The sequence below is a fragment of the Streptomyces sp. NPDC085931 genome, from assembly GCF_044540565.1.
GTDB lineage: Bacteria > Actinomycetota > Actinomycetes > Streptomycetales > Streptomycetaceae > Streptomyces.
On record NZ_JBITSK010000006.1, the window covers coordinates 147,310 to 204,980 of the forward strand.

At 74.1% G+C, this 57,671-nt stretch carries 41 protein-coding genes (1 of these 41 running past the window's edge); 17 read left to right on the top strand and 24 right to left on the bottom strand.

Translation table 11 applies throughout. The features are described from left to right. Nucleotides 1-174: 174 nt before the first annotated feature. On the top strand, nucleotides 175-1,032 hold the full coding sequence (locus ACIGAN_RS14210) for an arylamine N-acetyltransferase family protein (RefSeq protein WP_365740363.1): 858 nt from the start codon (nucleotides 175-177) through the stop codon (nucleotides 1,030-1,032). Between the two features lie 59 nt (nucleotides 1,033-1,091). On the opposite strand, the gene ACIGAN_RS14215 is transcribed toward ACIGAN_RS14210, so the two are convergent. The 6 genes from ACIGAN_RS14215 to ACIGAN_RS14240 all read right to left on the bottom strand — a co-directional run bounded on the left by ACIGAN_RS14215 (nucleotide 1,092) and on the right by ACIGAN_RS14240 (nucleotide 7,399). Next, nucleotides 1,092-1,613 (bottom strand): shikimate kinase, encoded by a 522-nt coding sequence (locus ACIGAN_RS14215; protein ID WP_365099345.1) that lies wholly within the window; start codon nucleotides 1,611-1,613, stop codon nucleotides 1,092-1,094. Beyond that, nucleotides 1,610-2,794 (bottom strand): chorismate synthase, encoded by a 1,185-nt coding sequence (gene aroC / locus ACIGAN_RS14220; RefSeq protein WP_399857398.1) that lies wholly within the window; start codon nucleotides 2,792-2,794, stop codon nucleotides 1,610-1,612. Before aroC ends, ACIGAN_RS14215 begins: the two co-directional genes overlap by 4 nt. Further along, nucleotides 2,763-4,706 (bottom strand): anthranilate synthase family protein, encoded by a 1,944-nt coding sequence (locus tag ACIGAN_RS14225; RefSeq protein ID WP_399857400.1) that lies wholly within the window; start codon nucleotides 4,704-4,706, stop codon nucleotides 2,763-2,765. The genes aroC and ACIGAN_RS14225 overlap by 32 nt, the downstream gene beginning before the upstream one ends. Next, the gene (locus ACIGAN_RS14230; protein ID WP_365099309.1) at nucleotides 4,703-5,326 is read right to left on the bottom strand and encodes an isochorismatase family protein; all 624 of its coding nucleotides are present in this window, start codon (nucleotides 5,324-5,326) and stop codon (nucleotides 4,703-4,705) included. Before ACIGAN_RS14230 ends, ACIGAN_RS14225 begins: the two co-directional genes overlap by 4 nt. Before the next feature lie 44 nt (nucleotides 5,327-5,370). Continuing rightward, nucleotides 5,371-6,141 carry a 2,3-dihydro-2,3-dihydroxybenzoate dehydrogenase gene (locus tag ACIGAN_RS14235; RefSeq protein ID WP_399857402.1) on the bottom strand — a complete coding sequence of 257 codons (771 nt, stop codon included), beginning with the start codon at nucleotides 6,139-6,141 and terminating at the stop codon, nucleotides 5,371-5,373. Between the two features lie 85 nt (nucleotides 6,142-6,226). Then, entirely contained in the window at nucleotides 6,227-7,399 is a 1,173-nt protein-coding gene (locus ACIGAN_RS14240; protein WP_365099311.1) for a 3-deoxy-7-phosphoheptulonate synthase, read from the bottom strand. A gap of 925 nt (nucleotides 7,400-8,324) precedes the next feature. On the opposite strand from ACIGAN_RS14240, the gene tal reads away from it, so the two are divergent. Then, entirely contained in the window at nucleotides 8,325-9,458 is a 1,134-nt protein-coding gene (tal, locus tag ACIGAN_RS14245) for a transaldolase (RefSeq protein ID WP_365099312.1), read from the top strand. A 313-nt stretch (nucleotides 9,459-9,771) separates the two neighbouring features. Here the strand turns inward: tal and ACIGAN_RS14250 are convergent, their stop codons facing one another. Next, nucleotides 9,772-10,854 (bottom strand): beta-glucuronidase AbsR1, encoded by a 1,083-nt coding sequence (locus tag ACIGAN_RS14250; RefSeq protein ID WP_399857405.1) that lies wholly within the window; start codon nucleotides 10,852-10,854, stop codon nucleotides 9,772-9,774. A 96-nt stretch (nucleotides 10,855-10,950) separates the two neighbouring features. Between ACIGAN_RS14250 and ACIGAN_RS14255 the strand changes: the two genes are divergently transcribed. After that, nucleotides 10,951-12,681: a LuxR family transcriptional regulator AbsR2 gene (locus tag ACIGAN_RS14255; RefSeq protein WP_399857407.1), complete on the top strand. Its 1,731-nt coding sequence runs from the start codon at nucleotides 10,951-10,953 to the stop codon at nucleotides 12,679-12,681. A 184-nt stretch (nucleotides 12,682-12,865) separates the two neighbouring features. Here the strand turns inward: ACIGAN_RS14255 and ACIGAN_RS14260 are convergent, their stop codons facing one another. Beyond that, on the bottom strand, nucleotides 12,866-15,472 hold the full coding sequence (locus ACIGAN_RS14260; protein WP_399857409.1) for a CHAT domain-containing protein: 2,607 nt from the start codon (nucleotides 15,470-15,472) through the stop codon (nucleotides 12,866-12,868). Nucleotides 15,473-15,612: 140 nt separating this feature from the next. Here ACIGAN_RS14260 and ACIGAN_RS14265 point away from each other — a divergent pair, with 140 nt between their 5' ends. The 3 genes from ACIGAN_RS14265 to ACIGAN_RS14275 all read left to right on the top strand — a co-directional run bounded on the left by ACIGAN_RS14265 (nucleotide 15,613) and on the right by ACIGAN_RS14275 (nucleotide 18,253). Then, on the top strand, nucleotides 15,613-17,043 hold the full coding sequence (locus tag ACIGAN_RS14265; RefSeq protein WP_399857411.1) for a S8/S53 family peptidase: 1,431 nt from the start codon (nucleotides 15,613-15,615) through the stop codon (nucleotides 17,041-17,043). A gap of 62 nt (nucleotides 17,044-17,105) precedes the next feature. Beyond that, nucleotides 17,106-17,681 (top strand): RNA polymerase sigma factor, encoded by a 576-nt coding sequence (locus ACIGAN_RS14270; RefSeq protein ID WP_365740356.1) that lies wholly within the window; start codon nucleotides 17,106-17,108, stop codon nucleotides 17,679-17,681. 32 nt (nucleotides 17,682-17,713) lie between these two features. After that, nucleotides 17,714-18,253 (top strand): hypothetical protein, encoded by a 540-nt coding sequence (locus tag ACIGAN_RS14275; RefSeq protein ID WP_399857906.1) that lies wholly within the window; start codon nucleotides 17,714-17,716, stop codon nucleotides 18,251-18,253. Between the two features lie 22 nt (nucleotides 18,254-18,275). Here ACIGAN_RS14275 and ACIGAN_RS14280 read toward each other — a convergent pair whose 3' ends face one another. Further along, nucleotides 18,276-19,499: a cytochrome P450 gene (locus ACIGAN_RS14280; protein WP_399857414.1), complete on the bottom strand. Its 1,224-nt coding sequence runs from the start codon at nucleotides 19,497-19,499 to the stop codon at nucleotides 18,276-18,278. A 68-nt stretch (nucleotides 19,500-19,567) separates the two neighbouring features. Beyond that, nucleotides 19,568-20,356: an N-formylglutamate amidohydrolase gene (locus ACIGAN_RS14285; protein ID WP_399857416.1), complete on the bottom strand. Its 789-nt coding sequence runs from the start codon at nucleotides 20,354-20,356 to the stop codon at nucleotides 19,568-19,570. A 47-nt stretch (nucleotides 20,357-20,403) separates the two neighbouring features. Here ACIGAN_RS14285 and ACIGAN_RS14290 point away from each other — a divergent pair, with 47 nt between their 5' ends. After that, nucleotides 20,404-20,745: a DUF5713 family protein gene (locus ACIGAN_RS14290; protein ID WP_365099321.1), complete on the top strand. Its 342-nt coding sequence runs from the start codon at nucleotides 20,404-20,406 to the stop codon at nucleotides 20,743-20,745. Between the two features lie 72 nt (nucleotides 20,746-20,817). Here the strand turns inward: ACIGAN_RS14290 and ACIGAN_RS14295 are convergent, their stop codons facing one another. The 3 genes from ACIGAN_RS14295 to ACIGAN_RS14305 all read right to left on the bottom strand — a co-directional run bounded on the left by ACIGAN_RS14295 (nucleotide 20,818) and on the right by ACIGAN_RS14305 (nucleotide 25,719). Next, nucleotides 20,818-23,037, bottom strand: coding sequence for an NADP-dependent isocitrate dehydrogenase (locus tag ACIGAN_RS14295; RefSeq protein WP_399857418.1), 2,220 nt, complete (start codon nucleotides 23,035-23,037; stop codon nucleotides 20,818-20,820). Between the two features lie 227 nt (nucleotides 23,038-23,264). Next, nucleotides 23,265-24,362 (bottom strand): mechanosensitive ion channel family protein, encoded by a 1,098-nt coding sequence (locus ACIGAN_RS14300; RefSeq protein WP_399857420.1) that lies wholly within the window; start codon nucleotides 24,360-24,362, stop codon nucleotides 23,265-23,267. A gap of 373 nt (nucleotides 24,363-24,735) precedes the next feature. Then, nucleotides 24,736-25,719: a lysylphosphatidylglycerol synthase transmembrane domain-containing protein gene (locus ACIGAN_RS14305; RefSeq protein WP_365099324.1), complete on the bottom strand. Its 984-nt coding sequence runs from the start codon at nucleotides 25,717-25,719 to the stop codon at nucleotides 24,736-24,738. A 375-nt stretch (nucleotides 25,720-26,094) separates the two neighbouring features. On the opposite strand from ACIGAN_RS14305, the gene ACIGAN_RS14310 reads away from it, so the two are divergent. From ACIGAN_RS14310 to ACIGAN_RS14320, 3 genes are all read left to right on the top strand, one after another. Continuing rightward, nucleotides 26,095-26,589: a hypothetical protein gene (locus ACIGAN_RS14310; protein WP_399857422.1), complete on the top strand. Its 495-nt coding sequence runs from the start codon at nucleotides 26,095-26,097 to the stop codon at nucleotides 26,587-26,589. Between the two features lie 110 nt (nucleotides 26,590-26,699). Next, nucleotides 26,700-28,337, top strand: coding sequence for a sensor histidine kinase (locus ACIGAN_RS14315; protein ID WP_365099325.1), 1,638 nt, complete (start codon nucleotides 26,700-26,702; stop codon nucleotides 28,335-28,337). Next, nucleotides 28,334-29,083: a response regulator gene (locus ACIGAN_RS14320; protein ID WP_365740349.1), complete on the top strand. Its 750-nt coding sequence runs from the start codon at nucleotides 28,334-28,336 to the stop codon at nucleotides 29,081-29,083. Before ACIGAN_RS14315 ends, ACIGAN_RS14320 begins: the two co-directional genes overlap by 4 nt. Nucleotides 29,084-29,273: 190 nt before the next feature. Here ACIGAN_RS14320 and ACIGAN_RS14325 read toward each other — a convergent pair whose 3' ends face one another. From ACIGAN_RS14325 to ACIGAN_RS14375, 11 genes are all read right to left on the bottom strand, one after another. After that, a complete protein-coding gene (locus ACIGAN_RS14325) occupies nucleotides 29,274-30,065 on the bottom strand; it encodes an ABC transporter permease (RefSeq protein ID WP_365100006.1) in 792 nt (263 codons plus the stop codon). Then, on the bottom strand, nucleotides 30,062-31,039 hold the full coding sequence (locus ACIGAN_RS14330) for an ATP-binding cassette domain-containing protein (RefSeq protein WP_365100014.1): 978 nt from the start codon (nucleotides 31,037-31,039) through the stop codon (nucleotides 30,062-30,064). The genes ACIGAN_RS14325 and ACIGAN_RS14330 overlap by 4 nt, the downstream gene beginning before the upstream one ends. A gap of 72 nt (nucleotides 31,040-31,111) precedes the next feature. Then, complete coding sequence (locus tag ACIGAN_RS14335) at nucleotides 31,112-31,954, bottom strand: DUF4097 family beta strand repeat-containing protein (protein ID WP_399857425.1); 843 nt, start codon at nucleotides 31,952-31,954, stop codon at nucleotides 31,112-31,114. An 81-nt stretch (nucleotides 31,955-32,035) separates the two neighbouring features. Next, on the bottom strand, nucleotides 32,036-32,551 hold the full coding sequence (locus ACIGAN_RS14340) for a toxin-antitoxin system HicB family antitoxin (RefSeq protein ID WP_365100011.1): 516 nt from the start codon (nucleotides 32,549-32,551) through the stop codon (nucleotides 32,036-32,038). Between the two features lie 401 nt (nucleotides 32,552-32,952). Further along, nucleotides 32,953-34,113 (bottom strand): acyl-CoA dehydrogenase family protein, encoded by a 1,161-nt coding sequence (locus tag ACIGAN_RS14345; protein WP_399857427.1) that lies wholly within the window; start codon nucleotides 34,111-34,113, stop codon nucleotides 32,953-32,955. 23 nt (nucleotides 34,114-34,136) lie between these two features. After that, nucleotides 34,137-35,267: a zinc-binding alcohol dehydrogenase family protein gene (locus tag ACIGAN_RS14350; protein WP_399857429.1), complete on the bottom strand. Its 1,131-nt coding sequence runs from the start codon at nucleotides 35,265-35,267 to the stop codon at nucleotides 34,137-34,139. A gap of 81 nt (nucleotides 35,268-35,348) precedes the next feature. Next, a complete protein-coding gene (locus tag ACIGAN_RS14355; RefSeq protein WP_399857431.1) occupies nucleotides 35,349-36,287 on the bottom strand; it encodes a ketoacyl-ACP synthase III in 939 nt (312 codons plus the stop codon). Then, entirely contained in the window at nucleotides 36,284-36,532 is a 249-nt protein-coding gene (locus tag ACIGAN_RS14360; RefSeq protein ID WP_365098953.1) for a phosphopantetheine-binding protein, read from the bottom strand. The genes ACIGAN_RS14355 and ACIGAN_RS14360 overlap by 4 nt, the downstream gene beginning before the upstream one ends. Nucleotides 36,533-36,583: 51 nt before the next feature. Further along, nucleotides 36,584-36,847 (bottom strand): lipoyl domain-containing protein, encoded by a 264-nt coding sequence (locus ACIGAN_RS14365; RefSeq protein WP_365098954.1) that lies wholly within the window; start codon nucleotides 36,845-36,847, stop codon nucleotides 36,584-36,586. Next, entirely contained in the window at nucleotides 36,844-37,824 is a 981-nt protein-coding gene (locus ACIGAN_RS14370; RefSeq protein WP_365744219.1) for an alpha-ketoacid dehydrogenase subunit beta, read from the bottom strand. The genes ACIGAN_RS14365 and ACIGAN_RS14370 overlap by 4 nt, the downstream gene beginning before the upstream one ends. Next, the gene (locus ACIGAN_RS14375; protein ID WP_399857434.1) at nucleotides 37,824-38,729 is read right to left on the bottom strand and encodes a thiamine pyrophosphate-dependent dehydrogenase E1 component subunit alpha; all 906 of its coding nucleotides are present in this window, start codon (nucleotides 38,727-38,729) and stop codon (nucleotides 37,824-37,826) included. The genes ACIGAN_RS14370 and ACIGAN_RS14375 overlap by 1 nt, the downstream gene beginning before the upstream one ends. A 552-nt stretch (nucleotides 38,730-39,281) precedes the next feature. Between ACIGAN_RS14375 and ACIGAN_RS14380 the strand changes: the two genes are divergently transcribed. The 7 genes from ACIGAN_RS14380 to ACIGAN_RS14410 all read left to right on the top strand — a co-directional run. Further along, a complete protein-coding gene (locus ACIGAN_RS14380) occupies nucleotides 39,282-39,497 on the top strand; it encodes an MbtH family protein (protein WP_365098957.1) in 216 nt (71 codons plus the stop codon). 51 nt (nucleotides 39,498-39,548) lie between these two features. Continuing rightward, nucleotides 39,549-40,226 carry an LmbU family transcriptional regulator gene (locus tag ACIGAN_RS14385; RefSeq protein ID WP_399857436.1) on the top strand — a complete coding sequence of 226 codons (678 nt, stop codon included), beginning with the start codon at nucleotides 39,549-39,551 and terminating at the stop codon, nucleotides 40,224-40,226. A 79-nt stretch (nucleotides 40,227-40,305) separates the two neighbouring features. After that, a complete protein-coding gene (locus tag ACIGAN_RS14390; RefSeq protein ID WP_399857438.1) occupies nucleotides 40,306-41,892 on the top strand; it encodes an amino acid adenylation domain-containing protein in 1,587 nt (528 codons plus the stop codon). A gap of 33 nt (nucleotides 41,893-41,925) precedes the next feature. Beyond that, complete coding sequence (locus ACIGAN_RS14395; RefSeq protein ID WP_365098960.1) at nucleotides 41,926-42,168, top strand: acyl carrier protein; 243 nt, start codon at nucleotides 41,926-41,928, stop codon at nucleotides 42,166-42,168. Nucleotides 42,169-42,228: 60 nt separating this feature from the next. Beyond that, on the top strand, nucleotides 42,229-43,416 hold the full coding sequence (locus ACIGAN_RS14400; RefSeq protein WP_365098961.1) for an NAD(P)/FAD-dependent oxidoreductase: 1,188 nt from the start codon (nucleotides 42,229-42,231) through the stop codon (nucleotides 43,414-43,416). A 44-nt stretch (nucleotides 43,417-43,460) separates the two neighbouring features. Beyond that, the gene (locus ACIGAN_RS14405; RefSeq protein ID WP_399857440.1) at nucleotides 43,461-51,227 is read left to right on the top strand and encodes an amino acid adenylation domain-containing protein; all 7,767 of its coding nucleotides are present in this window, start codon (nucleotides 43,461-43,463) and stop codon (nucleotides 51,225-51,227) included. Beyond that, on the top strand, nucleotides 51,224-57,671 hold the 5' portion of the coding sequence (locus ACIGAN_RS14410; protein WP_399857442.1) for an amino acid adenylation domain-containing protein. It continues 1,292 nt past the right edge of the window; the window shows 6,448 of its 7,740 coding nt (coding positions 1-6,448); the start codon lies at nucleotides 51,224-51,226; the stop codon falls past the right edge of the window. The genes ACIGAN_RS14405 and ACIGAN_RS14410 overlap by 4 nt, the downstream gene beginning before the upstream one ends.

Sequence of the window (57,671 nt, forward strand, 5' to 3'; positions counted from 1 at the left end):
GCGGGCGTTGTTGGGGGGGTTGGTGGCGGGGGCGGGGGCGCGGGGCGGCCCCGGGGCGGGGGGGGGGGGGCCCCCCCCCCCGGGGGGGGGGGGGCGGGGCGCGCCCCGGGCGGGCCCCCCCCCCCCACCGCCGTGCGACCCGGCCCACCCCCCCGCACCGGCGGAAGGACGCTCATGGACACCTCAGGCCTGCCCCTCGTGGTCGACGACTCCCCGGAGTGGGGCAGCAAACACCTCGACCTCGAGGCCTACCTCGCCCGCATCGGCTACCACGGGCCGCGCGACGCCTCACTCGCGGCGCTGCGCGCCCTGCACCGCGCCCACCGGGACTCCGTCTGCTTCGAGAACGTCGACATCGCCCTCGGGCGCACGGTCTCCCTCGACATCGACGCCGTCCAGCGCAAGATCGTGCAGGCGGGCCGCGGCGGCTACTGCTACGAGACGAACCTGCTGTTCGCCGCCGCGCTCGACTGCTTCGGCTTCCCCGTCACCCGGCTCCTGGTCCGCATCCGCGAGGGCAGCGCCAAGCGCCGGTTCCGCTCCCACACGGCCCTGCTCGTGCGGGCCGCGGACACCGTGTGGCTGGCCGACCCCGGCTACGGCTACGCCGCGCTGATCGAACCCCTCGCCCTGCACCCGGAAGCGGAGAGCACCGTCGCCGGCTGGTCGTGGCGGCTGACGACCGAGGACGGCCACTGGCTCCTGCAGTACCGGCGGCCCGAAGGCTGGTTCGACATCTACGCGTTCCGCACCGAACCGCAGTACGCCGTCGACTTCGAGGCCGCCCACTACGTCAGCTCCACCCGCCCCGGCTCGCCCTTCGTGGGGCAGCTCGTGGTCCAGCGGGCGAACGACGAGGAGCGGTACCGGCTGAAGAACAACGAGTTCACGACCGAGTACCGCGACGGCGAGCAGCGGCTGCGCGTCCTGCGCCCGCACGAGACCGTGGACGTGGTGCGCGGCACCTTCGGGCTCCCGCTCACCCCCGAGGAGGAACGGCTGCTGCACGACTTCCTCGCCGCCCGGCAGTGACGCTCGCACACGAGAGAACTCCCCGCCGGACAGCGGGGAGTTCTCTCGTGTGCGGGCCTTCAGGCCCGCGCCGCTCGCGGGGCCAGCGCGGCCAGCACGGCCTCCACCACGGCCCCCGGAGCGCGCCCGGTGGTGTCCACCACCGCCCGGGCGACCTCCGTGTAGAGCGGGCGGCGGGCCGCGGCCAGCGTGCGCCAGCGCAGGTGCGGATCGCCGGCCAGCAGCGGCCGGCCCGGGTCCCGGCCGATCCGCCGGACCGCCTCGCCGGCGTCGACGTCGAGGAAGACCACCGGCCGCCCGGCCAGCAGCGCCCGGGTCCGCGGATCCAGGATCGCGCCGCCGCCGAGGGCGAGCACACCGTCGTGCCCGGCGAGGGCGCGGGCCACCGCCCGCGCCTCGATCGCGCGGAAGGCGGCCTCGCCCTCGCCGGCGAAGATCTCGGCGATGGTCCGGCCCTGCGCGGCGACGATGTCGTCGTCGGTGTCCCGGTAGGCCACCCCGAGCCGCTCGGCCAGCAGCCGCCCGACGGTGGACTTGCCCACGCCCATCGGGCCGACCAGCACGACCAGCGGGCCGCTCATCGGATGGCGAGGTGGTCGAGGTACGAGGTGACGTTGCGCCGGGTCTCGGCCACGCTGTCACCGCCGAACTTCTCCGCCACCGCGTCCGCCAGCACCAGGGCCACCATGGCCTCGGCGACGATCCCCGCGGCCGGCACCGCGCACACGTCGGAACGCTGGTGGTGGGCCTGCGCGGCCTCACCCGTGCCGACGTCCACCGTGCGCAGCGCCCGCGGGACGGTCGCGATCGGTTTCATCGCCGCGCGCACGCGCAGCAGTTCACCGGTCGTGAGCCCGCCTTCGGTGCCGCCGGCACGGCCCGACGCCCGCCGAACACCCGCCTCGGTCTTGACGATCTCGTCGTGTGCCTGGGACCCGGGAACACGGGCCAGGTCGAAACCGTCGCCGATCTCGACACCCTTGATGGCCTGGATGCCCATCAGCGCACCCGCCAAGCGGGCGTCGAGCTTGCGGTCCCAGTGCACGTGCGAACCCAGCCCCACGGGCACGCCGTAGGCCAGGATCTCCACCACACCGCCGAGGGTGTCACCGTCCTTGTGGGCCTGGTCGATCTCGGCGACCATCGCCTTCGAGGCGTCCGCGTCCAGACAGCGCACCGGATCCGCGTCCAGCCGCTCCACATCCCCCGGCGTCGGGTACACCCCCTTCGGCGCCTTGGCCGAGGCCAGCTCGACCACGTGAGAGACGATCTCGACGCCGGTGGTCTCCTTGAGGTACGACCGGGCCACGGCGCCGAGAGCCACCCGGGCCGCCGTCTCCCGCGCCGAGGCACGCTCCAGGATCGGCCGGGCCTCGTCGAAACCGTACTTCTGCATACCCGCCAGGTCGGCATGCCCCGGGCGCGGACGGGTCAGCGGCGCGTTACGGGCCAGCCCCGCCAGCACCTCCGGATCGACCGGATCGGCCGCCATGACCTGCTCCCACTTCGGCCACTCCGTGTTGCCCACCATGATCGCCACGGGCGAGCCCAGCGTCAGGCCGTGCCGCACGCCGCCGAGGAAGGTGACCTCGTCCCGCTCGAACTTCATCCGGGCACCGCGGCCATAACCCAGCCGCCGCCTCGCGAGATGGTCCGCCACCATGTCCGTGGTGATCGGCACGCCGGCGGGAAGCCCCTCCAGCGTCGCCACGAGTGCGGGACCGTGGGACTCACCCGCGGTCAGCCAGCGCAACCTGCTCAACGGTGCCGCGCTCCTTTCCCGTCGCGTCGGAGAGGACCTCCTTGATCAGTTCGCCGACGATGCGCACACCGTCCTGCGTGAGCACCGACTCGGGGTGGAACTGCATCGACGCGAAGTGCGGACCGCGCAGCGCGTGCACCTCGCCGGTCCCGGCGTCGCGGCTGATCTCCACCACGCCCACGCCCTCGCACTCGGCCTTGTCCTCCTCGGCGCGGGCGGCGAACGTGTTGTAGAAGCCGACCCGTTCGAGCGTCCCGAACAGGTCGATCTCCCGCTGCACGCCCTGGTTGGGCACCGCGCGGCGCACCAGCGGGAAGCCGAGCAGGGTGCACAGCGTCTGGTGGCTGAGGCAGACGGCGAGGAACGGGCGGCGCTCGTCCAGCAGGGTGCGCACCGCGGCCCGCAGGTGGGCGATCTTGGGGTGGTCGACGTCGCGCGGGTCGCCCGGGCCGGGCCCCATGACGACGAGGTCGTGACCGTCCACGGAGTACGGCTCGTCGAACCGGCGCACCGTCACCCGCAGTCCCATGGACCGCAGTTGCTGGTCGAGCATCGACGTGAACGTGTCCTCGGCGTCCACGACCAGCACCCGGCGGCCGCTCAGTACCGGATCCGGACCGGCTTCCCGGCCGTGACCGGCCAGCCAGAAGCCGGCCAGGGTGGCGTTGCGCTGTTCCAGCGCCGCCCGGACCCGCGGGTGGTGCGCGAAGCGGGAGGGACCCTCGCTCTCGATGGCCGCGAGCAGGCCCGCCGCCTTCGCCGCGGTCTCGGCGACCTCACCGTCCGGGTCGGAGTGGCGCACGAGCGTGGCGCCCACCCCGATCCGCAGCCGGCCGGCCTCGTCGATGTCGGCGGTGCGGATCAGGATGGAGGAGTCCAGCGCCCGCTCGCCGTGCTCGTCCCGGCCGATCAGCGCCACGACGCCGCTGTAGTAGCCGCGGCCCTCGGGCTCGTACCGGCTGATGACCCGGCAGGCGTTCTCCAGCGGGCTGCCGGTGACGGTCGGGGCGAACAGGGTCTCGCGCAGGATGTCGCGCGGGTCCCGTGTGCTGTGTCCCTCGATGAAGTACTCGGTGTGGGCGAGGCGGGCCATCTCCTTGAGGTACGGCCCGACCACCCGGCCGCCCGACTCGCAGATCCGGGCCATCATCTTCAGTTCCTCGTCCACGACCATGTACAGCTCGTCGGCTTCCTTGCGGTCGGCGAGGAAGTCGAGCACCTGCGGCAGGGTCGGGCCGGTGGCCGGGTAGCGGTAGGTGCCGCTGATCGGGTTCATCACCGCCAGGCCCTCGCGCAGGCTGATGTGGCGCTCGGGGGTGGCTCCGACGAGGGTGCGGGAGCCGGTGTGCACCAGGAACGTCCAGTAGGCGCCGCTCTCGCGCTGCAGCAGCCGCCGGAAGACCGCCAGGGCGTGACGGGGGGTGTAGCCGGTGATGTCGGCGGTGTAGGTGCGCTTGATGACGAAGTTGGCGCCCTCCCCGGTGCCGATCTCGTCCCGGACGACCCGGCGGACGGTGGCGGCGTACTCCTCGTCCGGGATGTCGAAGCGGCCGCCGGACAGTTCCACGGGCAGGTCGGGGACCCGGGTGAGCACCTCGGCGACGGGCACGGTGGCCTGACCGGTGACGGTCATCGCGATCAGCGGCGTGCCGTCGTCGGGGCAGTCGAACCCGCGCTCGGCGATCTGCCGGTAGGGCACCAGGGCCAGGACCTCGTGGCGGGGGCCGGCGGCCCCCTCCGGGGCGTCCGGCAGGGGCAGTTCGGCGAGGTTGCGCGGCTCGGTCGTCTCCCCGACGAGGACGTCCAGCAGGCCCGGGCCCGTCGTCTCGGGGCGGTGCAGCACGGCGTACGCGGCCGGGGGCCGGTCGCCCAGGATCCGGCCGAGCAGGTCGCCGGTCGCGGTGCCGGTCATGCCAGGACCTCCTTGGTGGTGACGACGACGGCGCAGCGCTGCGCCGCGTACTCCAGGGCCATCCGGTGGTGCTGCTCGGAGAAGTCGGCCGTCGCGTCGGCCACCAGGAACGGCTGGATGTCGTTGGTGAAGGCCTCGACGGCGGTCATCAGCACGCCCACGTGCGCGTACACACCGCACAGCACGAGCTGGTCCCGGCCGGCGGCCCGCATCCGCTGCAGCAGGTCGGAGCGGAAGAAGGCGCTGTAGCGCCACTTGGTGAGCTGCCAGTCGCCCTCGGCCGGGGCCAGTTCGTCGACGACCTGCCGGTCGGCGGGCGCCGTGCGCATGCCCGGGCCCCAGAAGTCCTTCAGCAGGCCCCGCTGCTCGTCGGTCATGCCGCCGGGCTGCGCGGTGTACGCCACCGGCATGCCGCGTCCGGCGCAGTGCTCGCGCAACAGCCGTGCGTTGCCCACGAGTTCCTCGCGCAGGCCCTCGGGCAGGGGCCGCAGGAAGTAGCGCTGCATGTCGTGCACCAGCAGGACGGCGCGGTCCGGGTCGACGGACCAGCCGGCGACGTTGCCGGGCAGGTCGCCGGCCGCCGGCATCGGGTAGGGGGTGATCTCGGGTATGCCTGCCATGGGCTTCTTCTCCTGGTGGCCTGACGTCGGTGGGGCTTGGGGGGCTAGGCGCCGAGCGCGGCGCCGCCGTCGACGGTGAGTTCGTGCAGGGTGATGTGGGACGCCTCGTCGGACAGCAGGAAGGCCACGGCGCCGGCGACGTCCGAGGGGCGGGCCACCTTGCCCAGCGGGATGCCCACCCGGAAGGCGTCCAGCCGCCCCTCCACCGTGTGCCTCGGGCCGGACTCGTCGTGCCACATGGACGTGAGCATCGGCGTGCTGGTGGAGCCGGGGGCCACCACGTTGCAGCGGATGCCGTCCCGGGCGACCTCCAGGCCCAGGCTCTTGGTGAACATGGTCGCCGCCGCCTTCGACGCGGCGTAGGCGGCCATCTGCACCCGCGGGGTGGCGGCGGCGTTGGACGCCACGGTGACGATCGCGCCGCGCCGACGCGGCAGCATGCGGTTGACGACGGCCCGCGACATCAGGAAGACGCCGGTGGCGTTGACGGCGAACGTCGTCGTCCAGTCCTCGTCGGTGAGGTTGCGCACGGTGCCCAGACGCAGCACGCCCGCCCCGTTGACCAGGTACTCCAGCGGGCCGAGGCGCTGCTCGGCGTCCCGGACGACGGCGTCGACCTGCGCGGCGTCGGTGACGTCGGCGGGCAGGGCCAGCGCCTCCAGGCCGTCCGCGCGCAGCTTCTCCACCACCTGCCGCAGCCGGTCGGCGTCCCGGTCCACGGCGGCCACCACCGCGCCGCGTTCGCCGAGGGTGCGGGCCACCGCCTCGCCGATGCCGCCCGCGGCTCCGGTGACGAGTGCGACCTTTCCGTCCATCTTCCAGACCTCCTCATCTGCGTGTCTGCCCGACGGCCGTGCCGGTGCCGTCCGGGGTGAGCGGGCCGAGCTGCCGGCGGGCCTGTCAGCCGAGCCAGGCCGAGGCCACGGCGACGGCCTGGCCGGGGTTGAGGCGCGGATCGCAGTAGGTCGTGTACTTGTCCGCGACGTGGTCGACGCAGGCGTCGTTGGGGACGCACTCGGTGACGTCGTCCGGGGTGGTCTCCAGGTGCAGCCCGCCGATGACGCCGCCCTCGGAGCGGACGGCCTCCTGGAAGTCCTGGATCTCCCGCTCGATCGTCTCCAGGTAGCGCGTCTTGAGCCCGCCGGGCAGGGTGACGGTGTTGCCGTGCATGGCGTCGGTCAGCCAGATCACCGGGTGCCCGGCCTCGCGGGCCGCGGCGACGAGCTTCGGCAGCCGGTCGCCGACCGTGGCCGCCCCCATGCGGGCGATGAGCGTGAGCCGGCCCTCCTCCCGGCCGGGGTCGAGCCGTTCGCACAGCCCGAGCAGCTCGTCGGGCGTCACGTTCGGGCCGATCTTGCAGGCGACCGGGTTGGCGACCCGGGACAGCAGGGCGACGTGGGCGCCGTCCAGCTGGCGGGTGCGCTCACCGATCCAGGGCCAGTGCGTGGAGGTGAGAACGAGCCGGCCCCGCTCGTCCCGGCGGACCAGGGGCAGTTCGTAGTCGAGGATCAGCGCCTCGTGGCTGGTCCACACGGGCGGCTCGACGGCGTGCCGCCGCCCGGTGTCCCGCCAGCCGAGGTGGGTCATGATCTCGCCGGCCGCCCGGTAGCAGTCCAGGATGCGCCCAGGCTCCGGACGCCGGCTCTCCGGGTCGGGCTCCGGGCCGTTGACCAGGTGGCCCCGGTACGACGGCAGTTCCACACCGCCCACCAGTTCCGTGGGGCTGGAGCGGGGCTTGCCGAACTGGCCCGCGATACGGCCCACGCGGATCACCGGCTTGTGCGTGATCATCTTCAGTGCGCCGGCCAGCAGGTCCAGCACGGCGGTCTTCCGGGCGACATAGCCGGGCGTGCACTCGGCGGGGTCCTCGGCGCAGTCGCCGGACTGGACGACCAGGGCCTCGCCGGCGGCGACCCGGGCCAGCAGCGAACGCAGCGTGTCGACGTCGGCGGCGTCGACCAGGGCCGGGCGGCGGGCCAACTCGTCCGTGACCTGCCGCACCCGTGCGGCATCGCCCCACTCGGGCTGCTGCCTGGCCGGTTTGTCCTTGATGTCGAGCAGAGCGTCGTCCACTGGTGTCTCCTTCGGCGAATGGCATGACGTCGGCGCGCCATCGCCGGGGCAGGGAAAACCCCGTGACTGCGCAGCCGTGCGGGTCTCGGGCGTGGGCCGGCGGGCCCGGACGCAGCGCGCCGGGCCGGGGCCGCCGGTCGTCGGACAGGCCGCACGAGCGGCGCCGCCGCGGTCCGTGCGGGCGGTGCCCGTCCGCGCGCCGCGGCGCGACGACCGCCGCATTGTCCGGCACGCGTAATAGCAGGGGTGATAGCTGTGGTGAGGGCTCTGGTGATGACTCGGTGAAGACTCGGTGCTGACTCCGGTCGTGCGATAGGGCGCGGGAACGCCGCGGGCGGAATTGCTCGCATTGCGGTGGACCCCGGCACCGGGACACACAATGGCGCCTGCGCGCAAATGCGTTACCGGCCGGGAGGTGACACATTCCCGTTCATCCCGCGCCGGCGGCCGGCGCGGAAACCGGAACGGCCGTCACGCGGCCGTGCCCGGACCGGCCCGGCCGGGGGCCGAGGAGCCGGCCGAGCACCGGCCGGCGAGGAGCCGCCGCCGGGCCCGCCGGGTGAAAACAGGTCGTTCGCCCAGGTGACGAGCCCCTCGGTGCCGCTCCGCGTACAGGGTGCGGACGGATCCCGTGCAGGGCCGTCGAGGACGGCGGTGTGACGCGTGCACGCGGTGCTCCCTCGGCAGACGAAAGTGGCCGAGCCGGACGTCGGACCGGCTGTTCGCTCCGATCCTGTATCGAAAGCGAAGGCCGGCCCAATGGCGATCGACGGACTTCGTCAAATAGCCGGTACTTCATCAAGTCGATGTCGGAACCACTTTGCGCCAATGTGCCACGTCACCCGTAGTTCATCTCGGGTGCATGCGAATAACCTGACCGTGACGCTGGAACTCGTGACATATCGGCAAGGAGTGACGACCCGTCATGTCGGACCGTCTGGGGCAACCGGGCGTGCTGGAGCTGGACGAACTGGTCGCGGAGGGCGTCTCGCCCTGGCTGGACGGACTGAACCGCGGCCACCTGGTCTCCGGAAGCCTGAGCCGTCTCATCGCGCGCACCGGCGTCCGGGGCGCCACGTCCGACCCGGCCGCGCTGGCCGCGGCCGTCGGGACCGGCGACGCCTACCGCGAGCAGCTCGCGACCCTGGCCGGCGGCGACGTCTGCACCGCCGACGCCGTACGCGCGGTGCTGGCCTACGACGTCCGCTGGGCCTGCGACGTGCTGCGGCCGGTGTACCAGGCCACGCGCGGCCTGGACGGCATGGTGTCGATGGACCTGGACCCGAGCGTCGCGCGCGACGCCGAGTCGGCCGTCGCGGAGGCGGAGCAGGCGCTGCGTGCGGTGAACCGGCCGAACGCGATGGTCAAACTGCCCGCCACCGCCGAGGGGATCGCCGCGATCAGGGAGTGCGTCGGCGAGGGCTTCCCCGTCCACATCACCGCGGTCTTCTCGGTGTCGCGCTACCGCGAGGCCCTGGACGCCTATGTGGCGGGCCTGCGGCGCGCGCTGGCCGACGGCCGGCGGCTGCGCACGATCCCCTCGGTCGTCTCACTGCCGGTGGGCCTGCTGGACGCCGAGGTGGACGCGCGGCTGGAGGAGCTGGGCACCCCGGACGCCCTGGCGCTGCGCGGCGAGGCCGCCGTGGCGCGGGCCCGCCACCTGTACCAGCTGTACGACGACTGGTTCGGCGGCGCCCACTGGCGGGACCTCGCCGCCGCCGGGGGCCACCCGCAACGGCTGATGTGGACGTCCACCACCGTGACCGACCCGTCCTCGTCCCCCACCCGGTACGTGGAACGCCTGGTCACCTGGGGCACGATCACCTCGATGACGCCGCCCACCCTGGAGGCGGCCGCCCGCCGGCTCGCCCTGTGCGGCGACACGCTGATGGGCCGTCACGGCGCGGCCGTGGAGGTGTGGCGCCGGCTGGAGGACCTCGGCATCGACGGCGACGAGGTCGCCCGGAAACTGGAAGCCGACAGCGCGCGGCGGCTGGCGGCCGCCTGGCGCGACCTGCACGCGGCGGTGGACGCGGGCCGGAACCCGGCCCGGCCTTAGGACCTGCCGGCGCCCGGCCCGGCCTTAAGGACCTGCTGACACCCGGCCGGCCTTAAGGACCTGCTGACACCCGGCCGGCCTTGAGGACCCGCCGGCGCCCGGCCCGGCCTTGAGGACCCGCCGGCGCCCGGCCCGGCCTTGAGGACCCGTCGGCCCGCGAGTCCGCGGCGTGATCCGAGCGAGGGGGCCCCGCCGCCCGGGCGGCGGGGGAGTGGCGTGGCCGGGGACGTCACCCACCCCCATGGGCGACGTCCCCGGCCTCTCCCCCGGTGCCGGACTGTGGCTCAGGCGTCCGTGCGGCGGGCGTGTGCCGTCACCAGCACATCACCGCCGTCTCGCCGGCACCCCACGCGGAGTACAGGCGTATCCGGACGAGGTAGCGTCGGCCCTTCACGAGCCGGACGCCGATCGTGGCGTTGTGCCGCGTCCCCCCGTCGTCCCGGCCGGCGAGGTAGCGCGGTTCCCCGTCCCGCTCCTCGAAGACCACCACGACGGCGTCGCTGTCGCCGAAGGTGCCCAGCGTGTACCTGCGGGTCTCCGGCGGGTCCACGACGAAGTCGGCCTGTCCGCCCGGGCCCAGGCCCAGCGGCACCGACCGGAACGGCACCAGCGCGTCCGGCTCCCGGTCCGAGGGCGGATACCAGCGGAGCGCGAACTCCTTGTCGGCGGCCGACAGGGTGCCGGGCGGGTCGATGCCCGCGCGGTACCGCTCCGGCTCCAGGATCAGCCCCGGCGGGAACGGGAACCCCATGATCGACTGCGGGTCCCAGACAGGGCCGTTGGCCTCGTCCGCACCCAGCTTGCCCAGGATGTTGCGGTCCGTCCGCTCCCGGCTCCAGTGGTGGGGCGCGCCCGCCAGTTCGGCGTACACGGCCTCGTCGTCCCAGTGGATGCCGGCGAACGGGCTCTGGTGCTCGTGCAGCATGCCGAGCGCGTGCCCGATCTCGTGCAGGGCCGTGCCGCGCTCCCCGGGCGCGGTCAGGTCCCAGCCGAAGTTCATGGTGCGCTCGTGCCGGCCGGCCAGCAGCGCGTCGCGGCCCACCGCCGACCAGGAGCCGTCGCCGCACTGGAAGCCGATCCGCAGCTCCGCCTCCGAGCGGTCGTCGACCTCGGTGAAGGAGACCCCGAGGCCGAGTTCCTGCCACTGGCGGAAGCACGCGCGCACCACGTCCCGCTGCTCCTCGGCACCGCCCCACGGCACCCGTCGCGTCATCCCCGTCCCCGGCACGGGGATGACGGAGGCGTCGGTGTCGCCGTCGAAGAACCAGTAGTGCAGCGCGGTGCCGTTGACCCACATCCGCCGCCCGCCGCGCAGCGCGCTCAGCCGCTCGGCGGCCAGCCCCGGTGCGAAGGCGGGCGCCGGCGCCTGGGCCAGCGAGCAGTAGCGTGCGGTCACGGGCCCCAGCCTGCCGTGCCGCCCGGCCCGGGCACCTGAGTCGAGGGCTACTCAAGTCGCCCTGTATCAAACGTGAGCAGGCGCGCTCATGTCTGTGTGACGACTTACCAGAGGGACGTGACGACGCTGGAGCCGGCCTGGCCGTTCGCCGGGCGGGAGGACGAACTGGAGCTGGTGCGCCGGTCCCTGACCGGCGGCCGCCGCGGCATGGTCGTGACCGGCCCCGCGGGCTGCGGCAAGACGCGCCTGGTCACCGAGGCGGTCCGCGGCACCGACTGCGCCCGGGCGGCCGGCACCCCCGAGAGCCGGTCCATCCCCTTCGCCGCTTTCGCGCACCTGCTGCCCGAACCGGTCACCCTGCACCGCGCCGTGCACCTCCTGGCCGGTGCCCGCACCCTGCTGGTGGACGACGCCCACCTGCTCGACGACGCCTCCGCCGCCCTGGTCCACCAGCTCGCCGTGGACGGCCGGGTCCGCCTGCTGGTCGTGGCCAGGGACGGCAGCCGCACCCCCGGCGCGGTCTCCCGGCTGTGGACCGGTGAGCTGCTGCCGCGCCTCACCCTGGAGCGGCTGCCCGAGGAGGAGACCGCCCGGCTGCTCACGGCCGGCGCCGGACCGCTGGACCCGCTCACCGGGCGGCGGCTGCGGGACCTGGCCCGGGGCGACCTGCGGCTGCTGCGCGACCTGCTCGGCGCGGTCCGCACCCGGCTGACGCCCGTACCGGGAACCGGCGAACGCGCCTGGCGGGGCCCGGTGCCGCTGACCCCCGCCCTCCGCGAACACACCGCCCCCGTCCTGGGCCGCGCCTGCCCGCGCCAGCGCGAGACCCTCGACCGCCTCGCCTTCGCCGAACCCCTGCCGGGCGACCCGGACGGGCTGGACCTCGACGCCCTCGAAGCCCTGGAGTCCGACGGCCTGGTCGCCGTCGACGACCGGGGCGCCGTGCGCCTCGCCCACCCCCTGTACGGCCCGGTGCTGCGGGCCGCGGCGGGCCGGCTGCGGGCGCGCCGGCTGGCCCGGACGCCGCAGGAGCACGCCTCGGCCCTCGACGCCGAACGCGCCGAACTGGCCCGCCGGATCGCCCGGGACGACGTACGGCAGACGCCGACGCCCGTGGGAGAGTGGCTGGTCGCCGAGGGCGGCCCCCTGCCGGGCGGGTACGCCGCCGTACGGGCCCGGTACGCCCGGCTGCGCGGCGAGGTGCGGGAGGCCGCGGCCTGGGCGCGGGAGGGCCTGCGCGGCGACCCCGAGCACACCGCCTGCCGGGCGGAACTCGCCCGGGCCTGCGACCCGTCGGACGGCCGGGGCGGCCTCGACCCCACCCTGGCGGTCCTCGCCGACCCCTACGACGCCGTCCGGCTCGGCGCCCCCGAGAAGGTCATCGACCGGCTGAGCGGCGTGTTCGCCCGGCACGCCGACGCGCTCGCCCGGGCGGACGGCCCCGCCCTGGACGAGGTGGCCGGGGAACTGGAGCGGCGGGGCTTCACCCTGTTCGCCGCCGAGGCGCACGCCCAGGCCGTGGGGGCCCACCGCGACCCGCGCGCCGCCCGGCGCTCCCGCGCCCGGGCCGTGGCCCTGGCCCGGCGCTGCCAGGGCGCGCGCACACCCGCCCTGGCCGGCCTCGCCCTCGGTGAACTCACCGCCCGGCAACGGCAGATCGTCACCCTCGCCGCCGCGGGCCTGAGCAACCGGCAGATCGCCGAACGCCTCACCCTGTCGATCCGCACCGTCGGCAACCACCTGTACGGCGCCTACGCCCGCCTCGGCACCGGCGACCGCGCCGCCCTGCCCTGGCTGACGGACGCCCCCGAGGCCCAGCCGGCCTGACCCGCCCGAACCGGCGGTCCGACCCGAACAGGGGACGGGTCGGACCGCCCCGGGACTCCGGCCGCCACGCGGCGGAGCCGATCCGGGCCACCGGTCCCGCCCGGCCGGTCCCGCGGCCCGGGCCACCGGTCCCGCCCGGCCGGACCCGCCCAGCCGGTCCCGCCGCAAGCCCGCGCAAGTCCTCTCAAGCCGCCCCGAACGCCGAGAACGCCCAGCCCGTCGCCTGGTGCAGGGCGTCGCCCGGCAGGCCCGCCCGGGCGTCGCGCAGGGCCTCCGCGAGGGACAGGCCGGCGCCCAGGCCCTTGTGCAGGGCCAGCATCAGCGGCACCACCGCCGCGTCGTTGACCGGGGCGCTGCACGCCACCACCCCGGCCGTCCCCAGCGGCAGCAGCGCGGTCACCAGGCCCAGCAGCTCGTCCGCGCCGACGGACGCGAAGCGGGCCGTGTCGCAGCAGGACAGGATGATCCGGTACGGGCTGCGGTCCAGCCGCTCGAAGTCGTGCACGACGATCGGCCCGTCGGCCATCCGCAGCGCCGAGAACAGCGGGCTGTCCGCGCGGAACGTGCCGTGCGCGGCGATGTGCGCCAGCGCCGCCCCGTCCAGCTCCCGCAGGACCCGGGGCACACGCGCCCGCGCCTCCTCCAGGACCGTCGCGCCCGGATACCGGCCGGCCAGCTCGGACACCTCGGCGCCGCCCGTCGCCAGGCCCGGCCCGCGCACCAGCACATGACGGCCCTCCGGCGGCGGGACCGTCTCCCGGGCGCGCACCCAACTGCCCGCCGACGGCGACACGCTGAGCACCCGCTCGCGCAGCGACGGCAGCAGCGCCCACGGCACCCGGTGCAGCCGCCCCGGTGGGACGATCACCACCGGCCCGCCGCCCAGCCGCGCCGCGGCCGGCCCGAGCAGCAGCTCCTCCAGCCGCCGCCCGGCCGCCTCCACCACCGGCAGCCGCGCGTCGGCCCCCGGGTGCGCCAGCCGCCGCAGCCCGGCCTGCACGTGCTCGGCCTCCCGCTCCGCCTGCGCGAGCAGCCCCGCCTCGAACCGGCGCACCCGCCCCCGCCCGCACAGCAGCACCTGCACCCGCCCGTCCAGCACGGCCAGTTCCACCAGCAGCGTCTCATCGCCGAGGTGCGCCAGCAGGCGGTCCACGTCGAACCGGTCACCGCCCCCGGGCGCCTCGCCCCGCATGTGCAGGGTGCGGGAGCGGATCGCCCGCTCCAGCCGCCGCTGCTCCCGCTCCAGCGCCACGACCGGCCGGCCCTCCATCCGCGCGGCCTCCGCCCGCGCGACGATCTCCCGGAAGGCGGTCATACCGCTCAGCAGCTCCGGGTCGGCGGGCGGCCGGGTCGGCGGCGTGGCCAGCACGGTGGCCCGCCAGCGCTCGCTCCACACCAGCAGCCGCCGCGGCCCGCCCGACACCAGACTGACCCGCTGCGCCAACGCGGCCAGCTCCGCGCCCTGTTCGGTGGCGCGGGCCCGCAACTCGGAGGCGCCCAGCGTCATCCGGTGGTCGTCGAGCACGTCCAGGCCCCGCCGGCAGGCCTCCAGCACACCCCTCGCCGACCCGGCCGCCCGGGCCCGCAGGGCCTGCGCCGACCAGCCCGTCAGCCGCGCCAGCGGCGGACCGCTGCGCCGGCTGCGCGCCGCGACGGCCAGGTGCCGCTCCGCGTCCGCCGTCCAGCCCAGGTCCAGCGCGATCCGGCCCGCGAGCAGCGACGCCTCCGGCGCGGCCGGGGCCCCGAAGGACGCCAGCTTCGCAGCCACCGCGGCGGCGTCCGCGACCAGCCGCCCCGATGCCCGCCCGGCCACGTGCCGCGCCTCGATCAGCACCAGCCGGGCGTGCGTCTCCCACCAGGTGCGCCGCTGCCCCGCGAACAGCCGCACCGCCAGGGCGGCCCGGGCGATCGCGGTGTGCGGGTCCCCGGCCAGCCGCGCGGCCCGCGCGGCGGCCAGCAGCAGCTCCGCCTTGCGGGTGGACTGCCCGCCGATCCCGTCGAGCCTGCCGATCGCGGCGTCCGCCTCGGCCAGCGCCTCGGGCGCCAGCCCGGCCGCCATCAGCACCTCGCAGCGCCGGATGTTCAGCATGAACGTCGGCGTGCCCAGCCGCGCGTACCGTTCCTCCGCCTCGTCCAGCAGCCGCAGCGCCGCCGGCACGTCCCCGGACCGGAACGCGGCGAGCCCCCGGCTCTCCACCGCGTCGGCCTTGTCGTGCTCCTGGCCGGTGGTCTCCCACAGCGCCTCGGCCGCGGTGAAGTCCGCCTCGGCCCGTTCCACGGCGCCGAGCGCGAGGTGCACGGTCGCCCGCAGGGTCAGCGCCCGCGCCGTCCAGATCACGTCCTCCGCCTGCCGCAGCACCGGCACGGCACGGCGTACGTCCTCCAGGGCCTCGCGGTGCCGGCCGAGCACCCACCACACGTACGCCCGCCGGTACAGCACCCGCGCCCGGGTCAGCCCGCCACCGCGCGCCACGCCCCGCTCGAACGCCGCCAGGCCCTCCCGGGTGCGGCCCGCGTGCACCAGCGCCACGCCCGTGGTGGCCAGCACGTCCGCCTCCCGGTCGGCCGAGCCGGCACGCGCCGCCAGGTCCCGGGCCCGGCGCAGATGGTGCAGGGCGAGCCGCAGATCGCCGAAGTCCCGCTGCCAGATGCCGATCACCTGGTGGGCGACGCAGGCGTGCAGCGGCGCGGGACGGGTGTCCAGCAGCGCCCGGGCCCGCGCGAGGGCCTCGCCCGGGTCGGCGAACACCATCGGCAGCAGGTCCAGCACCGAGTCGCTTCCCGCCGTCACCTCTCGGATGGTAGTGGCACCCCACGGCACCCCACAGGTGCGGAGCTGTATCAAAAACCCGCCCGGCGACTCTTGTTCGTCAGAATCGACGCCCGCGCCGCGCACCGACCGACGCCGTCGCACCAACGGGAGGACACGCCATGGCACCTCAGCGCTTCCACGAGCAGTTCGCGCAGATCCAGCGCTCGATGCCGGGCGTCCCCCTGGCCATGGGGCCCGACGACTCGGCCGAGTTCCTGTACGAGAAGGGCGTCGTCCTCGTCCGCGACGGCGAGGAGGCACAGATCGTCGAGGACACGGTACGGGCCCACTTCACGGCGGCGCCCGACCTCGACCAGGAGCAGGTCCGCCGCGCGGGCCCGGCGGCCAACCGCAGCGGTGTCACCCGGATCCGGGTCGGCGACCCCGGCGAGGGACACCCCGGAGCGGACCGGGCCGTCGCCCACGCGCTGCGGTCGGTGCGCGCGCACGAGGCGAGGGCGGGGCGCCGGATGGTCGCCCGCAACCACGTGGTGCACATCGCGGTCAACGCCTGCCCCGGCGACGAGCCGGCCCCCGCCCCGCTGAGCGAGCCGCCCAACCCGGCGCCCGCCGGCACCCCCCACGATCCGGCGACCGCCGTGGGCGTCCTCGTCGTCGACACCGGCCTCACGCACGACTTCCGCTCCTGCGGGCTGCTCGCCCACACGGACGGCGACGCCCAGCTCCAGGAGTGCGACGAGCAGGGGATCCTGCGGCCGTACGTCGGCCACGGCACGTTCATCGCCGGGCTGGTCGCCGCCGTCGCGCCCAACACCGACATCACCGTCCGCGGCACCCTCAACGACGCCGGCGCCATCCTGGAGTCGGAGTTCGGCGAGAAGCTCTTCGAGGCCGTCGACGCCGGCGGCTGGCCCGACGTGCTCAGCCTGTCGGCGGGCACCTCCAACGGCCGCACCGACGGACTGCTCGGCGTGGAGAACTTCATGCGGGAACTGCGCGCGCAGCGCACCCTGCTGGTCGCCGCCGCCGGCAACAACGCCGCCGCGAGCCCCTTCTGGCCCGCGGCCTACGCCGACCTGCCCGGCTGGGAGGACGCGGTGCTGTCGGTCGGCGCGCTGCGCAGCGACGGCGAGCACGGCGCCTGCTTCACCAACCACGGCCCCTGGGTGAAGGTCTACGCCCCCGGCGAGCGCCTCACCAGCGCCCTCACCGGCTTCGACACACCCGTCCCGTACGTCTACCAGCACTCCACCTACGACGCCTGCCGCTACGGCTTCACCTACGACTGCACCTGCCGGCACCCGCGGCACAGCGGTGTCCTGAGCGACGAGGGCAACGCCGCCAAACCGGACCAGGTGATGTTCGAGGGGTACGCGCAGTGGAGCGGCACCTCCTTCGCCACCCCCGTGACCGCGGGCCTGATCGCCGCCCACATGACGGCGCACGGGGAGACCGACCCGCGCGCGGCCCGGCGCCGGCTCCTGGCCACGGAGGCGGCAGGGGCCGAGGTGCGCGGGGCGTACGTCCCGGCCCTGCGGCCGCCCACCTGGCGCCCGGTGCCGGTCGTGCGCCAGGCTCCGGGCCTGTGAGGGCCGCTACCGCCCCCTCCTCGGCGTACGATGACGTGCCGTACACGAGGGGTGGGGCTGCCGTGGACCGTACTGATGCCGGCGCGCTCGTCCAGGCCGCGGCCGACGGCGACGCGGCGGCCTGGAAGGCGCTCGTGGAAGGGCTGAGCCCCCTGGTGTGGTCGGTGGTGCGGGCCCACCGGCTCTCCGACGCGGACGCCCACGAGGTGTACCAGACCGCGTGGTTCCGCTTCGCCCAGCACCTCGGGCGGCTCAGGGAGCCCGACAAGGCGGGCGCCTGGCTGGCGAGCACGGCGCGCAACGAGTGCCTGAAGGTGATCAGGAGCGCGCAGCGGCTGACGCTGACCGACGATCCGCGGCTGCTGGACCGCGTCAGCGAGGACGGCACGCCGGAACAGTCGCTGCTCGACTCCGAGGAGGCCGCCGCCCAGAGCGAGCGCGTGCGGCGGCTGTGGCAGGAGTTCGAGGAACTGGGCGAGCGATGCAGGCAGTTGCTGCGGGTGCTGATGGCCGCACCGCCGCCCAGCTACCAGGAGGTGTCCGCCGCGCTCGGCATCGCGGTGGGCAGCGTCGGACCGCTGCGCCAGCGCTGCCTGCGCCGGCTGCGGGCCCGGCTGGAAGCACGGGGGGCGAGGTGAGCGGCATGGACGGCACGGACGACGAGGGCCGTATGAACGGCGGGCACCACGGCGGAGCGGAGCCCGGCGGTGAGGGCCTCTTCGGCGCAGTGGACTTCGACGACGGGGACTTCCGTGACGGGGAGTACGACGACGGGGAGTTCGACGACGGTCTGCTGGAGGAGGAGCTGCGGCGGGCCTCCGCCGTCCTCGACCCGGTCCCCGCGGAGCTCCAGCACCTGGCCGTCGAGGCCTACGCGCTGCACGACCTGGACGCCCGGGTCGCCGAGCTGACCTTCGACTCGCTGGTCGACGCCCTCCCGGTCCGGGGCGCCCCCGCAGCCCCCCGGATGCTGACCTTCCGGGCGGGCGAGGTGACGGTCGACGTCGAGGTGACGCGGGACGGGCTGCTGGGCCAGGTGCTGCCGCCGCAGCCGGCCCGGATCGAGATCCTGGGCGGTCCGGCCCCCGGCGCCCCGTTGACGGCGGACGACCTCGGCCGCTTCACCGCCGACGCGCCCCCGTCCGGCCCGTTCGCGCTGCGGCTGCGCACGGACGCGGACGTCGTCGTGACGGAGTGGCTGCGCGCCTGAAGACCGGGGGCGCGCCCCCGCATCACCAGGTGCAGGGCAGGGTCCGCGGCCCGCGGATCATCGTCCTGCGCCGCCAGGCGACCTGGTCCGCGGGGACGGCCAGACGCAGGTGGGGCAGGCGCTCCAGCAGCGTGGTGAGGAGCAGTTCGGTCTGGAGGCGGGCCAGGACCGCCCCGGTGCAGTGGTGCGGCCCGTTGCCGAAGGCCAGGTGCGGGTTGGGCGCACGGTCCGGGTCGATCCGGTCCGGCTCGGGGAACACCTCGGGGTCGCGGTTGGCGGCGAGGTAGGAGACGTACACCGGGTCGCCCGCGCGGATGCGGTGGCCGTGCAGGTCGACGTCCTCCAGGGCGATCCGTGCCAGACCGACGGAGCTGCGGTGCGGGACGTAGCGCAGCAGTTCGTCCATGAGGGCGGCCCGGGCCTCCGGCCGCTCCCGCCACGCCCGCCTCAACTCCGGCCGGGTGAGCAGCAGATAGAGCATCTGCCCGCAGTTGTGGGTGACGGCCTCGCCGCCGATCTGCAGTGGTCCGGCGAGGCCGACCGCCTCCGTCTCGCCGAGGTCGCCGCGCGCCACGGCGGCGCCCAGCAGGGAGTAGACGTCCTCGCCGGTACCGTCCGCGCGGGAGCGGACCGTCTGCGTGATCCACCCGTAGAGGCCGGCCTTCGCACGGTCGGCGGCCTCGGCACCGCCGGAGGTGGAGATGATCTGCCGGGTCCAGGCGTGCACCCGCTCCCGGTCGGCCTCCGGCACCCCCATGACCTCGCTGACCAGGGCGATCGGGAACGGTTCCAGGACCCGCTCGACCAGGTCCGCGGGCGGTCCGTGCCGCACCACGCCCTCGACCAGCTCGTCGAGCATCTCCTGGGCGCGGGGCCGCAGCCGCTTCATCGCGCTCACGGTGAAGGCACCGGCGACGGCCTTGCGCAGCCGGTTGTGGTCGGGCTGGTCGGCGAAGGCGAGCGAACCGGGCCGCGGCTTGAAGTGCGGTGCCATGCGCGTCACCTGACGATGCGTCACCTCCGCGCGGCTGAAGCGGGGATCGTTGGTGATCAGCTTCACGTCCGCGTGGCGGGTGGCCAGCCACGCCCAGCCCTCACCGAACGGCAGCCGGATCCGGGTCAACGGGCCCTCGCGCATCAGCTCCGCGAGCACCGGGTCGAAGTCCGTCCCGTCCAGATCGAGGGCGGGCCAGTCCCGTACCGGGGGCGGGGACTGGCCGGTCAGCGTGGTGGTCTCCTCCGTCATGCACCCACCCTCGCCGCGCCCCCGCCCTCTTGTCGCGCGGGAGTGCTCCAGCCGGTGACCGCGACGGCTCAGCGGGACACCGCGTCGACGAGCCCGGCGAGCGCGTCGGCCAGCCGCTCCAGACCGGGCCCGGCCGGACCGCCCGGCTCGGTCATGTAGGTGTCCCGGCGGATCTCCACCATCAGCGCCTCCACCCGCGCGTCGAGCCCGTGGAACTCCAGCGGCACGTACGCCCCGCTGAAGGGGCTGTCGAGCCCCGTCTCCCCGAACGCCTCCCGGGCGGCGTCCAGCAGTCCCGGCGAGGTGTGGAAGGAGTCCGTGCCCAGGCACACCGGCGGCCGGGGCCCCTCCCCGTGCAGCTCGTAGGGCAGCCGCCGGCTCGGATAGGAGTGCACGTCGATGATCACGGTTCGCCCGGTGGCCGCCAGCCGGTCCGCCACGGCCCGCGACATCGCCCGCGCGTACGGCAGGAAGTACCGCTCGACGAGCGGGCCGGGCTCGAAGCCCTCGGGCCGCAGCACCGCGCCGTGCGTGGTCCGCGTGTACACCGCGCCCATGCCGACCGCGCGCATCTCCTCGCGCTCGTCCGGGAACCGCTCCGGGTCGACGACCAGCCGCGAGAGCCGGTTCACGAAACGCCAGGGCGTGACCCCGGCCCGCCCGGCCGCCGCCTCGGCGAGCCGGTCCGTGTGCGCGTCGGTGATGTGGTCCAGCTCCCGCGCGAGCGCCTCGTCGTCGAGCACGATGCCCGCCCGGACGTCGTCCGGCAGGGCGCGGGCGGAGTGCGGCACGTGCAGGATCACCGGGGAGCGGTCGTCACCGGCCAGCAGACCGAAGGACGGTACGGCAGGGGTCATGGGGCGGCTCCGGGGCGGTTGTCAGTGGCCTGGTGCATGATCGCAGCATGTCTCTCCGCAACCACGACGTGGCCACGCACCCGTTCCTGAAGGCCCTCTACGCCGACGACTACTACCCCGGCCACGTCCTGGACCGCGGCCGGGAGATCCTGCTGCGGCTGTGCGCGCGCATCGAGGCCGAGCGGCCCGCCGGCCTGCCGGAGCTGTACCCGCTGACCCAGGCCGCCACGGAGGAGTTCAACGACCTGCAGAGCGCCTTCGAGGAGGCCGGCAGTGAGATCGAGACGGTGGCGCGGGAGGCGATAGCGGAGGACTTCTGGTTCGTCGCCCGGGCCTACGGCTTCGCCGACGCCGACGTGGAGGAGCTGATCGCCACCCGCGACTGGTGAGACACGCCCGCGCCCCGGCCGGGCGCGAGGCCGGCCGGGGCGCGGGTCAGCGGCCCGAGAGGGCCCGGGGCGTCAGCTCAGGGACGCCAGGGCCTCGTTCCACGTGGCGGACGGGCGCATGACCTCCGCGGCCTTCGCCGGGTCGGGCTGGTAGTAGCCGCCGATGTCGACCGGCTTGCCCTGCACGGCGCCCAGCTCGTCGACGATCTTCTGCTCGTTCGCGGCGAGCGTCTCGGCGAGCGGGGCGAAGGCCTTCGCCAGGTCCGCGTCGTCGGTCTGCCGCGCCAGCTCCTGCGCCCAGTACAGGGACAGGTAGAAGTGGCTGCCGCGGTTGTCGATGCCGCCGACGCGGCGGGTCGGGGACTTGTCCTCGTTGAGGAAGGTGGCCGTGGCCCGGTCGAGGGTGTCGGCCAGCACCTGGGCGCGGGCGTTGCCCGTGACCTTGGCGTACTGCTCGAAGGACGGCACCAGCGCGAAGAACTCGCCGAGGGAGTCCCAGCGCAGGTAGTTCTCCTTGACCAGCTGCTGCACGTGCTTGGGCGCCGAGCCGCCGGCCCCCGTCTCGAACAGGCCGCCGCCCGCCATCAGCGGGACGACCGACAGCATCTTGGCGCTGGTGCCCAGCTCCAGGATCGGGAACAGGTCGGTGAGGTAGTCGCGCAGCACGTTGCCGGTGACGGAGATGGTGTTCTCGCCGCGGCGGATGCGCTCCACCGACAGCTTCGTCGCCTCGACGGGGGACAGGATCCGGATGTCCAGGCCCTCGGTGTCGTGCTCCGCCAGGTAGGTCCTGACCTTGGCGATCAGGTTGGCGTCGTGGGCGCGGGTCTCGTCCAGCCAGAACACCGCCGGGTCGCCGGTGGCGCGGGCGCGGGTGACGGCCAGCTTCACCCAGTCCTTGATCGGCGCGTCCTTGGTCTGGCAGGCGCGGAAGATGTCGCCGGCTTCGACGGCCTGCTCGATCAGCGCGGTGCCGTCGGCGTCGACCAGGCGGACCGTGCCCGTGGTGGGGATCTCGAAGGTCTTGTCGTGGCTGCCGTACTCCTCGGCCTTCTGCGCCATGAGGCCGACGTTCGGCACCGTGCCCATGGTCGAGGGGTCGAAGGCGCCGTTGGCCTTGCAGTCGTCGATCACGGCCTGGTAGACGCCCGCGTAGGAGGAGTCCGGGATCACCGCGAGGGCGTCGTGCTCCTGGCCGTCCGGGCCCCACATGTGGCCGGACGTGCGGATCATCGCCGGCATGGAGGCGTCGATGATGACGTCCGACGGCACGTGCAGGTTGGTGATGCCCTTGTCGGAGTCGACCATCGCCAGCTGCGGGCCCTCGGCGAGCTCGGCGTCGAAGGAGGCCTTGATCTCGGCGCCCTCCGGCAGGGCGTCCAGGCCCTTCCAGATGCCGCCCAGACCGTCGTTCGGGCTCAGGCCGGCCGCGGCCAGCTTGTCGCCGTACTGCGCGAACGTCTTCGGGAAGAAGGCGCGCACCACGTGGCCGAAGACGATCGGGTCGGAGACCTTCATCATCGTGGCCTTCAGGTGCACGGAGAACAGCACGCCCTGCGCCTTGGCCTCGGCGACCTGCGCGGTGAGGAACTCGCGCAGCGCGGCGACGCGCATCACGGAGGCGTCGACGACCTCGCCCCGCTGCACGGGTACGGACTCGCGCAGCACGGTGGTCGTGCCGTCGTCGCCGACGAGCTCGATGCGCAGCGCGCCGTCCTCGGCGATCACCACGGACTTCTCGGTGGAGCGGAAGTCGTTCTCGCCCATGGTCGCCACGCTGGTCCTGGACTCGGCGGTCCAGGCGCCCATGCGGTGCGGGTGGGACTTGGCGTAGTTCTTCACCGAGGCGGGGGCGCGGCGGTCCGAGTTGCCCTCGCGCAGGACCGGGTTCACGGCGGAGCCCTTGACCTTGTCGTAGCGGGCGCGGATCTCGCGCTCCTCGTCGGTCTTGGGGTCGTCCGGGTAGTCCGGCAGCGCGTAGCCCTGGCCCTGCAGCTCGGCGATCGCGGCCTTGAGCTGCGGGATGGACGCCGAGATGTTCGGCAGCTTGATGATGTTGGCGGCGGGCGTCTTGGCCAGCTCGCCGAGCTCCGCCAGGGCGTCCGGAATGCGCTGGTCCTCGGTCAGGTACTCCGGGAACACGGCGATGATGCGCCCGGCCAGCGAGATGTCGCGGGTCTCCACCGGGACACCCGCCTGCGAGGCGTACGCCCGGACCACCGGCAGGAAGGAATACGTCGCCAGGGCGGGGGCCTCGTCAGTGTGCGTATAGATGATGGTCGAGTCAGTCACCGGGTGCTCCGCTCCACGTCTGCAACATTGCTCGACATCAAGATATCTCGTGATCGACCTCGTCTCGACAGGGGTCGGCGACCGGTTTCGGGCAACCGGCCCGCCTGCCGTGACCGGCCGGCCACGCGGCGTCGCCGGCCGCCGCACCCCGGGTGCGGTCCCTGGCCGGCGACGCCGTACGCGACGCCATAGGCGGTGCCGTGCGCGGTGCCGTGCGCGGTGCGCGTCTAGTCGAACCGGACGGACGCCATCCCGCCCGCCTCCACCTCGCCGCTGCGCTGCTGCGGGATCGCGACCGCGCCCTGCTGCAGGGTCACCGTGCGGGCCGGTGCGGGGATGCGGATGCCCTCGGCGCGGTACCGCTTGTGCAGGCGCTTGATGAACTCGTGCTTGATCCGGTACTGGTCGCTGAACTCGCCCACGCCCAGGATGACGGTGAAGCCGATGCGGGAGTCGCCGAAGGTGTGGAAGCGGATGATCGGCTCGTGGTCGGGCACCGCGCCCTCCACGTCCCTCATCGTCTCGGCGATCACCTCGTTGGTGACCCGCTCCACGTGCTCCAGGTCGCTGTCGTAGGCCACACCGACCTGGAGCAGGATGGTCAGCTGCTCCTCGGGGCGCATGAAGTTGGTCATGTTCGCCTTCGCGAGCTGACCGTTGGGGATCACCACGAGGTTGTTGGACAGGTTGCGGATCGTCGTCTGCCGCCAGTTGATGTCCTCGACGTAGCCCTCCTCCCCGCTGCTGAGCCGGATGTAGTCACCCGGCTGGACGGTCTTGGAGGCGAGGATGTGGATGCCCGCGAAGAGGTTGGCGAGGGTGTCCTGCAGGGCCAGCGCGACCGCCAGGCCGCCGACGCCGAGGGCGGTGAGCAGCGGGGCTATGGAGATCCCCAGCGTCTGCAGCACGATCAGGAAGCCGATCGCCAGGACCAGGATCCGGGTGATGTTGACGAAGATCGTGGCCGATCCGGCGACCCCGGAGCGGGACTGGGTGACCGAGCGCACCAGCCCGGCCACCACCCGCGCCGCCGACACCGTCGCGACGAAGATCAGCAGCACGGTGAGCACCTGGTTGGTGTGGTGCTGCGCCGTCCGCGTCAGCGGCAGCACCGCCGCCGCGCCCGCCGCGCCGCCCACCACCGCGGCCCACGGCACCACGGCGCGCAGCGCGTGCACGATGACGTCGTCGCCGCTCCAGCGGGTGCGGTCGGCGTGCCCGCCCAGCCAGCGCAGCAGGATCCGCAGCGCGAACGCAGCCAGCAGGCCCGAGGCCAGGGCGATGCCGGCGAAGAGCAGATCGTCCACGGTGAGCGCCCGGTTCACCGGCCACCCCCGGCGAGGAGAAGTGCGGCGAAGGCTGTCGTCGCCGGCGGTCGGATGTGCAGTGTCGTCACGTCGTCCCCTGCTCGTTTCCGAAAATCCCCGTCGGTGGCCGACCACCCTGACCCGCGGTCGGCCCGACCGTTCATCCTGCCGCATCCCGCACGGGGGTTCGTACCGCGGACGGGGGTGAGGGGAGCGTGAATCGGCGCACATGACGTACTGTCACGTGGCCGTCCTCACAGGGCGCCTACGACCCGTGCCGGCCGGAGCCCGCGGCGGAACGGGCGGCGCCCCCCAGGCTTTCGGCAGTCACGTCCCTTCCGTGCGACGGGGTCGGGTCCGTGCGACGGGGTCGGGCACGCCATCGGTTCGGTCAGATCACCTTCAGCCGCACCAGCGCGCCCAGGGTCAGCGCGCCCGGCACCAGCGGCAGCCAGACCGTGACGACCCGGAAGGCCAGTACCACCGCCGTGGCGACCGCGGCCGGTCCGCCGGCCGCGACCAGCGCCACCACCAGCGCCGCCTCCACCGAGCCGATCCCGCCCGGCGTGGGCACCAGCGCCACCGCGCAGGTCGCCGCCAGATAGGCCACCGCCAGGTGCGCCGCCGGCACGTCGAGGCCCAGCGCCCGGCTCACCAGCACCAGGACGGACGCCTGCAGCGCGGGGAACGCCAGCGCGCCGCCCCACAGGGCCAGGACCCGGGCGGGGCGGGTGTGCACCTCGCGGGCCTCGCCGAGCGCGGTGCGCAGGAAGGACAGCAGAGCCGTCCGCAGCCGCCGGACCAGGACGAGCACGGCCACGGCGATCACCAGCACCGCCCCGGCACCGCCCAGCAGCGGGCCGAACGCCGTAGGCGGGACGAGCGCGCCGAGCCGCAGCGCGTCGGGGAACGCGAGGAACAGGGCGGCCAGCAGGGTCACCCGGCCGACGCTCTCGGCCAGCAGGTACAGGGCGAGGGCGGCCGAGGAACGGGCGAGCGGCAGCCCGCACACCGTCATGAACCGCAGGTTGACCGCGCTCGCGCCCAGCCCGGTCGGCAGCAGGTGGTTGGCGGCGCCCGCCGCGAACTGCGTGGCCAGCAGCCGCCGTCGGGGCAACCGCTCGACGACCGCGCCCTGCCGGGTGCAGGCGGCGGCGACCCAGGTCAGGCAGGTGGTGCCGACCGCGGCCAGCAGCCACGGCCAGGCGGCGGTGCCGAGATGGGCGAACCCCTCGGCCAGCACCGAGCGGTGGCGCACCGCGACCACCGTGACGAGCAGGAGCGGCAGCAGGCACAGGATCTGCCGCAGGCGGCGGACCGGGACGCGACGGGGGAGTCGTCCCGGGCGGATGTCGGGGAGTTGGACCGCTGTCACATCCGCAGAGGGTTCCCGGGCCGCGCCAACGGCGGGTTGCGGAAGCGCTGCCTGGGGGTTGCCTGCGGGAAGCGGCTGGGTGGGAAGCGTCATCGGGGCCTTCGCGCGGACAGTCGGGGGAGAGGGGGATCGGGCCGATTGTGCGGGATGCCGGGGGCGCGGCGCGAGCAGGTGCGGCGCAAGCCGGTGGCGTTCTTCACACCCACTGGTACGGGCGCCCCCGGCTCCCGGCTCAACCACGACGTCGTCACAGCCCGGTGCGTCCTGGGCGCCGCGTGGCCGGCGGCCTGGTCACGCCGGCGCCCTGAACGCCGCGCCGGGCCGGTCCGTACCCCCTTCGAGTGCTCACCGACGGCCCGCACCCGGAGAGGCGACGTGTCCCAGCAGCGACGACCGACCGTACGAACCACCCCCCGGACCCCGTCCCGTCCCCGGCGCCTGCGCGCCGTCGCGGCGGCCGGGGCCTTGGCCGTGCTGCCCCTGGCCGCGTCCTGCGGCGGCGGTGGGGACGGCCGGGCGGCGGCGGGACCGAGCGCGTCCGGGGCACCCGCCGCCGGGGTCGTGGCACCGGCCAAGGTGGAGGTGATCGCCGGCCTGGCCGGCTGCACGGCGACCATCCGCACCGAGGCGGACGAACTGCGCGAAGGCGTGTGCCGCACCCCGAAGGGCGACTTCCTGATCACCACCTTCCCGGAGGAACGGCTGAAGGAGACCTGGCTGGAGTCGGCCCGCGTCTACGGGGGCACGTATCTGGTCGGCATGCGCTGGGTGGTCAGCGCCGAGCCCGGGATGCTGGAGCCGCTCCGCGGGAAACTCGGCGGCACCATCCGGGAGTTGTCGGGCACCGGCCCCCGCCCGGGCCGCTCCTGAACGCATCGCGGGCCGCTCATCCCTTCCGGTTCGCGCAGGTGGGCGTCATGATGGTGCGACTCGGCACATGAGCCGCCCCCCTTGTGTCGGCATCGCAGATTGAGTCCACCGTGGTCGCCACCTTCCGTCGCCACTCGCTCGCGGGCGAGATGCTGGTGCTCCAGCTCGCCATCGTCGTGGTGGTGCTGCTGGCGGTCGCCGCCGTCTCCCTCGCCCAGTCGCGGGCGACGTTCAACCGTGTCGAGGGGCGCCGGGTGAGCGCGCTCGCCGAACAGCTGGCCGCCAACCCGCTGGTGCGCAGCCAGCTGGTGCGGCCCGCCCCCGGGGAGGCGCTCGCCCCGCTGGTGCTCTCCACGCAGGCGCAGTCCCAGGTGACCTCGGTGACGGTCGCCGACGCGGGCGGGCGGATCGTCAGCTCGACGAATCCCACGGTGATCGGCGAGCGCATGCCGCTCGGGCCGGGGGCCGGCCGCGGCCGGGGCTGGTCCGGTGAGCTCACGCTGGACGGCGACCGTCAACGGGCCGCCCAGGTCCCGGTCCTCGGCGCGAGCGAGCACAACCTCGGCCGGATCCTCGGCACGGTGATGATCGGCGAGTCCGAGCCGACGGCCTGGCAGCGGCTCGGCGGCGCCTCCTCCTCCCTGCTCGTCTACCTGGGCGTGGCCAGCGGTCTCGGCGTCGCCGGTTCCTGGCTGCTGGCACGGCGGGTGAAGCGGCAGACGCTCGGACTGGAGCCGCGCGAGATCGCCGGGCTCGCCGAACACCGCGAGGCCATGCTGTACGGGATCGCCGAGGGTGTGGTCGCCCTGGACCCGCAGCAGCGGCTCACGCTCGTCAACGACATGGGGCGCCGCCTGCTCGACCTGCCGGAGGACTGTGTCGGCCAGAGCCTGGACGGCCTGGGCGTCGAGGGGCGGCTGCGCGACGTGCTGGCCGGGACCGCCGCGGGCACCCGGGACGAGGTCGTGGTGCGCCGCGGCCGGGTCCTGGTGATGAACCGGATGACCGTCACCAAGGACGGCCGGCTCCTCGGCTCGGTCACCACCTTGCGCGACCGGACCGAACTCGCCCGGCTGGAGCGGGAGATCGGCTCCTTCCGCAGTTCCTCGGAGCTGCTGCGCGCGCAGGCCCACGAGTTCGCCAACCAGCTGCACACCATCTCCGGGCTGATCCAGATCGGCGAGCAGGACGAAGTGGTGCGCTACATCCGGGCGTTGAACCAGCGCCGCCAGTCCCTGGACGTCACCCTCAGCCGCCGCGTCCGCGACACGGCGGTGGCCGCGCTGCTGATGGCGAAGGCGTCCCTGGCGGCCGAGCGCAAGGTCGCCCTGCGGATCTCCGAGGACACCGCGCTGGAGCGACTGGCCCCGGAGGACGCCGCCGACGTGGCCACTGTCGTGGGCAACCTCGTCGACAATGCCGTCGACGCCGTGGACGCCGCCGCGCAGGACGACCGGGCGTGGGTGGAGGTGGCGCTGCGGCAGGACGCCTCCGGTGTGGAGATCGTGGTCCGCGACTCCGGCCCCGGCGTGGCTCCCGAACTGGCCCGCGAGGTGTTCTCCCACGGTTTCACCACCAAGGCCGCGCGGGAGGGCGAGCGCGGCATCGGACTGGCCCTGACCAAGCTGGTCTGCGAACGGCACGGCGGAGAGATCTCGGTGTCCAACACCCCCGACGGGGCCGTGTTCACCGCACGCATGACCGTCGGGCACCTCATCGGCACGGTGGCGGAAGGAGCGGACCCATGACCGCAGCACAGGATCCGGCGCGGGGCCCGGCCCCGGACCCGGCCCGGGCTCCGGCGCGGGGCGGCACGGACGTGATCGACGTGCTCGTGGTCGACGACGACTTCATGGTGGCCCGGGTCCACCGCGCGTTCGTCGAACGCGTCGAGTCGTTCCGCGTCGTCGGCGTCGCCCACACCGGAGCCGAGGCCATCGAGGCCGTCGACGCGCTGCGCCCCGACCTCGTCCTGCTCGACCTGTACCTGCCCGACATCTTCGGCCTGGACGTGATCCCGCGGCTGCGCAGCGCCGGCCACGACTGCGACGTGATGGTGATCAGCGCCGCGCAGGAGGCCGGCACCGTGCGCGGCGCGGTCCGCCGCGGCGTGGTCGACTATCTCCTCAAGCCCTTCGACTTCCAGGACCTGCGCGCCCGCCTGGAACGCTACGCCGCCCAGCGCGGCCGGCTGCTGACCGCCGTCGTCCGCGGCCAGGCCGACGTGGACCGGGTCCTGGCGGGCGCGTTCGCCCCGGCGGTGGTCCACGCCCTGCCCAAGGGCATGAGCGTGGAGACCGCCGACCTCGTCGAACGGGCCCTGCGCGCGGCGGAGGGCACGCTCTCCGCCAGCGAGTGCGCGGCCCTGACCGGCGTCTCCCGGGTGAGCGCCCGCCGCTATCTGGAGTACTTCCACAGCACGGGCAGCGCGGAGGTCTCCCTGCGCTACGGCGCGGCGGGGCGCCCGGAACGCCGGTACGCCTGGCGGGCGTGAGGCCGAACGCCAGTGCATGGGGCCGCGACGCCGGTGCGCGGGGCCGGAACGCCGGGAGGGCGGGGGGGGGGGGGGGGGCGGGGGGGGGGGGGGGGGGGGGGGGGGGGGGGGGGGCGGGGGGGGGGGGGGGGGCCCCCCCCCCCCCCCCCCGCCCGGGGGCGGATCGTGGTCGGCCGCGGGGGCCGCCTGGCTACTTGGGGTCGCGCTCGAAGAGCGACTTGGACCAGAAGTAGCCGAGGACGGACAGGCCCACGCACCAGGCGATGGCGAGCCACCCGTTGTGGCCGATCTCGGTTCCGAGGAGCAGTCCGCGCAGGGTCTCGATGGCGGGGGTGAAGGGCTGGTACTCGGCGATCGGCTGGAACCAGCCCGGCATGGAGTCGGCCGGGATGAAGGCGCTGGAGATGAGCGGCAGCAGGATCAGCGGCATGGCCATGTTGCTGGCCGCCTCGGCGTTCGGACTGGCCAGACCCATGCCGACCGCGATCCAGGTGAGCGCCAGGGCGAACAGCGCGAGCAGTCCGAACGCCGCCAGCCACTCCAGCGCCGTCGCGTCGGTGGACCGGAAGCCGATGGCCACGGCGATGGCCCCGACCAGGATCAGACTCATGAGCACCTGCAGCACGCTGCCGACCACATGCCCGATGAGCACCGAGCCGCGGTGGATCGCCATGGTGCGGAAGCGGGCGATGATGCCCTCGGACATGTCGGTCGAGACGGAGACCGCGGCCCCGATGACGGTGCTGCCGATGGTCATCAGCAGGATGCCGGGGACGATGTAGGCGACGTAGTCGGAGCGGTCGGCGCCGCCGCCGCCGATGCCCGCGCTCAGCACGTCGCCGAAGATGTAGACGAAGAGCAGCAGCATCATCACCGGCGTGAGCAGCAGGTTCAGCGTCAGGGACGGATAGCGCCGGGCGTGCAGCAGATTGCGGCGCAGCATCGTGTTCGAGTCGCGGACCACGAGGGACAGGGCGCTCATCGGGCGGTCTCCTTGTGCTTGTCGGTGCCGCCGGTCAGGGCGAAGAAGACGTCGTCGAGGTCGGGGGTGTGCACGGACAGCTCGTCGGCCTCGATACCGGCCGAGTCCAGCCAGTCGAGCAGGGAGCGCAGTTCGCGCTGGGTGCCGTCGCTGGGGATGCGCAGGGCCAGCGCGTCGTCGTCGCGGTTGGCCTCGTGCAGCGTGGCCACGGCGGTCTGGTAGGCCGCCGGGTCGGTGAAGCGGAGCCGGACGTGCCCGCCGGGGATGAGCCGCTTGAGCTCCTCGGCGCTTCCCTCGGCGGCGATCTTTCCGTCGTTCAGCACGGCGATGCGGTCGGCGAGTTCGTCGGCCTCCTCCAGGTACTGGGTGGTGAGGAAGACGGTGACGCCGTCGGCGAGCAGCTCGCGGATGATCTGCCACATGTTGTGCCGGGAGCGCGGGTCGAGGCCGGTGGTGGGTTCGTCGAGGAAGATGATCCGCGGGTCGCCCACCAGCGTCATCGCCAGGTCCAGTCGGCGCTTCATGCCGCCGGAGTAGGTGGAGGCGGGCTTCTTCGCCGCGTCGGTGAGGTCGAAGCGCTCCAGCAGCTCCGCGGCGACGCGCCGGCCCTCCTGCCGGGGCAGATGCTGCAGGTCGGCCATGAGGAGCATGTTCTCCTCCCCGGTGATCAGACCGTCGACGGCGGAGAACTGCCCGGTGACGCCGATCGCGGCGCGCACGGCCTGCGGTTCGGTGGCGACGTCGTGGCCGCCGACGCGCAGCTCGCCGGCGTCGGCGGTGATGAGCGTGGAGAGGATCTTGACGACGGTGGTCTTGCCCGCGCCGTTCGGTCCGAGCAGGGCGAACACGGAACCGGCCGGGATGTGCAGGTCGATGCCGTCGAGGACGGTCTTGTCACCGAAGGACTTGCGCAGCCCGACGGCCGAGATCGCGGCCGGGGGCGGCGCGCTCTCACCCTTCCTGGACGTGGGCATGACAGGAGAAGACATGGAGCACTCCCTTTCGGAGGCTGTCGTGACGGGGGATGAGCGGTGTGCGGGTGGTGCTCAGGGCCGGGCGCGCCGGATGTCGATGTTGCCCCAGTTGGACCGTGCGTGGACCCGGACGGTCTCCTCGGTCTCCTCCGGCGCGTCGGACGCGGACAGCGTGTTGCGCACCTGACCGCGCTTGGAGCTGACGTCGAGCCAGGCGGCCGTGCCCTCGCGGATGCCGACCTCGATCGCGCCGTTGGAGGTCTCCAGGTGGACCGTGCCGCGCGCGACGTCGTTGACGCGGAGGTGGCCGTTGGTGGTGGTGCCAGTGACCGACGACTCGACGCGCGCGATGTCGACGCCGCCGTTGACGCCGTTCACACGCAGTTCGCCGGTCACGGCTTCGACGGTGGTGCTGCCGTGGGAGTTCTTCAGGACGGCGGGCCCGTTCACGACTCCGATGCGCAGATGGCCGGAGTTGGTGGTGATCTCGGCCATGCCCTCGACCCGGTCCACGGTGATGGAGCCGTGCGAGGCGGACAGGTGCAGCGGTCCGGTCGTGTCGAGCCGGACGTCGCCGGCCGCGGTCTTGAGGCGGACCTCGCCCAGCCGGCCCTCGCCGAGCACCTCGGCACTGGCGCCGGAGACGTCGATGTGCGAGCCCGTGGGCAGTTCCACCGTCACGTCGACGGTGCCGGAGCGCCCGACGAGGTTGGCCTTGGGGGTCCTGATGGTCAGGGTGCCGTTCGCGTAGGAGACCTCGGTCTGCTCCACCACCCGCGCGTCCTGGTCGCGCTTGGGGTCGCGCGGCTCCACCGCGACGACGGTGTCGGTGCGGTCGCCGGCGGTGAACCGGACGGATCCGGAGTAGACGTGGGCCGTGACCGAGATGGGCTCGGGCGTGTCGAAAGAAGGCATGGCGGTACTGTCCTCGTGGGTCGTCGGGCCGCCCCCGCTGGTGGGACGTGATGTGGGTGGTGCGGTGCGGACGCGAGCGGGCTAGCGCACCCAGCCCGTCAGGCTCTGTCCGACCGTGCGGGTCTTCTCCGTGGTGCGCGCCGGGGTGCCGCCCTCGACCGCGGCGGCCACCGCCCGGACCAGCCAGGCGTTGACCGAGAGGCCCTCGCGGTTCGCCGCCTCCTCGGCGCGGGCCTTGAGGTGGGCGGGCAGGCGCAGGTTGATGCGGGCGGGGCCGCCGCCCTCGCTGTCGGCGGGCACCTGGGTGACGGGTGGTTCGACGCTCGTGACCGGTTCGGTGGGGGTGTCGTCGGCGGGCGGGGGTGTCACGACGAAGTCGGGCTCGAGACCGCGCAGCCGTACGTCGACCGAGCCGGGGGCGAGCTCGCGCGTGATCTCGTCCATCGCGGCGGACAGGACGTTGAGCAGGGTCAGGCGGGTCGCCGACTCCAGCGGGGCGGTGAGACGCTCGGCGAGCTCGCGAGCTTCCTCCCCTCCGGCTTCGGCGGCCACCGCGAGTTCACGGCGGAGGGTGTCGACATAGGGGCTGAGGTCCATGCCGTCAGCATGGCACCACAATGGCGCCGTGCGCAAGCCTGAATGGCGCTATGTGGGTGACAGGTTTCCGGACGGATGCCCTCTTCGCTGCGCGGACAGGCGCGCGGGGTGCTGGTGGCGCCCCTGGCTGCTGCGGGTTCTCCGGTGCGGGTGGACGCGCCGGGTGGCAGCGGATGGTGCCGCGTGGTGCCGCGTGGTGCCATCCATGTCGCCCAGTGATGTCAGCGCTGCACCCGGCGCCGACCGGACGGGCGCCGCGCCCCGCGACGATCAGGCGCAGCAGGGAAGGTCCCGGCCGCGGACGGCGCCCGAAGCGGCGACGGACCGGTGCGATCGCGGGTCAGCGCGATCGCACCGGTCCGGGGTGCGGCGGGGCGAGGGGCCCGGTCCGGGCCCGCCGCTCACCGCCGCTTGCGGGCGGGAACCACGTAGCGGGCGTAGACGAGGTCCCGCATGATGTCCTCGCCGCCCTCGACGATGGCCACGTACCGCATGTCGCGGACGAGTTTGCCGATCGGATGGTCCTGGGTGTAGCCGAGGCCGCCGAACAGCTCCGAGCCGGTCGACACCACCTCCCAGCCCGCCTGTCCGCAGAAGAGCTTGGCGGCCAGCGCCGACCGGAGCGTGCCCACCCGGTGCAGGCCGGTTCCTCCGCCCGCGGCCGCCTCCAGCAGCCGGTCGAACTCCGCCGCGGCCGCCCGGCACTGGTTGCGCATCACGTCGATCAGCGTCTCCATCTGCCCGAGCTTCCCGGCGAACACGGCGTTCTCGGTCAGCGGGGCGCCCCTGAGCCGCTTGCCGGCCGCGTAGTCCATCGCCAGGTCCCGCACGCGCCTGGCGATGCCCACCGCGCAGGCGGCGATCAGGATGCGGCTGGCGTTCAGACTCGCCTCCAGGATGCGCAGCCCGCTGCCCTGGAGGCGGTGCGCGGCGGGAACCGCGCAGTCGTCCAGACGCACCCGGTAGGTTCCGGCGCCCCGGACACCGAGCAGGTCCCAGCGCTTGACGATCTCGACCCCGGGCGTGTCGCGCGGTACCGCGACGACGGCGAAGTCCGCGGCGTCGTCGGCGGACCGGGCGAGGACCAGCAGCAGGCCGGCGGCGTCGGTGTTGGTGGAGAAGTACTTGTCGCCGCTGAGCACCAGCCGGTCGCCCTCCTGGCGGAAGGTGGTGGTGATGCGGACCAGCTCGCTGCCGGCCTCCTCCTCACTGCCGAGCACGGCGATCCGGCCGCCCTCGGCCACCAGCGACTCCAGGGCCGGACGGGCCAGCTCCTCGCCGCCGAAGTGCTGGAGCATGACGCCGCCCAGGACCGGCAGGAAGGCTCCGAAGGCGAACCCGGCGTCGCCGTAGGCCAGTTCGGACACGACGTCGACGCTGTCCGTCACGGACAGACCCAGCCCTCCGTACTGCCGGGGCACCCACCAGTTGGCCAGGCCGAGGTCGTGCAGCCGGGCCGCCTCGACCGTGGGCTGCTCCGGCAGACCGTCGAAGTGCTCGTCCTTCCCGGCCAGCTCGGTCGCGGCGAAGTCCCGTACCCGGGCGAGCAGTTCCGCTGTCATGGCACCTTCTTTCCTCGGACCGGTCAGACCGGGTTCACGTGGTACATCGGGAAGTACGAGGTGATCCGGCCCCGGGCGTAGTCGTCGGCCAGTTCCGGCACCCGGTCGAAGTCGTAGACGACCTCCGAGCCCTTCGGCGCGATCCAGCCCTCGGCCTCCTGGAAGTCCCGGATGGCGGGCGACTCCTGCAACTGCCACACGTGGGTGTTGACGAGGATGTGACGGCTGATGGACTCGGCGCCCCGCAGATGGGTCAGGCGCATCCCCGCCTTCCAGCCGCAGGTGGTGACGACCCCGGCGCGGGCCAGCGAGGCGAGGGTGATGTCGTACAGGGGCTGGCCGATGTTGTCCACGAAGATCGCCACCCCGTGGCCGTCGCTCAGCTCGTCGACCAGCTCCCGGAACCTGCGCACCGAGTCCCGGCGTCGCTGGTGGCGTTCGCGGTCGGTGCGCTGCTCCCGGGTCGGCAGCGAGAGGTCGGGGAACAGGCGGCGGTCCACCGGGGTGATCCCGTTCTCGCGCAGGAAGGCGACCCGCTCGTCCGAGCCCGCCGTCATCGCCACCCGGAACCCGGCGCGCTTGGCCAGCAGCAGTTCGGCGAAGGCCACCCCGCCGCCCCAGCCGAACACCAGGTGGTTCGCCGGATCGTCGGCCACCTGGGTGCGCCAGCAGCCGTAGGCCTTGTGCCAGTTGTCCCAGGCCGTGTAGTAGCGCCCGTACGTGGCCCACTGCGCCAGTGAGTACGGGGTGCCGTCGGGGATGGGCAGCAGCACCCGCACGTCCATCTTCGACCGCTTGGCCAGCAGGCCGATGGTGTGCGGGGCGTCGTAGGCGTAGGCGAGTTCGGCGTAGCCGAAGCGGTCGAGCTTGCCGAACGGCATCAGCATGCACAGGTCTCCCTCGCGGACCGGGGTGTCCCGGCCGCCCGCGTTGACCTGGAGCACGCGCACCACTCCCATGTTGCCGACCACCACCACGTCCTCGCCGCGGCTGCTGCACACGTCGATCGGTGAACGGGCCAGCGCGTGGTCGACGTTGGCCTCCCAGGAGCCGAGGATCGGCTCGACCAGGGCCTCGCCCTCCTCCAGCGGGCCGAAGGTGAACACGTCGCGCTGCAGCGCGCCGCCGGGACTGCCGTCGTGAGGGCCGGTCATCGCGCCGGAGCGCAGGACCCAGGCATCGGGCGAGTAGATGACAACCTCCTGAGTTCGAGTACGGGTCCAAGACGGGCGCGGTCAGCGGGCCGCGGTGTCCGGCACCCGGTAGTCCACCGCGACCCCGCCCCACGCCTCGCCGGCGCCGTAGGCGACGGCTCCGAGCCGGCCCGAGCCGGGCAGGGAACCGGAGTCCAGCTCCTCGGCGAAGGCCAGCGGGATGGAGGCGGACGAGGTGTTGCCGGAGTGCTCGATCCGGTTCACGAAGGGCACGCCGAGATGGGTGGTGAAGCCGCGGACCTGCTCCAGGATGCGGCCGTTGGCCTGATGACCGACCAGGACGGTCGGCGCGGGGCCGTGGTCGAAGAGGTACTGCGCGGACTCGGACATGCGGCGCACGGCCCGGTCGTACACCTGCATGCCGTCCAGGTGGATGCCGCCCTCCTCGGTCTCCCGCATGAGCGCCTCCTGCGAGCCGTCGCAGCCGGCGACCTGCCGGAAGGGCGCGAACGGCGCCCGGTCCTCCAGCAGGACGGCCGCGGCGCCGTCGGCGAAGATGCACGCCGTCTGCCGGTCCGTGCGGTCCACCAGCCGGGACATGGCCTCCACCGAGCACACCAGCACCGACCGCGCCTGCCCGGACTCGCACAGCGAGAGCCCGGTGACCAGTCCGTAGACGAAGCCGCAGCAGGCCGCGTTCATGTCGAAGGCCAGCACCGCGGAGTCCAGCCCGGCCTGCCGCGCCACCTGCTGCGCGATGCCCGGGACGCGTTGGCGCACCGACGTGCTGACGACGACCAGGGCGCCGATCGAGGAGGGGTCGGACAGCCGGGTCACGATCGGTGCGCAGGCCTCCGCCGCGACGTCCGCCAGCGGCATCCCGTCCGGCAGCCACGAGCGGGACGCGATGCCGCTGCGGCGCCGGATCCACTCGTCGGTCAGGCCGATCGACGCGAAGTCGTCGTTGGGGACGGTCCGTCCGGGCTTGGCCGTGGCGACATCGACGATGCCGGCGCTCACCGCCCGTTCGCCAGCTTCACGAAGTAGCTGCTGAAGTCGTCCAGGAAGGCGAAGGCCGCGGTCTCCTGCAGGTCGCCCTTGACCTGGAGTTCGCGCTCCAGCTGCTGGTGCAGCTCGACCAGGTCGAGGGAGTCGAGGTCGAGGTCGGCGACCGGCCGGGTGAGGTCGTCGGGTCCCAGCGCCGGGTCGCGCTCGCGCAGCTTGGCCAGCATCGTGTCGGTGATGCGGGTCTCGATGTCACTCATGCTCGTTCTCCGTTCGGGGAAATGACGCACAGGGCTGGGCTGTCGGGCATCTCATGCGGGGCCGGGCTGCCCGGCCGCCAGCCGGTACAGGGGCTCACCGGACTTCAGGACCGTGCCGGCCGTCGCGGAGTGGGCGGTGACCCGTCCCGCGCGTTCCGCCACGATCTCCGTGCTGGCCTTGTCGGTCTCCACGACCGCGATGACGTCCCCCCGCTCGACCAGGTCGCCGACGGCGGCGACCCACTCGACGAGCAACGCCTCGCCGAGACCGTGGCCGAAACGCGGTACGTACATGTCCACCGGGGAGTCGCTCACTTCGTCATCACCCGCACCTCGTCCGTGATCTGCTGCACACCGATCAGGTAGTCCTTCTCGAAATCCGCCGGGGGGTAGGCCCGGCGCGCGGGAGCCAGCCGGCGGACCGGGGCGCGCAGGACCCCGAACCCGTGCTCGGCCACGAACGCGGCGACCTCGGCGCCGATGCCGACGTCCTTGGACCCCTCGTGCACGATCAGCAGCCGCCCGGTGCCGGCCACGGACTCCATCACCGTGTCCGTGTCGAGCGGGGCCACCCAGCGCAGGTCCACCACCTCCACGTCCACCTCGGGGGCGAGGGCGTGCGCCGCCCGCAGCACCTCGTGGGTGACCGCCCCGAAGGTGACGATCGTCAGGTCGGTGCCGCGCCGCACCACCCGGGCCGCGGTCGGCGACTTCGCGGGCCGGGCGTCCCGGACGGGCGTGTTCCGCCGCCAGTACAGCCGGATCGGTTCGTACACCACCACGGGCGAACCGAGCCGTACCGCGTGCCGCAGGATCTGGTCGGCGTCCTCGCCCGTGGACGGGCACGCCACCGACAGCCCCGGGACGCGGGCGAACAGGGCCTCGTTGGACTCGCTGTGGTGCTCCACGCCCCGGACGCCGCCGCCGCTCGGGATGCGCACCACCAGGCTGGGGCTGACCTGCCCGTTCCACCGCTCGCCGATCCGGGCCGCCTGCGTCACCAGCTGGTTCACCGCCGGATAGGTGAACCCGTCGAACTGGATCTCGCAGACCGGGACCAGCCCGCTCATCGCCAGGCCGACCGCCTGTCCGACGATCGTGGACTCGGCGAGGAGCGAGTCGCGCACCCGGTCCGCCCCGAAGCGGTCCCGCAGACCCCGGGTCACCCTGAAGACGCCCCCGAGCCGGCCGATGTCCTCGCCGAGCAGCAGCAGGGCGGGATCCTGGTCGAGGAGGTCGGCGAGGGTCGCGTTGATCGACTCCGCCAGGGGCACGGTCGTCGCGGTGCTCATCAGGTGTACTCCTTCATCAACTGCTCGCGCAGGACCCGCACTTCCGCCTCGACGCCGTCGAACCAGGCGTCGTCCACCAGGCCCGAGTCCCGCAGCCGGGCCGCGTAGCCGGTCACCGGGTCCGCCGCCCTGGCCCGTGCGATGTCCTCGCCGGTGCGGTAGATCTCCTGGGCGTCGGAGGTCGAGTGGCCGTGCATGCGTGCCACCTGGATCTCCACCAGCCGCGGCGAGCGTTCGGCGCGGACGTGGGCGGCGGCCCGCGAGCAGACGGAGAAGACGGTCTCCGGGTCGCCGCCCGCGATCCGCACGGCCTCGATCCCGAACCCCCGGGCCCGCTCGGCCAGCGAGGTGCGCATCTGCTCCCGGGCCGGCTTGGAGATGGCCCAGCCGTTGTTCTGGCAGACGAACAGCACCGAGGCCGACTCGACGGCGGCGAGGTTCATCGCCTCCGACATGTCGCCCTCGCTGGTGGCGCCGTCCCCGATGTACACGACGACGAAGTCCTCGCGGCCCTGCAGCCGTTGCCCGATCGAGTAGCCGACGCCGTGCAGCGTCTGCGCGGCCAGCACCAGGGTGTAGGGGAAGAAGCGGAGGCCGCGCGGGTCCCAGCCGCAGAAGGTCCGGCCGCCCCACTGCGCGACCAGCTCGGCGGGCGTCACACCGCGCAGCAGGGCGACGGCGTGTTCCCGGTAGCTGGGGAAGACGGTCGGGTCCGGGCCGACGGCGAGCGCGGAACCCACCTGGGCGGCCTCCTGCCCCTGGCAGGACAGCCAGAGGTCCAGCGCGCCCTGCTTCTGCAGTTGCCGGGCCTCCTCGTCGACGCCCCTCGCCACCAGCATGTGGCGCAACAGCGACCGCCGTGTGTCGTCGTCTGGATCTGTCGTGTACGCGGATTCTGACGTCAAGTCCGATCACCAGTCGTAGGTCCGTCGAGGGGCTTTCTGCCGTCATGCGTGCGGAAGCGCCGGAGGGATTTCCCCGGAAAAGGGAAACCGGGCGGCGCGGACCGGACGCGTCATACCGGTGAAAAGGAGAAACCGGTGCTCGCGCGCAGGTGGGGCGTACGTCGGTGCGTATCCGGGCCGGCCTGCCGTCCGGTGCGGAACGGTGAAAAGGAAAACCTTCGGCCGGCCGTTGTCCGGGACGGTCCCGGCCCGGTGCGGAAAAGGGCCGGTCCGAATATGGGTGCGCCCGTCCCGGGCCGCTGATCGGTCATGGTGGCACAAGAACCCCGGCGGATACAGATTGCGGCGGGCGACCGGGAGACCGGTGTTCTTCCGCCTTGTGAGGTCGGCGGCCGAGACCTAAGTTGGCGTTGGCATTCCGGGGGCGCTGCGGATGCCGGGATGTCCCGTCGACGGGACGACGCCCATCGGTGAACCCGCCCCCGACCTTTTCCCGAACTCGGCCCGGCGTTCATTCCTGCCGAGTCCCCCGCGACCTTCGAGGACGGTGGCATGAGCACGAACCCTTTCGATGACGAGGACGGTCGCTTCCAGGTGCTGGTGAACGACGAGGACCAGCACTCCCTGTGGCCGGTGTTCGTCGACCCGCCCGCGGGCTGGCGGGTGGTCTTCGGCGAGGCGTCCCGGGCCGAGTGCCTGGAGTACGTCGAGCGGAACTGGACGGACCTGCGCCCGAGGAGCCTGCGCGAGGCGATGGCGGAGGGCTGACCTCCGGCCGTACGGACGGCGGTGGGGACACGACGGCGGGGAGGGCATCCTGTGACGACGGTGAGCCGGTACACGACGACCATGGCGGGAGCCGGCGGGGGAGGCGCGCCGCGTGAGGCGGTGCTGTCCTTCGTCGGCGGACAGGCCACGGTGGGCACGTCGGGGATGACCTTCCCGCAGGGCCTGCCGGAGCGGTCCTGGGAGCGGATCGGCAGCGGCCTGCGCGAGCTCACGAACTCCTCGGCGTGGTGGCTCGGCGACTGGCTGATCTACGGGGAGAACACCTACGGGGCGCGGCGCTACCGGGAGGCCGTCGAGCGGACCGGCCTCGACTACCAGACGCTGCGCAACTACGCGTGGGTGGCCCGCCGGTTCGAGCACCACCGCAGGTGGGACGGGCTCAGCTTCGCCCACCACGCGGAGGTCACCAGCCTGCCTGCGGCACAGCAGGACCACTGGCTGCGCGAGGCCGACCGGCTCAAGTGGTCGCGCAACGAGCTGCGCAGGGCGCTGCACGCCGTAGCGGCCGGCGACGGCACGCGCCGCAGGGAGTCCCGGACCGACGCCCCGGGCGCCACCGCCGAACCGCGCGGCGAGGTCGCCACCCTCACCATCGAACTGTCCGCCGGGCAGCTGGACCACTACTCGCAGGTGGCGGCCGCGCACGGCCTGCCCGTGGAGCAGTGGGTGACCCGGATGCTCGACGCCGCCGACCGGCGTACCGCCTAGTGGCGCCGGCCACGGTCTCTTCCCCGGTGGCGTGCGGCCGGCCGGACCGGCCCCACGCCCCTCACATCGGAGTCAGTTGATGATCCTTCAGGGCAAGCGGGTCGACCTGCCCCCGGAGCCCGTCGTCCACCGGCGGTTCGAGGCGCACGCCGAGGCCACCCCCGACGCCGTCGCCGTCTTCTGCGCCGGGCGCCGGATGACGTACGCGGAGCTGAACGCGGAGGCGAACAGGTTCGCCCACGTGCTCTCGGCCCGCGGACACGGGCGGGGCGCCAAGGTCGGGATCTGCCTCGACTACTCGACCGACATGCTCGTCGCCGTCCTCGGCACGCTGAAGGCCGGGGCGGCCTACGTGCCGCTCGACCCGGCCTACCCGGCGGCCAGGCTGCGGTTGCTGCTCGGCCAGATCCCGGACCTCGCCCTGATCGTGGCGTCCCCGGAGACGGCCCCGCTGGTCGCGTCGTCCTCCGCCGAGGTCGTCGACCTGCGCCGGCTGCCCGGCCCCCCGGCCGGCCACCCCGCCGCCGGCCCCGACGTCGAGGTCACCGGGGACGACATCTGCTACGCGGTGTTCACCTCCGGCTCGACCGGGACGCCGAAGCTCACCGCGATCCGGCACGAGGGCTGGTACAACCTGCTGAACTGGCTGACGGACGAGTACGGACTGCACCGCGGCTCGCACCACCTGGTCGTCAGCGCCTTCGGGTTCGACCTCTCCCAGCGCAGCCTGATGGCCCCGCTCTTCTGCGGCGCCACCCAGCACCTGATGGCGAGCCGGAACGTCGACGTGATGATGGCCTACCGCATGCTGACCGACCACGACATCCGCGTGGTGCACTGCGCCTCCAGCACGCTGTACCTGCTGGTGGACCGGGAGACCGCGCGGGGCGGTGACGCTCTCGCCCGGCTGGACTACCTGCTGTTCGGCGGCGAACCGCTCAAGAGCGAACGGATCGCCGACTGGGCGGCGCGCGCGGGCACCACCTGCACCCTCCTGCACCAGTACGGCGTCGCCGAGTGCACGGACGTCGCGACCTCCTACGACCTCGCCGGGCACCGGCCCGGCGACGGGCAGGCGGCCCCGGTGGGCCGGCCCGCGCACAACACGGACATCCTCCTCCTCGACGAGCGGCTGCGCGGCGTCGCGCCGGGGGAGCGGGGCGAGATCTGCATCGCCGGGACCGGGGTGGGCGCGGGCTACCTCAACGGCTCGGGTCCCGAGTCCGAGCGGTTCACGTCGGCCGAGGTCGGCGGCGTGCCCCGCCGGCTCTACCGCACGGGCGACCGCGGCTATGTGACGGAGGCCGGGGACCTGGTCGTCCTGGGCCGGATCGACGCGCAGGTGAAGGTGCGCGGCATGCGCATCGACCCCGCCGACGTCGAGCGGGCGCTCGGCCGTCTGGCCGGGGTGCGGGAGGCCGCGGTCGTGGTCGCTCCCGGGGAGTCGGGCGAGGCCGAACTGACCGCGTTCGTCGTGCCGGAGGGAGACGGCCTCGCCGAGGACGCGGTGCGCGAGGGCCTCCTGCGGTCCCTGCCGCGGAACATGGTCCCGGCCCGGTTCGTCGCGCTCGCGCAGATCCCGCTCAGCCCGCACGGCAAGGTCGACCGCGCGGCGCTGCTCGACACGTTCCGCGACGGCCCGGCCGGCCGCGGCACGGCTGCCTGACCCGCGGACCGCGACGACGACGAGGGGAACCCGATGATCACCGACGACGTGCGCGCCATCTGGTGCCGGGAACTGCGGCGCGACCACATAGCGGACGACCAGAACTTCTTCGCCCTGGGCGGCCAGTCCCTGATCATGGCGAGGATCCAGGGCGCGTTCGCCGACGAACTGGGCGTCGAGGTGCCGATGGACCGGTTGTTCCTGAACCCGACGATCGCCTCGATCTCCGCCTACATCGGGTCCATGGACCCGCCCGCCGCGCCGCACCGGACCTGAGGGGTGTCCGCGTCACCCGGGGCCGCCCCGGACAACAGACCGCCCGGCAAGGAAGGCGCCATGTACGACGTCATTGTCATAGGTGCCCGGTGCGCGGGAGCGCCGACGGCCATGCTCCTGGCACGTCAGGGCTACCGGGTCCTGCTCCTGGAGAAGGCGCGCTTCCCGCAGGACACCCTGTCCTCGCACTACATCCACCAGCCGGGCGTGGCCCTGCTCAACGAGTGGGGGCTGCTCGACGAACTGCGCGCGGCGGGCTGCCGCCCGATCGACCACCAGAGCTACGAGGCACCCGGGGTCCGCCTGGACGGCTTCTCCCTGCCGGTCGACGGCCAGCGCACCACCTACGCGCCCCGGCGGTACGTCCTCGACCCGATCCTCGCGCGCGGCGCCGTCGCGGCCGGTGCGGAGTTCCGGGAGTCCTGCGCCGTCACCGACCTCGTCTTCGAGGGCGACCGTGTCGTCGGCGTGCGGCACACCACGCCCGGCGGGGCCACGGCCACCGAGCGGGCCCTGCTCGTCGTGGGCGCGGACGGCATGCGGTCGCTGGTGGCCCGCAAGGCCGGCGCGCACAACGTCGTCGAGCACCCGCGGCAGACCTGCACCTACTACAGCTACTGGGCCGGGGTGCCCGCCCACTTCGAGTCCTACGCGCGCCCCGGCCGCTGGATCGGCGTCATCCCGACCAACGACGACCTCACCCTGCTCATGGCGTACTTCCCGCAGGACGAGTTCTCGGGGGTGCGCAAGGCGGTGGAACCCGCCTACCTCGACGCCTTCCGCACCACGGCGCCCGAGCTGTACGAGCGGATGCGGGCGGGCGAGCGCGTGGAGCAGCTGTACGGCACCGGGCACCAGGAGAACTTCTTCCGCAAGGCCCACGGCCCCGGCTGGGCCCTGGTCGGCGACGCGGTGAACCACAAGGACTCCATCACCGCCCGCGGCATCACCGAGGCCTTCCTCCAGGCCCGGACCCTCACCCGGCACATCGGGGACCGGCTCCACGACCCCAGGGCGCTGCAGGCGGCGCTGGAGCGGTACGAGGAGGACCTCGACGAGGACCACACCAGCTTCTACCAGGCCGCCCTGAACGTGGCCGAGCTCAAGCCCGAGGGACGCACGGACATGCTCCGGAAGCTGGTCGGCCACCAGGACCTGATCGACCGGTACTTCTCGACCCTGTCGGGCGCCTGCTCCATCGACGACTTCTACAACACCGACCTGCTGACGCTGCTCGACCAGAGCTGACCGACGGCTCGCTGCGCGGCGGCCCCGCCGATTTTGGAGAAACAATGATCCCGTTGTCGTTCGCGCAGCGTCGGCTGTGGTTCGTGCACCAGTTCGAAGGTCCGTCGTCGACGTACAACGGCGCCTTCGCCCTGCGGCTGACCGGTGACCTGAACGTGGGCGCCCTGGAGTCGGCGCTCGGCGACCTCGTCGACCGGCACGAGGTCCTGCGCACGGTGATCGCCGAGGACGACGACGGCGTCCCGCACCAGCGGGTGCTGCCACCCCAGGCGGCGCCCCTCGCGCTGCCGGTCGTCGACGTCGCGCATGAGGCGGAGCGGGCGGCGGCCGTGCACGACACGGCCACCACCCCCTTCGACCTGGCCGCCGACGTCCCGCTGCGCGCCCGGCTGCTGCGCTCCGGACCCCACGAGCACACCCTGGTGCTCGTCGCCCACCACATCGCCGTGGACGGGGAGTCGTTCGGGCCCCTGTTCCGAGACCTCGCCCTCGCCTACGGAGCCCGCCGGGCGGGCCGGGCCCCGGCGTGGCAGCCGCTCGCCGTGCAGTACGCGGACTACACGCTGTGGCAACGGGACGTGCTCGGCGACGAGTCGGACCCCGCCAGCCTGGCCGCCCGCCAACTCGAGTACTGGCGGCGGGCCCTGGCCGGGCTGCCGCAGCCGCTGGCCCTGCCCACCGATCGCCCCCGCCCCAAGGCCGTCGGCCCGCACGGCGACGTGGTCCGCTTCACCGTGGAACCCGAACTGCTGCGGTCCGTCGAGCGGTTGGCCACGGACCAGGGCACCACCGTGTCGATGGTCATGCACGCGGCGCTCGCGGTCCTCCTGCACCACCTCGGCTGCGGCGACGACATCCCGATCGGCGCGCCGATCGCCGGCCGCACCGACGAGGACCTGCGCGACCTCGTCGGCTTCTTCGTCAACACCTGGGTGCTGCGCGTCGACCTGTCGGGCGACCCGGCCTTCCGCGACCTGCTGGAGCGGGTACGGGACACCTCCCTCGCCGCCTACGACAACCAGGACATGCCGTTCGAGCGGCTCGTGGAACTGCTCAACCCCGAACGCTCCGCCGCCTACAACCCGTTCTTCCAGGTCATGCTCTCCTGGCAGCCGCCCGTGCCGGACCTGGAACTGCCCGGTCTCGGCGTCCGGGCCGAGCGGCTGGAGACGGCGACGGCCAAATTCGACCTGTTCTTCGACATGCTCCCGGACAGCACCGGCGGGGCACGATGCCGCCTGGAGTACGCCACCGACCTGTTCGACCCCGCCACGGCCGAGTCCCTCGCCCACCGCTTCGTCCGCGTCCTGGGGCGGCTGGCGGCCGACCCGGGGCAGCGCGTCGGCGGGCTCGACGTGCTCGACGCAGCCGAACGCGACCTGCTGCTCGTGCGGCTCAACGACACGGCGACCGCGGTGCCGGAGGTGACCGTCCCCGGCCTGTTCGAGCACCAGGCGGCCCGTACGCCGCACGCCCCGGCCGTCGTGTGCGACGGGCGGACGCTGACCTACCGGGAGCTCGACGAACGGGCCGACGCCGTCGCCGGTGAACTCGGCCGCCTCGGCGCCGGCCCCGAGGACCTGGTGGTCCTGGCCCTGCCGCGCACCGAGGACCTGGCCGCCGGTCTGCTCGGCATCCTCAAGTCCGGTGCCGGCTACCTGCCGATGGACCCCCGGCACCTCGGCGGGCGGGCCGCGACCGTACTCGCCGAAGCACGCCCCCGGTTCGTCGTCACGGACACCGCGACGGCCGCCGCCCTGCCGCCCCACACCATGACGGTCGTCGACCTCGACGACCGCGCCCGGTGGGACGCCCCGGCAGCCGAGCGGACCGGCACGCCGCACCCGGACAACCTGGCGTACGTGATGTACACCTCCGGCTCCACGGGCACACCGAAGGGGGCGGCCGTCACCCACCGCAACGTCGTCAACGGCGTGCGGGCCCTGGCCCGGGTGCTGGACGCGCCGGCCGGCTTCCGGATGCTGGCCGCCACCTCGGTCAACTTCGACGTGTCGGTCTTCGAGCTGCTGTCCACCCTGACCACCGGCGGCACGGCCGAGATCGTGCCGGACGTGCTCGCCCTCGTCGAACGCGGCGGCTGGGACGGCCAGGTGATCAGCGCGGTGCCGTCGGTCCTCGCGGAACTGGTCGGCCACCTGGAGCGGACGAGCGGCGTGCGCAGCGTCGTCCTGGCGGGCGACGTCCTGTCCTGCGCCCTCGTCGGCCAGGTGCGCGCGGCACTGCCGGGCGTGCAGGTGGTGAACTCCTACGGCCAGAGCGAGAGCTTCTACGCCACGACGTTCTCCCTCGCCGCCTCCGAGCAGGCGCCGCAGGGCGACGTCGCCCCCATCGGCACCCCCCTGGACAACATGCGCGCCTACGTCCTCGGCCCCGGACTCGCCCCGGTGCCACGGGGCGCGACCGGGGAGCTGTACGTGGCGGGAACCTGCCTCGGCCGCGGCTACCACGGCCGCCCCGGCATGACGGCCGAGCGGTACGTGGCGAGCCCGTTCGGCCCGCCGGGGGAGCGCATGTACCGCACGGGCGACCTGGCCCGCTGGAACGCGCGCGGAGAGCTGGAGTGCCTGGGCCGGGCCGACGGCCAGGTGAAGGTGCGCGGCTTCCGCATCGAGACCGCCGAGGTCGAGGCCGCCTGCCTGCAGCACCCGGGGATCAGCCAGGCCGTGGTGATCAGCCGGGAGGCCCCGTCGGGCGGCCGGCGGCTCGTCGCGTACGTGGTGCACACCGGAGAGGGAGCCGTCGGCGACGACGGCGCCGGCGGCATCGGCGACGTGGACGTGATGGCCGGAGCCTCACCGGCCGAGCTGCGCCGCTTCGTCGCGGCACGGCTGCCCGACTACATGGTGCCGTCGGCCTTCGTGGCGCTCGGCCGGATGCCGCTCGGCCCGACGGGCAAACTGGACCGCTCCGCGCTGCCCGAGCCGGAGTTCACCGGGGAGACCTACCGGGAGCCGCGCACCGAGGCCGAGGCCGTCATCACCGCCGCGTACGCCGACGTGCTCGGGGTGGAACGGGTCGGCGCCGACGACGACTTCTTCGCGGTGGGCGGGGACAGCCTGCGGTCCATCCAGGTGGTGGCGCGGGCCCGGGCACGCGGCCTGCACCTGACCACCCGGGAGATCTTCGAGTGCCGCACGGCGGCCCGCCTCGCCGAGGTGGCCGCCGCCCGCCGGGACCGCGCCCCCGCCCTCGCCGAGGACGAGGACGGCGGCATCGGGCCGATGCCCCTGCCCCCGGTGGCCCGGCACGTCTTCGACCACGGCGGCGGCATCGACCGGTTCGCCATGGCGATGACGTTCGAACTGCCCGCCGGCATCGACGAGCACGGGCTCGCCGCGACCCTGGACGCCGTGCTCGACCGGCACGATCTGCTGCGTGCGCGGCTGGTGCCCGGCCCCGAACCCACCCTCCTGGCCCGCCCCCGCGGCACCGTACGGGCGGCGGAGCTGATCCACCGGGTGCCCTGCGACGGCCGCTGGGACGAGCCGGCCGCGCTGCGAGCGGCCAGGGCGGAGCTGGACGCGGCGGCCGGGCGCCTGGACCCGCGGGCCGGGGTCCTGGTGGACGCCGTCTGGTTCGCCGCCCCGTCGGGAGCCGGCCGGCTGCTGCTGGTCGTGCACCACCTGGTGGTGGACGGCGTCTCCTGGCGCGTCCTCATGGCGGACCTCGCCGAGGCGTGGCAGCGGATCCGGGCCGGCCGCACCCCCGAGCTGCCCGAGGTCGGCACGTCCGCCCGGCGCTGGGCGGCGGCGCTGCAGGAGGAGGCGTACTCCGAGCGGCGCGAGGCCGAACTGCCGTACTGGCTGGACCTGTTGGAGACGCCCGACCCGCCGCTCGGCAGCCGGCCCTTCGACCCGGCGGTGGACGTGACGGCCACCGTCGACACCGTGCGGGTGGAACTGCCCGCCGAGGTCACCGAGGCGGTCCTGACCACCCTGCCCGCGGCGTACCGGGGCACCGCCACCGACGTGCTGCTGGCCGCGCTGGCCCTGGCGGTGGACCGCTGGCGCGGCGAGGCCCGCCCCACGCCGGTCCGGCTGGAGGGACACGGCCGTGAGACGGACCTCGTCCCGGGAGCCGATCTCTCGCGCACCGTCGGATGGTTCACCAGCATGCACCCGGCCCGGATCGACGTCCGGGGCGTGCCGTGGGCCGAGGTGCTGGCGGGCGGCCCCGCGGCCGGGACCGCGATCAAGCGGGTCAAGGAGCAGCTGCGCTCCGTCCCCGACAAGGGCATGGGATACGGGCTGCTGCGCCACCTCAACACCGACACGGCCGAGCAGCTGTCCGGGTACCCGGCACCGCAGATCGGGTTCAACTACCTCGGCCGGATCTCCGGGGCCGACGTGCCCGAGGCGCTGCGCGCGGACGGCTGGGGCCCGTCACCCTGGTCCACCGAACTGGTCCCGGCACCCGACCCCGACCTGCCCGCGCTGTCCGTGCTGGAGGTCAACTCGGTCGCCACCGACTCCGCAGACGGCCCGCGGCTGCAGACCGCCTTCATGTTCGCCTCGGGCGTGCTGTCGCGTGAACGGGCCGCGGAACTGGCCCGGTTGTGGGTCGAGGCGCTGCACGGCATGGCCGGGCACGCCACCCGCCCCGAGGCCGGCGGACTCACCCCCGCCGACGCACCGCTGGTCACCGTGGGACAGGACGAGATCGAGACCTGGGAACAGCGCTACGGCCGGCTCGCCGAGGTGTGGCCGCAGGCCCCCGGACAGTCCGGCATCCAGTTCCAGGCCGCGCTCGCCGACGGCTCCTTCGACGTCTACCACATGCAGTTCGTACTGCACCTGTCCGGCCGGGTGGACCCGGAGCGCATGCGCGCGGCCGGACAGGCCCTGCTCGACCGTCACCCCAACCTGCGGTCGGCGTTCCTCACCGCGCCCGGCGGCGAGCCCGTGCAGGTCGTGCCGGAACACGTCCGGCTGCCCTGGCGGCACATCGACCTGACCGGCCGGGACGCGGCCGAAACGGACGCGGCGCTGGAGCGCGCCCTCGCCGCGGACCGGGCCGACCGCCTGGACCCCGCCCGGCCCCCGCTGCTCCGCCTCGCCCTGCTCACCTGCGGGCCCGCCCGGGCCAAGCTGATCATCACCGCCCACCACACCCTGTTCGACGGCTGGTCCTCCCCGGTGGTGATCACGGACCTGGTCCGGCTCTACGCCGGCGGCGAGGAACTCGCCCCGGTCCGCAGCTACGGCGACTACCTGGCCTGGCTGTCCACCCGGGACCGCGACGCGGCGGCCGCCGCCTGGGCCGCGGCGCTGGACGGATTCGACCAGCCGACGCTCGTCGCCCCCAACGCCCCCCTCCAGCAGGACGTGTCCGCCCTCGGCCGCGTCGAGGTGCCCCTGTCCATCGACAAGGGCCGCGGACTCGCCCGGCGCGCCGCGGAGCTCGGCGTCACCCTCAACACCCTTCTCCAGGGCGCCTGGGGCCTCCTGCTGTCGACGCTCACCGGGCAGCAGGACGTGGTGTTCGGTGCCGCCGTCAACGGCCGCCCGGCGGACGTACCGGGCTCGGACGGGATGGTCGGCCTGTTCATCAACACCCTGCCGACGCGGGTGACGATCCGGCCGGACCGCAGCGTGGGGGACCTCGTCAGCGAGCTCCAGGACCGGCAGACCGCGCTGCTCGACCACCACCACCTCGGTCTCGCCGAGATCCAGCGCGGCGCCGGGCTGCCCGCGCTGTTCGACACGATCGTCGTCTTCGAGAACTACCCCGTCGACCGCGAGGGCATCGTCGACGCCAACCTCGCGGCCGGCTTCACCATCGACGCCATCCGCCCCTTCGCCGGCTCCCACTACCCCCTCACCCTCAACGCCTCCGACCCCTACCTGCGGCTCTCCCTCGACTACCAGAACAACCTCTACGACCGCGCGGACGCCGAGGTGATCGCCGCCCGGCTGGTCCGGATCCTCGACCAGCTGCACGACGATCCGACGCTGCCGGTCGCCGCGGTGGAGGTGCTGTCGGCGGGGGAGCGGGAGTGGTTGCTGCGGGGGGTGAACGACACGGCGGTGGCGGTGGAGCCGGGGACGCTGCCGGGTGCGTTCGAGGCGCAGGTGGCGCGGGATCCGGACCGGGTGGCGGTGATCGCTGAGGGTGAGTCGCTGACCTACGGGGAGTTCAACCGGCGGGCGAACCGGCTGGCGCACTGGCTGGTGGAGCGGGGCGCGGGTCCGGAGCGGCTGGTGGCGGTGCGGGTGCCGCGGTCGGTGGAGCTGCTGGTGGCGGTGTACGCGGTGGTGAAGTCGGGAGCGGCCTACGTGCCGCTGGACGTCGACCTGCCCGAGGACCGGGTGCGGCATGTGCTGGACGGTGCACGGCCGTTGCTGGTGCTGGAGGGGGACCTGCCGGATGTGTCGGGGTATCCGGAGACCGACCCGGTGCGGGAGCTGCTGCCGGACCACGCGGCGTATGTGATCTACACGTCGGGTTCGACCGGTGGCCCCAAGGGGGTGCCGGTGGCGCACCGGTCGATCATGAACCGGATCCGGTGGGGGCTCGACCACTTCGACGTCGGCGTCGAGGACCGGGTGCTGCTGAGCACGTCGGCGAGCTTCGACGTGTCGGTACCGGAACTCTTCGCGCCGCTGCAGGCCGGCGCGGCGGTGGTCGTCTCGCGCCCCGACGGGCGCCGGGACCCCGCCTACCTGGCCGAGCTGATCCAGCGCGAGCGGGTGACCGGCGCCGACTTCGTGCCGTCCCTGCTCGCCGCCTTCGTCGCCGAGCCGCTCGCCAAGCAGTGCACCAGCCTGCGCTGGATCGAGGTCGCCGGAGAGGCCTTCCCGGCCGAACTCGCCAACCGCTTCACCGAACTGCTGCCCGGCTGCTCCGCCCACAACCTCTACGGCCCCACCGAGGCGTCGGTGGAGGTCACCCGATGGCAGCACGTCCCCGGCTCCGACCGGGTGCCGATCGGCGCGCCCATCTGGAACACCCAGGTCTACGTCCTCGACGCCGCGCTGCGCCCCGTCCCGCCCGGCGTCGCCGGCGACTTCTACCTCGCCGGGGCCGGACTGGCGCGCGGCTACCTGGGACAGACCCCGCTGACCGCACACCGGTTCGTGGCCTGCCCCTGGGGCGCGCCGGGCACCCGCATGTACCGCACCGGCGACGTGGCCCGGTGGAACGACGACGGCCAGGTCGAGTACCTCGGCCGCAGCGACTTCCAGGTCAAGGTCCGCGGCTTCCGCATCGAACTGGGCGAGGTGGAGGCGGCGCTGACCGCGCACCCCGGCGTCGCCGGCGCGGTCGTCGTGGTCCGGGAGGACCGCGCCGGCGACCAGCGGCTGGTCGGGTACGTCGTACCGGCCGGCGGGAGCGACCCGTCCGCCTTCGACACCGAGGCCCTCACCGGCCTGGCGCGGGAGCGCCTGCCGGAGTACATGGTCCCCTCCGCGATCGTCCCGCTCGCCGCGTTCCCCGCCACACCGAGCGGGAAGCTCGACCGCGGCGCCCTGCCCGCGCCCGGCCACACCGAGGCCGCGGTGGGACGAGGACCGCGCACCCCCGACGAGGAGGTCCTCTGCCGGCTCTTCGCCGACCTGCTCGGCGTGGACGAGGTCGGCGTCGACGCCGACTTCTTCGACCAGGGCGGGCACTCCCTGCTGGCCACCCGGCTGGTCGGCCGCATCCGAACCGAGTTCGACGTCGACGTGAAGGTCACCACGGTGTTCCGCAATCCGACCGTCGCCCAACTGGCGGACCGGATCCGGAAGCTGACCCGGTCGAGCCGTCCCCGACTGCGCCAGATGACCGTAGAGGAGAACCGTCGATGATCCCGTTGTCCTTCGCCCAGCGCCGGCTCTGGTTCCTGCACCGGCTGGAAGGCCCCTCCGCCACGTACAACATCCCGTTCGTGCTGCGCCTGGAGGGCCCGCTGGACACCGCGGCGCTGGCCGCCGCGGTGACGGACGTCGTCACCCGCCACGAGAGCCTGCGCACCCTGATCGCCGAGCACGCCGACGGCACGCCCGAACAGCGGATCCTGCCCCCCGAGGAGGCAGCCTTCCCCTTCCGGGTCACCGACGTCGCCGCGGACGCGGTGGACGACGCCCTGCACGAGACGGTGAGCGCGGGATTCCGCCTGGACGCCGAACCGCCCCTGCGCGTCACCGTCCTGCGCGTCCGTCCCGAGGAGCACGTGCTGGTCTTCGTCTTCCACCACATCGCCGCGGACGGGGCCTCCATGGCGCCCTTCCTGCGGGACCTGGTCACCGCGTACACCGCGCGCCGCCGGGGCGCCGCGCCCGCCTGGGCTCCGCTGGCGGTGCAGTACAAGGACTACACGCTGTGGCAGCGGCAGATGCTGGGCGACGCGGACGACCCGGACAGCGTCGTGGCCGAGCAACTCGCCTACTGGCACAAGGAGCTGGACGGCGTGCCCCAGCCGGTGCAGCTGCCGCTGGACCGGCCGCGGCCGACGGCGGCCGACCACCGCGGCGGCCACGTCGACATCGCGCTCGACGCGGACCTGCTCGCCGGGATCAGGAAGGTGGCCGCCGACCGCGGGGCCACGGCCCCCATGGTCGCCCAGGCCGCGCTCGCCGTGCTCCTGCACCACCTCGGCGCCGGACCCGACCTGACCATCGGCAGCCCGATCGAGGGCCGCGCCGACGAGCAACTGGAGGACCTCGTCGGGTTCTTCGCCAACACCTGGGTGCTGCGCGCCGACCTGTCGGGCAACCCGGCCTTCGCCGACCTGCTGGACCAGGTGCGCGACCGGGCCCTCGCCGCCTACGACCACCAGGACGTCCCCTTCGAGCACCTGGTGGAACTGCTCGACCCGGACCGCACCACCGCCTACCAGCCCCTGTTCCAGGTGATGCTGGCCTGGCAGTTCGCCTGGTCGGACGTCGAACTGCCGGACCTGCGGGTCACCCCCGTCCCGGTCGGCACCGGCACCGCCAAGTTCGACCTGTTCTTCAACATCGTCCCCGACCCCTCCGGGGGCGCCCGCGGACGCCTGGAGTACGCGACGCACCTGTTCGACCACACCACGGCCGAGAGCCTCGTCGAGCGCTACGTACGGGTGCTGCGGCAGGTGGTCGGCGATCCCGGGACACGGCTCGGCGCGACGGACGTGCTCACCGGCGCCGAGCGGGACCGGCTGACCCGCCCGGGCGAGCCGGCGCGGCCCCGGGACCTCGCGACGCTGCCGGAACTGGTCGCCGCCCAGGCCGCCCGGACCCCGGACGCGACCGCGGTGGTGTCCGGCCGCACCACGCTGACCTACCGGGAGCTGCAGACCCGCGCCGCCCGGCTGGCCGCGGTCCTGCGTGACAACGGGGCCGGCCCGGACGTGCTGGTGGCCGTGGCGCTGCCGCGCACGGCGGACCTGGTGGCCGCCCTCCTCGGGGTCCTCCAGGCGGGCGGCGCCTACCTGCCGGTCGACCCGGACTACCCCGCCGAGCGGGTCGCCCTCCTGCTCGACACCGCCCGGCCCGCCCTGGTGCTGACCGACCGCGCCACCGAGGCGGCCGTCGCGGGCTGCCGGCCCCCGGTGCTGCGCCTCGACGACCTGGCCCTCGACGGCCCCGCACCCGGCGCGCCGGACGTCCGCCTCTCACCCGACCACCTCGCCTACGTGATGTTCACGTCCGGATCCACCGGGACGCCCAAGGGCGTCGGTGTCACCCACGCCTGCGTCGTGCGCGGTGTCGCGGACCTGCGCCGCGTGACGGACGTCCGGGAGGGCTCCCGGATGCTCGCCGCGACCTCCGTGAACTTCGACGTCTCCGTGTTCGAGATCTTCACCGCGCTCACCACCGGAGCCTGCGTCGACCTCGTCCACGACGTGCTCGAACTCGGCACCCGCGACGGCTGGTCCGGCACCACCGTCAGCGCCGTGCCGGCGGTCTTCTCCGCGCTGCTGGACCAGATCGCCGCCGACGGCGTCGCCCTGCACGCGGACACCGTCGTCTTCGCCGGGGAGGCCCTCCCCGCCGACCTGGTCCGGCGCGTGCGCGAGGTCATGCCCGGGGTCCGCGTCGTCAACGCCTACGGCCAGACCGAGAGCTTCTACGCCTCCACCCACACCGTCCCGCCGCGCTCCGGGACGGACGGCGCGGTACCGGTCGGCCGGCCCCTGACCCACATGCGCGCCTACGTCCTGGGCCCCGGACTGACCCCCGTCGCCCCCGGGGTGACCGGCGAACTGTACGTCGCCGGGCTGCTCGCCCGCGGCTACCACCGGGCCGGCGCGGCCACCGCGGAACGGTTCGTCGCCTGCCCCTTCGGCCCCGCCGGGGCGCGCATGTACCGCACCGGCGACCTCGCCCGGTGGGACCGCGACGGCCTGCTGCACTACGCGGGGCGGGCCGACACCCAGGTCAAGGTGAACGGCATCAGGGTCGAGCCGACCGAGATCGAGACCGTGCTCGCCCGGCACCCCGCGGTCGCCCGGGCCGTGGTGACGGCCCGTGAGGACCCCACCGGCGCCAGACGGCTCGTGGGCTACGTGACCCGGGCCGGGGACGGCGGCGAGCCGACCGGCTCCCCCTTCCCGGTGGCCGACCTGCGCCGGCACGCGGCCCGGCGGCTGCCGGACTACATGGTCCCCGCCCACCTCGTGGTCCTCGACGCCCTGCCGCTGACCGCCAACGGGAAGGTCGACCGGGGCGCCCTGCCGGAGCCGGAGTTCGGCGGCGGCGCCTACCGGGCACCGCGCAACGCCACCGAACAGGTCCTGGCCGAGGTCTACGCCGATGTGCTCGGCGTCCCGCGCGTGGGCGTGGACGACGACTTCTTCACCACGGGCGGCGACAGCATCCGCTCCATCCAGGTCGTCGCCCGGGCCCGGGCGCGCGGCGTCACGGTCAGCACCCGCGAGGTGTTCGAGCACCGCACGGTGGCCCGCCTGGCGGAGCTGGCCGGGGAGCGCGGCGACGAGGACCGCGCGGTCCTGGCCGAACTGCCCGGCGGCGCCGTCGGACCGGCCCCGCTGCCGCCGACCGCGGCCCACGTCCTGGCCCTCGGCGGGGGCCTCGGCCGGTTCTGCATGTCCGCACTCCTGACCTTGCCCCCGGACATCGACCGCGCGGGACTCGTCGCGACCGTCCGGGCGGTCCTCGACCGCCACCCGGTCCTGTGCTCCCGGCTCGACCGCGAGGGGCCGGGACTGCTGATCGGGCCCGCCGGCGGTGTCGACGCCGACGCGCTGGTGCGGCAGGCGGCCTACGACCCGGCCGGAGTGCAGGCCGAACTGGACGCGGCCGCCGGCCGGCTGGACCCGGACGCGGGGGTGACGGCGCAGTTCGTGCACCTCACCTCCGCCACCGACGGCGACCGGCTGCTGATCGTGCTGCACCACCTGGTCGTCGACGGCGTCTCGTGGCGGATCCTGCTGCCCGACCTGGTGGCCGCCTGGCGGGCCGTGCGCGAGGGCCGCGCCCTGCCGGCGGCCCCGGCGGGCACCTCCCTGCGCCGGTGGGCGCACGCCCTGGCCGAGGAGGCCGCCGCCCCCGCACGGGTCGCCGAACTGCATCTGTGGCAGGAGATCCTGAGCGCGGACGAACCGGTCCTCGGGACCCGGATGCCCGACCCCGGGCGCGATGTCGCCGCCACCGTGGACACCGTGCGCGTCCAGGTGCCGGCGCACGTCACCCGGGCCCTGCTCGACACGCTGCCCGAGCTGTACCGCGGCGGGCCCGACGACGGGCTGCTGGCCGCGCTGGCCCTGGCCCTGGCGCGCCGCGGGCGGACCCGGGCCGGCGGCTCGGCGGCCCTGGTGCGGCTGGAGGGACACGGCCGGGAGGAGCACCTGGTCCCCGGCGCCGACCTGTCCGGCACCGTCGGCTGGTTCACGGCGATGTACCCGGTGCGCCTCGACCTGGCCGGCATCGACATGGCGGACGCCTTCGCCGCCGGCCCGGCCGCCGGACAGGCCGTCAAGACCGTCAAGGAACAACTGCGCGCCGTGCCGGACCACGGCCTGGGCTACGGCCTGCTGCGCCACCTCAACCCGCGCACCGCCGGAGAGCTGGCCGGGCTGCGTGAACCGCAGATCGGCTTCAACTACCTGGGCCGGTCCTCCGGCGCGGACCTCCCCGAGGACCTGCGCGGCCTGGGCTGGGCCCCGGACACCGCGCACCGGGACCTCTTCGCCGCGCCGGACCCCGACATGCCGGTGCTGTCGGCGCTGGAGATCAACGTGGTCGCCACCGCCACCCCCGACGGCGACGAGCTCACCGCCTACTTCGGCTTCCCCACGGGCGTGCTCACCCGGGACGAGGTGAGCGATCTGGCCGGGCTGTGGGTCCAGGCCCTGACCGCCCTGGCCCGGCACGCCACACGCCCCGGCGCCGGCGGACTGACCCCGAGCGACGCGCCCCTGGTCACCGTGGACCAGACGGAGATCGACGCCTGGGAGGCGCGGTACGGACCGCTCGCCGCGGTGTGGCCGGCCACGCCCGCGCAGTCCGGCATCCTGTTCCAGGCGACCCTGGCCGGCGCCTCGTTCGACCCCTACCACATCCAGCTGGTGTTCCACCTGTCCGGAGAGGTCGACGCCGAGCGGATGCGCCGGGCCGGACAGGCGCTGCTGGACCGCCACCCCGGCCTGCGCGCGGCGTTCGCCGACCGCGCCGACGGCGACGTCGTGCAGGTGGTGCCGGCCGCGGTGACCCTGCCCTGGCAGCACCTGGACCTGACCGGAGCCGAACCGGACCGGCGCACCGAGGTGTTCGAGCGGTTCCTGGAGGAGGACCGCACCCGGTACTTCGACCCGGACACCCCGCCCCTGCTGCGGCTGGCCCTCGCCGTCCTCGAACCCGGCCGGCCCGAACTCGTCCTGACCGCCCACCACGCCCTGTACGACGGCTGGTCCACCCCCCTGCTCATGCGGGACCTGCTGCTGCTCTACGCCTCCCACGGCGACCGGTCCGCACTGCCCGCCCCACGCGACCCCGGGCCCTTCCTCGACTGGCTCGCCCGGCAGGACCGGGACGCGGCGGCACGGGCCTGGGCGGACGAACTCGACGGCGTCGAGGAGCCGACCCTGCTCGCCGCCGGCGCGTCCGGCACCGACGACGGCGCCCGCGGCCAGGTCGACGTCGCCCTCACGCCCGGGGAGGCACGCGCGCTGACCCGCCGCGCCACCGAGCTCGGCCTCACCCTCAACACCCTGGTCCAGGGCGCCTGGGGGCTGCTGCTCGGGCAGCTGACCGGCCGTCAGGACGTGGTGTTCGGCACCACCGTCTCCGGCCGCCCGCCCGCGGTGCCGGACGTCGAGTCGATGGTCGGCATGTTCATCAACACCGTTCCCGTGCGGGTGACGTACGGGCCGGGGGAGACCGTGGCCGCGCTCCTGGCCCGGCTGCAGCGGCGGCAGGCCGGGCTGGCCGAGCACCACTTCCACGCCCTCGCGGAGATCCAGCGGGCCACCGGCCTGCAGTCGCTGTTCGACACCCTGTTCGTCTTCGAGTCGTACCCCGTCGACCGGGCGGGCCTGAGCGCCGCCACCGACGCCGCGGGCGGCATCTCCTACACGGGCCTGCGCCCGTCCGCGGGCAACCACTACCCGCTGTGCCTGCTGGCGGCGGCCGACCCGCACCTGCAGCTCACCTTCCAGTACGCACCCGGCGTCTTCGACCGCGGCGCGGTGGAGACGTACGCGGCCCGCCTGGCCCGTGTGCTGCGGCAGCTGGCCGCCGACCCCGGGCTGAGGGTCGCGCAGATCGACACCCTGGGACCGGGCGAACGCGCGCGCGTCCTCGGCCTCTTCGCCGACGCCGTCCCGCCCGCCCGCGACACGATCACCGCGCGCGTCGCGGCACAGGTGGCGCGGACCCCCGACGCGATCGCCGTGCGCTGCGGCGACGCCACGCTGACCTACGCCGAACTGGACACCCGCGCCGAGCGGCTCGCGGCCGGGCTGGCCGGGCACGGGATCGGCCCGGAAAGCGTGGTCGGTGTGGTCCTGCCGCGCACCGCGGACGCGGTGGTGGCCCTGCTGGGCGTGCTCAAGGCGGGCGGTGCCTATCTGCCCGTCGACCCGGCCTACGCCACCGCCCGCCTGCGGCACGTCCTGCCCGGCGCCCGCCCGGAGCTGCTCCTGGCCGACGAGGAGACGCGGGCGCTCGTGCCCGCCACGGACATCCCCCTCGTCCTCCTGGACGACCTCGTGCTCCCGGCCGGGCCGCAGGACACCGCGGCCGCCCCGCGGCCCGCGGCCGGCCCCGACCACCTCGCCTACGTCGTCTACACCTCCGGCTCCACCGGCG

What these genes read in the sequence shown, in the direction of transcription:
- ACIGAN_RS14275 (WP_399857906.1), top strand. Translation starts at nt 17,714, where the DNA reads ATGAACGGCGGGCACCACGGCGGAGCGGAGCCCGGCGGTGAGGGCCTC.
- ACIGAN_RS14340 (WP_365100011.1), bottom strand. Translation starts at nt 32,551, where the DNA reads ATGGACCTCAGCCCCTATGTCGACACCCTCCGCCGTGAACTCGCGGTG.
- ACIGAN_RS14405 (WP_399857440.1), top strand. Translation starts at nt 43,461, where the DNA reads ATGATCCCGTTGTCGTTCGCGCAGCGTCGGCTGTGGTTCGTGCACCAG.
- ACIGAN_RS14235 (WP_399857402.1), bottom strand. Translation starts at nt 6,141, where the DNA reads ATGGACGGAAAGGTCGCACTCGTCACCGGAGCCGCGGGCGGCATCGGC.
- ACIGAN_RS14345 (WP_399857427.1), bottom strand. Translation starts at nt 34,113, where the DNA reads ATGACAGCGGAACTGCTCGCCCGGGTACGGGACTTCGCCGCGACCGAG.
- ACIGAN_RS14335 (WP_399857425.1), bottom strand. Translation starts at nt 31,954, where the DNA reads ATGCCTTCTTTCGACACGCCCGAGCCCATCTCGGTCACGGCCCACGTC.
- ACIGAN_RS14210 (WP_365740363.1), top strand. Translation starts at nt 175, where the DNA reads ATGGACACCTCAGGCCTGCCCCTCGTGGTCGACGACTCCCCGGAGTGG.
- ACIGAN_RS14215 (WP_365099345.1), bottom strand. Translation starts at nt 1,613, where the DNA reads ATGAGCGGCCCGCTGGTCGTGCTGGTCGGCCCGATGGGCGTGGGCAAG.
- tal (WP_365099312.1), top strand. Translation starts at nt 8,325, where the DNA reads ATGTCGGACCGTCTGGGGCAACCGGGCGTGCTGGAGCTGGACGAACTG.
- ACIGAN_RS14325 (WP_365100006.1), bottom strand. Translation starts at nt 30,065, where the DNA reads ATGAGCGCCCTGTCCCTCGTGGTCCGCGACTCGAACACGATGCTGCGC.
- ACIGAN_RS14390 (WP_399857438.1), top strand. Translation starts at nt 40,306, where the DNA reads ATGATCCTTCAGGGCAAGCGGGTCGACCTGCCCCCGGAGCCCGTCGTC.
- ACIGAN_RS14370 (WP_365744219.1), bottom strand. Translation starts at nt 37,824, where the DNA reads ATGAGCACCGCGACGACCGTGCCCCTGGCGGAGTCGATCAACGCGACC.
- ACIGAN_RS14225 (WP_399857400.1), bottom strand. Translation starts at nt 4,706, where the DNA reads ATGACCGGCACCGCGACCGGCGACCTGCTCGGCCGGATCCTGGGCGAC.
- ACIGAN_RS14320 (WP_365740349.1), top strand. Translation starts at nt 28,334, where the DNA reads ATGACCGCAGCACAGGATCCGGCGCGGGGCCCGGCCCCGGACCCGGCC.
- ACIGAN_RS14400 (WP_365098961.1), top strand. Translation starts at nt 42,229, where the DNA reads ATGTACGACGTCATTGTCATAGGTGCCCGGTGCGCGGGAGCGCCGACG.
- ACIGAN_RS14280 (WP_399857414.1), bottom strand. Translation starts at nt 19,499, where the DNA reads ATGACGGAGGAGACCACCACGCTGACCGGCCAGTCCCCGCCCCCGGTA.
- ACIGAN_RS14290 (WP_365099321.1), top strand. Translation starts at nt 20,404, where the DNA reads ATGTCTCTCCGCAACCACGACGTGGCCACGCACCCGTTCCTGAAGGCC.
- ACIGAN_RS14230 (WP_365099309.1), bottom strand. Translation starts at nt 5,326, where the DNA reads ATGGCAGGCATACCCGAGATCACCCCCTACCCGATGCCGGCGGCCGGC.
- ACIGAN_RS14330 (WP_365100014.1), bottom strand. Translation starts at nt 31,039, where the DNA reads ATGCCCACGTCCAGGAAGGGTGAGAGCGCGCCGCCCCCGGCCGCGATC.
- ACIGAN_RS14380 (WP_365098957.1), top strand. Translation starts at nt 39,282, where the DNA reads ATGAGCACGAACCCTTTCGATGACGAGGACGGTCGCTTCCAGGTGCTG.
- ACIGAN_RS14285 (WP_399857416.1), bottom strand. Translation starts at nt 20,356, where the DNA reads ATGACCCCTGCCGTACCGTCCTTCGGTCTGCTGGCCGGTGACGACCGC.
- ACIGAN_RS14360 (WP_365098953.1), bottom strand. Translation starts at nt 36,532, where the DNA reads ATGAGTGACATCGAGACCCGCATCACCGACACGATGCTGGCCAAGCTG.
- ACIGAN_RS14265 (WP_399857411.1), top strand. Translation starts at nt 15,613, where the DNA reads ATGGCACCTCAGCGCTTCCACGAGCAGTTCGCGCAGATCCAGCGCTCG.
- ACIGAN_RS14350 (WP_399857429.1), bottom strand. Translation starts at nt 35,267, where the DNA reads ATGACCGGCCCTCACGACGGCAGTCCCGGCGGCGCGCTGCAGCGCGAC.
- ACIGAN_RS14395 (WP_365098960.1), top strand. Translation starts at nt 41,926, where the DNA reads ATGATCACCGACGACGTGCGCGCCATCTGGTGCCGGGAACTGCGGCGC.